We start from the raw sequence: 54,876 nt of genomic DNA, 5'->3' as shown, positions 1-54,876 counted from the left end.
CACTCGAATTCGCGGTCGGCGCCGGCGCGGAGTTGTGGCCGCTCATCATCACCGGGACCGACGTGGTGTTCCAGCCCGCGAGCCCGGACACGGTGCTGGACACCCGGATGCGGTACTCCGTCGCCGAGATGCCGCCGCTCGTCGCCTACACGGAGATGCTCCGCGAGGCCGAGGCGCACGGCCGTCGGGCGCAGTCGGGGCACATCGACTACGACAGGCTCGCGGGCACGTTCCTGCTCGTGCGCTGTTTCATTCTGGGCGCGGCCCGCTTCGGGCTGCGGCCGGCGGCCGCGGTGGGCTGGTGGGACCGGGCCTGGCGGCAGACAGGTGACAACGTCCTTCTGCCGCCGTGGCGCCCGGATCCACTGTGGGACGGCCTGCTGGCCGAGGCGACACAACTACCGGATCTGCCCTCGACCCTGAGCGCGGTACGCGACGAGCGCCCCGACGCGGCCCGCGTCGAGGTGGTCGACTTCCGGCGCCTCGCGCCCGGCATGAGCGTGGTGGGCCTGGACGACGAGTTCGTCGCGGCGTGGCGGCGCTGGGTGCCGATCACTCCGGCGACCTTCCACGCCACGCTCACCCGCGGCGTGCCCGACGCGACCGCCGACGTGGCCCTCTACCCCGACGGCGGTGGCAACATCGACCTGTGGATCCCGTTGAGCGACGGCCGTCGGGCGTTCCTGCAGGCCTCGTTCGTCTTCGCCGATCGCGACCTTGCCATCGACGAGATCCGAATTCCGGACCGGGTGGGCAATGGCCTGTTCCAGCGCCTGATGTTCAACACCGAGCAGTTGGCTGCCCTGCTCGGCCTCCAGCGGGTCACCCTGCGCGCCACCGGCATCGGGGCGTACGCGCTGGCCCGGGTCGGCGTCTACCCGCGCGACCCGGAGCTCTACCAGGCCACCCGTGACCTCACCTGACGCCGCCGGTGTCGACACACGGGCTGGAGATCGTCACTGCGCATGCCGGGCTTTCTCCGCACCGCGCAGCAACGACCGGCGCAGATTGGCCATCGCATCGGCGCCGACGGTCTGCTCCACCGACGACGCCACCTGCGCACACAGTTCGCGCGCGCAGGCCAGCTCGGCCCGGGCGCCGTCGATGTCGCTGCGCAGCCGCTGTGCCTGCTCCGGGTCGACCCGGCGGATGTCCCGCACCTCGCCCGTACGCGTTTCCCGCAGCGTCTCGGCCAGGATCATGACGTAGTCGGCCCGGTCCGACGACAGCACGGCGAGGGTGTCGCCCTCCTTCCCCGCGCTCGCCACCCGGTCCACCGCCGCCGACGGCAGGAAGAACAGCGTGGTGGTCGAGAACGTGCTCGTCCGTCGCTGCTGCTCCCACCGGGTCAGCAGGCCGGACTTGACGTCCAGGAAGGGTGCCAGCTCGAGGTACAGACCCGCGTCGACGGTGTTGAGCAGCATGCGCGAGTCACCGATCGCCTGGCGCAGCTTCCCGACGGACTCGACCTGCTCGGCCATCACCTGGCCGAATTCGGCCTCTGTCGCCGCGTCGGCGACGCCGTCGCCGAACTGCGCTGCCAGGGCGAGCACGCGGTCGCCGCGCAGACACAGGTCCTGCAACAGCAGCACGATGCCGAGAAGGTGGCGCGCCACGTCCGAGTCTCGCCCCGTCCTGCGGCGATCCAGCAGCCGTGCACCGTAGTTGGCGAAGATCTCCGCCAGCTTCTCGACGAGGGTGAACACGCGCAGAGCCTAGTGGACGGCGTCCACCTGCCCACTCCCCCGCGCACGGCCGGTCCGCGAGTTCGCGGTGACGCGCCAGGGGTCGCGGTAGGTTGCAAAGTCATGGCCCCTTCCGCCGACGTCCGTGAGGAACTCGCCAGCCTCGCCGATCCGCGTCGTGCGCAGGGACTGAGCCGGTTTCTGCAGATGTTTCCGGGCGGGTACGGCGAGGGCGACCGGGCCATCGGCGTCTCCGTGCCGGAACAGCGCAAAGTGGCCGCCCGGCACTGGCGTGACCTCTCCCTGGCCGACACGGCGGAGCTGCTGACCAGCGGCGTGCACGAGGAGCGGCTGACGTCCCTGTTCGTCCTGGTGCGGAAGTTCGCCAAGGGAGACGAGAGGGAACGGGGCCAGATTTTCGACGTCCTGCTGGCCAACACCGACCGCATCGACAACTGGGATCTGGTCGACTCGTCCGCGCCGTACATCGTCGGCCCCTGGCTGATCGACAAGGACCGCAGCGTACTGGACCGGCTGGCCGGGTCCGACCTGGTCTGGGACCGGCGCATCGCCATCATGGCGACCTTCGCCTTCATCAGAGCCGGCGACTTCCACTGGACCTTCCGCCTCAGCGAACGGCTCCTGCACGACCCGCACGACCTCGTCCACAAGGCGGTGGGCTGGATGCTGCGTGAGGTCGGCAATCGTGACAGAGCGGCGGAGGAAGAGTTCCTCGCCCGGCGGTACCGGGCCATGCCGCGGGTCATGCTGCGGTACGCGATCGAGAAGTTCGAACCGCAGCGCCGTAGGGACTACCTCTCCGGCGCGGCCTAGGGATCGGCGTCACACCCGTACGTCTTGACTTGCCAGCCCTCCCGGCCTAATTTGCTTACATCGTAAGCTTACGTTGTACGCAAACTAAGGAGGTTCGATGAAGAAGCTCGCCCTCACCGCTCCACTCGCCTGGCTCGCCTGGCTCGCGCTCACCGACTGGGTACCGATGTTTCCGCTCAACGACCTCGCCGCCATCCCGGCCGGGGACCGCGCCATCGCGGCCGTCGCGAACTACCCCTTCCCGCTGCTGATCGCGGCGGGTGTCGCGCTCGATCGGCACTGGTCCCGCATCACTGCGGTCGCGCTGAGCGCGCTCTGTCTCATCGGGCACGTCACCAGCTGGTGGATCCCGTACTTCGGCAGCGCCAGCCCCACCCAGCGGGTGGAGTTCCAGGAGTACTACGCCCAGACTCTGCGGTTCTGGCCCACCGCCGGCCATGACGTCGTCGTCGATCTGCAACACGCCGTCGTCGGCCTGCTCACCCTGGCGATGCTGACCGCCACCGTTCTTGTCACGATGAGGAGATGGCCACGACAGGAGAACCCCGGCCGGCCCGCCGCAGCAGCGGTCGCCCGCCACAGCTGAGCCGCGACGACATCGTCTCCGCGGCTCTCGCGGTGATCGACGCCGATGGCCTGGAGGCGCTGACCATGCGTCGCCTCGGCGCCGAGCTGGGAGTCGCGGCGATGTCGCTCTACCGCCACCTGCCCAACCGGGAAGCCGTCCTCGCCGCCGTCGTCAACCACCTGGCGACCGAGGCGATCACCGATCTCGACCCGGGCGGGTCCTGGGCCGAGAGCCTCACGGCCTTCGCGACCGCCTACCGCCAGATGCTGCTCAGCCACCCTCGCGCGGTACCACTGCTGGCAACCCATCCGATGGACGTCCACACCGGACTCGCACTCATCCAGGTCGTCCTCGACCGCGCCGACACGGAAGGCGTACCCCGGGCGCGCGCGCTGACCGCGGTCCAGTCGGTGGCCGTCTTCGTGCTCGGCCACGCCCTCGCCCAGGTCGGCACACCACCGGGGACCTCGGCCACCGCGGTCGAGACGCCGGAGGCCACCGAATACTACGACCGCTGGTTCGCCGAAGGGCTCGCCGCCATGGTGACCGGATTCGTACGGCCGGCTGTCTGACGGTCCGGGCGGCTCGCTGAGTACCCGTACTCAGCCGGGACCGGGTATGCGGCGGGCTATGCGATGGCGGCCGGCTGGGCAGGATTGCAGGGTGCTCCAGTTGAAGGCGTCGAAGCCGGTGGTTGTCGCGATCCAACTCGGCGCGGTCTGGGCGGTGGGAGCGGTCGCACTGCCGATGATGTGGCAGGCGCTGCTGGTCGCGGCGCTCGCCGGCGCGGCGGGCCTGATTGGCGTCATGGCCCTTGTGGCCGGGGTGGCCGTCCTGGCCTACCTGATCGTGGTGATCGCGGCCACCCGTGAGGTGTCGGTCCTGGGCGCGACCGGCGGTCGTCGAGTGCTGTGGGCGCTGCTCGTCACGGGTCTGGGCACGATCGGGTGGGCCGCCGGGTGGGCCGTCACCGACGTCGTCGGACTCGGGGTGAGCAGCAACCCGCCGGTGAGGTTCCTGCTCGGCGGCGTTCCGTTCGTCCTGGTGGCCGGGTTGTTCCTGCGCGGCTGGCAGTTCAGCGCCACCGCGCTCGGGCTGAGCGTGGTGCTGGTCGGCGCCGCCGTGGCGGGGCTGCGCCAGGAGTCGCCGGACGAGTTCGAGCGACGGCTGGTCGTCGCCGGCGTTCAGCGGGAAACCGCCTACGCGGTCGTCATCCCCGGCTACCTGCCCACAGACGATCGTGACTACGGCAACCGGCTGGGCGGCTCGCGCTTCCGCCCCGAGAACCCGGACACGGTCCCGCCGGACCGGTTCATCAGCATCAACGCGTACGACCGGGTCAGCCCGGGCGAGCAGATGTGTGCGCAGCCGACCGCCCAGGACTCGCGACTGACCTGGGGGTCCTGCACGGTCGAGAAGGACGGTCTGGTCTACCGGCACAACGAGATCCAGCACGGCTACCAGGTGTCCGTCGGCCGCCGGTACGTCACGGTGGTCGGAACCCCGGCGGTCGACCATGACCTGTTGCGGGCCGCGGCGCTGAGCCTGCACCTGGCCACCGCCGAAGAGCTTGGCGATGCCCAGACGCAGACCGGCGGGTACTACGCCGCCACGGTGCCCGGGTACGTCGGGCAGGTCACCGGGATCCCACCCGGCATGCTCTACACACCCGCCGACCGAACCGGCAGCGGAGCGCAGAGCGTCTCCATCTCGCTGGAGGTGACCTATGCGGGCAGCGACAGCATCTGCTTCCGCACCACCGAGTGCACTCCGGACGGCGGCGGGCTCACCTACGTCCGCAACGAGGACAGCCACGGGTATGTCATGCGGCGCGAGGAGGTGAACGTGCGGATCATGGGCGGGCTGCGGGTTGACCACGCGCTGCTGCGGCAGGCCGCGCTGAATGCCCGCCCCGCCACCGACGAGGAACTGCGCCGGGCCGTCCCGCCGCTCGAGGCGCGTGAGCCGCTCGACCGCCTCCGCCAGTGGCTACGCACGTTCTAGCCAGACGTCGCAGGTCGGATCCGAGCCGCCGTGCCGCTACGGTGCGTCGGCGCTGTCATATGCGGTCTGGTGGCGGCGGATCTCGGTGTGATGCTCGGCCGACCAGGCGGCCAGCGCCAGGACGGTGGACAGGAGCGAGGTCCCGAGTTCGGTGAGGGCGTACTCGACGCGGGGCGGCACCTCGGGGTAGGCGGTCCGCGTGACGAGTCCGGTGCGCTGCAGGTGCTTCAAGGTCAGCGTGAGCATGCGCTGGGAGATGCCGGGGATCGCGTCGGCCAGATCCGAGTAGCGGATGGGGCGGTCGGCGAGCGTACCGATGATCAGCACGCTCCACTTGTCGCCGACAAGATCCAGGACCTCGCGGATGAAGTCGGCGTCCTCGTCGTTCCAGTGCGCACAGGGCCCCGGCGCGGCCCGGACGTTCGCCCGGACGTTGGTCCGTCTCCGTCGAAGATCCTCCGCGCTCATGACCGCCGCCTCTCCGCCAACCGATCGCTACGCACATGGATGTGCCTTTTGTGGCGCTCCGATTCTAATGCACGATGGGGTTACGAACAGCGAGTAAGAAATGAGAGGACCCCATGAAGATCGAGTTCTGGTCGGACGTCGTCTGCCCGTACTGCGGGCTGATGGACCACCGCCTGCACCAGGCGCTGAACCGGTTCGAGCACGGCGGGCGGGTGCAGGTGATCCACCGGTCGTTCCAGCTACACCCGGACCTGCCGCGCGAGGGTGTCAGCCAGATCGAGCTGATCGAGATGGCTGGGGCCCCGGCGTCGACCGTTGACCGGGTCCTGCGCCCGATCGAGCGAGCCGCCGAGGCGGAGGGCCTGACGCCCTATCACGCGGTCGATCGCACGCTGGGCCCGACCGACCTGGCTCACGAGTTGCTCGCCTACGCCACCGACCAGGGCCGTGGCAACGAGATCTGGACGGCCATGTTCCGGGCGCACTTCGGGCAGGCCCGCAAACTGTGGACCACCGAGGAGGTCCTCGGCTTCGCCGCCGAAATGGGCCTGGACCCGGCCGGTGCCGCCGAGGCTCTGCGCAGCCGCCGCTATCGGGCCCGCGTCGCCGCCGACCAGCGGGAGGCCGAGCGCCTCGGCGCCCGCGGCGCGCCCTTCCTCGTCTTCGACCGCCGCTTCGCCGTCCCCGGCGCTATCGGCAGCGAAGACCTGCTCGCCGCGATCACGAAGGCATGGGCCGAAGCTCACCCCACGCCGCAGTCGCTGCCCGTCGTCTCCGGAGCCGACGGCATCTGCACCCCGGACGGCTGTGCGGTGCCCGAGCCCGGCGCCGCCTGACGCTTGGCGAGATGGACGCGGCCCCCAGCGGGCCCGACGGCAGCCTGCGCACAGGCCACGCCGGGCCCGCTTCCGGGGAGGCGGCAACTCGGGGCCGTGGCCCGGATCAGGCGGTGGCGAAGCGCGCCTGGTGGTCGCGGACGAACTCGGCGATGCTCCGCGGCGGCCGGCCGGTGACGCTGGCAACATGGTCGTTGGTGAAGTCGCCCCACCCGGAGCCGTAGGCGACCCGGTACTCGGTGAGCGCCTCCGCCGTCCACTCGTCGAGCCCGGCCTGAAGCAGGCCGCCGCGGGTCTGTTCCGGGCTCTGCGGTACGTACCGCACCGGGCGTCCGAGCGTACGGGTGAACTCCTCCGCCACCCGATGCAGCGAGACGCTCTCCGGGCCGGTGGGCGTGTAGATCCTGCCCTCGTGTCGTTCAGGCGCGGCGAGGATCTCGGCCGCGACCGCGGCGATGTCCCGTACGTCGACGACACCGACCCGCCCCTCGCCGAAGACCCCGTAGAGCTGGTCCCCGGCCAGGGATCCGAACAGGTTCTGCATGAAGTTGCTCGGTCGCAGGATCGTCCACCCCATGCCCGAGTGCTGTAGTTCGGCGTCGGAGAGCGCGTGCAGCCGACCGTTGCGGGTGGGAGCGTCGTGCGCCGCGCCGATCGCGGAGAGCCGGACGACGTGCCGCACGCCGGCGTGGCGAGCCGCCCACAGCACGTTCATGCTCTGGCTCGGCGCGAGCGGGCCCATCGCGGTCAGCAGCCACAGCTTCGTCACGCCATCGAACGCTGCTGCCAGCGTGGCGGGACGGTCCAGGTCACCGACGACGTAGTCGACGCCGTCGACGTCAGGTACGCGCGACCTGTCGCGGACGAGGGCCCGCACCGGCTGCTTGCCGGCAAGCTCCCGCAGCACCTCCCCGGACACAGTTCCGGTCGTTCCGGTGATCAGAATGGTCATGGCTGTCCTCCCGTCAGGCCGGCCGTGATTCGGCCGCTGTGGCGCCGCCGACGATATAGTCCAAGTAATGGACCGTCCAATGATTGGACTAAGCATGAGACGCAGCACACGTAAGGAACAGGATCCCGACCTCGGGATTTTGGCCGTCCAGCTCTCCGCACGGGTCCAGCGGGAGATCTTCACGCGCGCGGCCGAGCACGGGTTCGGAGACGTCAGGCCCCGCCACGGCGCGGTCCTCGCGTACCTGGACGCCGAGGGCACCCGACCCGGCGAACTGGCCCGGCTCGCCGGGCGAAACAAGCAGACGATGGGCGCGATCCTCGACGAGCTGGAGCGGCTCGGTTACGTCCGGCGCGCACCGGACCCGGCCGACCGTCGGGCAAAGCTCATCATCCCGACGGACCGTGGCCTCGAGTTCATGGAGGTCTCCGACGGCCTGGTCAACCTGATCGAGCAGCACCTCTCCGACGCGCTCGGCCCGGACCTCTACCGGGAGTTCAGGACCGCGCTGGGCCGGAGCGTGGCGAGCCTGCCGGCGATCGGCCACGACACCGAGGGCTGAGACCGCCGGTATCGCGGAACTCCGGCGTCCGGCTGCTCACCGCCCAGATAATGCGGGGTGTCAAGCTGGAGCCGGCTCCGTCTGGGGCGCCGCACGCGGGCTGACCCGGATGCGGGTCGGGAAGGAGACGTCGTCGGATGAGCACGATGTACGCCGTGCGAGCTCACACCAGAGGCGGCCCGGAACAGCTCGTGTACGAGCAGGCGCCGCGGCCCGAGCCGGGGCCCGGTGAGGTGCTGGTGGCCGTCAAGGCAGCTTCCATGACCCCGCACGAGCTCACCTGGCCGGCAACCTGGACGAACAGCTCCGACGGCTCAGGGCCCGAACGCACGCCGATCATCCCGTCGCACGAGTTCTCCGGAGTCGTCGCGGCATCCCGGGCGGGGTTGGAGAGCCCCACCGAGGGGGAGGCGGTCTACGGGTTGATCCCCTTCACCCGCGATGGCGCCGCCGCCGAGTACGTCATCCTGCCCGCGGCCGTCGTGGCGGCCAAACCCGCCGCCGTCGACCACGACCATGCCGCGGCGCTTCCACTGTCCGCGCTGACTGCCTGGCAGGCGTTGGTGGACCACGCCGGTCTGCAGGCCGGCCAACACGTGCTGGTGCATGGCGGCGCCGGTGGCGTGGGCAGCCAGGCGGTGCAGATCGCGGCCGGTCTCGGTGCTCGGGTGAGCGCCACGGCAGCGGCGGCCGACCTGGAGTTCGTCAGAGGCCTGGGCGCCGAGCAGGCAATCGACTACGCGCACGACCGCTTCGAGGATCACGTCCGCGACGTGGACGTCGTCATCGATCTCGTCGGCGGGGCGACGCAGTCGCGGTCCTGGTCGGTTCTGAAGGCAGGCGGCGTCCTGGTCAGCCCCGCCACGCCTCCCGACCAGCAGGAGGCAGCCCGGCACGACGCCCGCGGGGTGTACTTCATCGTCTCGCCCGACCAGAACGCGTTGCGTTCCATCGCCGAACTCGTCGACAACGGCCGGCTGAAGCCGGTGGTGGATCGCGTGCTGCCCCTCACGGAGACCCGCTCGGGTTATGAGGCGCTCGAGACGGGCAAGCGCCGCGGGAAGATCGTCATTCACGTCGCGGACTAGCGCGTCGGTCCCGGGGCAGGTGCCCACGGCTCAGCGGCATGCCCCCGTCGCCGTCAGCGAGATCGTCGGGCCTGCGTCGGTTGTGGAGTGATGCCTAGAATCCGCGTCGTGACCGACGCGGGTACGCACGCAGACGAGGACGTGGCCGACGCCTGGGCGCGGATCGAGGCCAGCCTGGGCCGGGTCCTGCCGGCTTCGCTGGGGCGGCTCGGGGCGCCGGCCGAGGCGCACGCGATCGATGCGGTGGAGACCGCCTTGGCGGTGGTGCTGCCACCGGACGTCCGCGCCAGTCTGCGCGTTCACGGCGGCACGACGTGGGGTTGGCCCAGCCCGGTGCCGCTGGATTACCTATACGACACCGACGAGATCGTCGAGGCGACGCGGATGTGGCGCACGACGTTCGACCCCGACCCGGTCTTCGACGATCCTCGAGTCTGGGCCTACCTGGTCGACCGGGGCATGATCCAGGTGAGCGGACCGGTGCGGCCGACTCTGAGCGGGGCCGACCGGGTGTTCGTGGGCACGATGAACGGCGACGTGCACTGGTTCCTCGACCTTGATCCGCCACCGGGGGGCACGCCGGGCCAGGTGGTTCGGGTTGATCCCGAGGCAACCACCTGGCACGTCCTGGCCCCGTCGTGGCGGCAGCTGCTGGTCCGCTACGCCGAGGATCTGGAGCTGTTCGCGACCGCACCTGACGACTCGGGGCTGGAGATCGACCAGGAGGCCGGCCCGGCGTGCGAATGGGGCGCGACAGCCGACTCCGGAAGAACACGTCCGGCGTGGCTTCGGGACGTCGAGCCCCTCAACCCGTACCCGTGGAGAGACTGATTCCGGCAACTGAGCCGAACCACGGCGCAGCAGTGGCGCTGCGCGATGCGAACTGTCCTGTCGGTCCCGACGCGTAGCGTGCGGACGTGTCCACGACTGAGGAGAGACCAATGATCGACAGTAAGGACACAGTTGATTTCGAGCCGGCGGCCCGCGCGCTGGCGGCGCTGCTGGGCGGGGTGACCGACGACCAACTCGGCCGCCCCACCCCGTGCGGGAAATGGACGGTCGCCGACCTGCTCCACCACCTCATGGGGCTGACGGTCGCGTTCCGGATCGCCGCCGAGAAGGGGCCCGACCCCGCGCCGGCTGGCCCGGACGATCCCGCCGCAGCGGAGCACGACCCGCGGTGGCGCACCCGGCTGCCGGCGCAGCTCGACGAGCTGGTCTCCGCGTGGCGTGAGCCGGCCGCCTGGACGGGCGACGTCGCGGTCGCCGGGGTGGTGCTGCCGGCCGGGATCATGGGTGTCGTCGCGCTGAACGAGCTGGTCATCCACGGATGGGATCTCGCCAGCTCGACCGGGCAGCGATACGACGTCGACGACCGTACCGTCGAGACGGTCCACGGCCTGGTGTCGCAGCAGGCGAGCAGCGACGGCACCCCCGGCCTGTTCGGGCCGGCGGTCTCCCTGCCCGCCGACGCTCCCCTGTTCGACCGGGTCCTCGGGCTCACCGGCCGCGATCCCGGGTGGAAGTCCTAGCACGACCGCCGCTCGGCTCGGCACCGAGCGGGCGGCCACCGGGCGGGCGCGCCGAGGCGCCCGCCCGGTCAGCGGAAACTCAGGGTGTCTGACCGACCCGGTCGACGACGGCGAGGGCCAGCACGGCCGACGACCCCGCCGACCCGCCCGCGCCGAGGAAGGCGTAGGTCTCGGGGTGGAAGACGAGCACGACCTGGCCCGAGCCGCCCGTCGACGGCCAGGTGATCCCGATGCCTGATCGGCCCGCGCCATCCTTGACGTGCTCCACAGCCTGCAGGTCCGGCGTCGTCGCCGCCGCCTCGTAGAGCGCCGCACGGGATCGAGGGCGCAGGTAGCTGTCGGTGAGGTAGTAGAGGACGTCCTTGCCGGCTGCATTGGCGTCGCCTGGTTCACCGCTGCGATGCTCGGTCAGGAAGGCCCGCATGGCGGCGGCGTCGGTGGGCATGTCGGCGCGGTAGGCGGGTGCGGGGATGCACCGCTCGGTCCTGCCCGGCACCACCTGGTCGCCCTTGACCACCGCGGCTCGCCCGTTCCGGCAGCCGGGCACGACCATTTCCGTGCGGCCGGCGGCAGAGGTCTCGATGACCAGACCGTCCCGGGTTCCGTCCACCGACTGCCAACTCTCCCGGATTCCCGGACCCTCCTGGCTGCGTGAATAGACGAACTGGCCCGGCCGGGGACTGACGTCCGGCACTTCCAGCGCGGCGGCCGCCGCGTTCCGGAGAACCTGGGCGGCATCCGCCCGGGCGGCCGGCGTGCTGCCACCGAGCGGGTCCGGCGCAAGCACGAGTACCGAAGCCAGCGACGCCGCCACGCCCGCCGCCGCCACCCCGGTGAGCACGAGTCGCCAGACCGGTCGCCGCGAACGAGGAGGCGTCGGGGGGACGGTCGAGGTCGTGAGTGCGGGAGACGGCGCGGCCATCGCGGTCATCACGGTCGTCAGCCGCGTGCGGGCCGGCGCCAACCGCTCGGCCGTCGGCAGCACGGTCTCGTCGCCGACCTGCTGGAGCAGTCGCATCTCATCCATTGCTCAGTGCCTCCTCGATCGTGCTGGCCGGTTCGCCGCCCAACTGCTCACGGAGCAACCGGCGGGCTCGGTTGAGTCGTGATCGCACGGTGCCGACCGGGATCGCCAGGGCGGCGGCGACCTCGTCGTACGTCAACTCCTCCCAGGCGATCAGCAGCAACACGTCGCGGTCTCCGTCGGAGAGCAGGGCCAACGCGTCGAGGAGGAGTCGGCGTAGCGATTGCGCCGTCACCGCGGTGGCGACCCGGTCGGCGTGTGACGCCTCGCTCGTCAGGGGGACGTACGCCTGCCGCAGTCGGTACTCCCGCTCCTCGTTCCGCCGGTGCTGGCCGACGATGTTGGTGGCGATCCCGTACAGCCACGGCCGGGCGTTCGGATGGGTGACGTCGAATCGATCCCGACGACGGAACGCCGCGAGGAACGTCTCGGCGACCAGGTCGTCCGCGGCCGGCACGCCGAGACGCCGGGCGAGGTAGCGATGGATGTGCGGCGCGTGCCGGTCGAAGATCGCCGAGAAGATCTCCGGTTCCTGCACGGACCGCGCGATGATCGTTGCGTCCGCCACCGCACCGACATCGACATCCTTTGCTCGCCGCAGGTGTTTCATGTAGGGCCTTTCGCGGAGTCGGGAAGCATCACCTGTTATCCGCGTCCGGCGGCCAAACGGTTCACGGGCGCAACGGTAGATGTGCGCCCGCCTCGTCGATCGCGTGGATGAGGTCCGTGTCGCCGGCCAGGTCCGGCGCGAGCAGCGCCAGCACGTCTCGCGCCGACCCCGCTCGTTGCTGGTACGGGCCGGCGCCGGCGTCGTTCACCGGCGCGCCGGCCCCGCGCAGGTGCTGAATCCAGGCGGCCAGCATCCGCGCGCCCCCGGTGGGCATCCGGCCGGCGGTCCGCTCGCCGCGCAGCACCGGCAGCAGCCGGATCGGCAACTTCTGCGAGCCGTCCGCGGCGATCTGTGCCAGCGTGTGCCGGATCCGCGGGTTCGCGAAGCGCTGGAGCAGGGTCGTCCGGTAGTCGGCCAGCTCGACGGCGGGCAGCGGCACGTGCCGCGCGGCCTCGCCCCACCACTGGTCCAGCCAGCCGCGGCAGACCGGGTCGGCGACCGCGGCCGCGATGGTGTCGTGCCCGCGCGCGCTGCCGGCGTATGCCAGCAGGCTGTGCCCACCGTTGAGCAGCAGCAGCTTGCGCGTCTCGTAGGGGGTGATGTCGTCGGCGAACCGAGCGCCTGCCGCTTCCCACGCCGGGCGGCCGGCCGGGAAGTCGCCGCTGAGCACCCATTCGGAGAACGGCTCGGTGACCACCGGCACCGCGTCCTCGTACCCGGTCAGCTGGGCCACCGCGCGCACGTCCTCCGGCGTGGTCCGGGGCGTGATCCGGTCCACCATGGTGGTCACGAAGGAGACGTTCTCGGCGATCCACCCGCTCAGCCCCGGTTCAGCCGATGCGGCCAGGTCGTGCACCACCCGGGCGGTGGCCTCGCCGTTGCCCGGCAGGTTGTCGCAGGAGACCACGGCGAGAGGACCGGCCCCGGCGATACGCCGCGCGGCCAGACCGGCGACGAGACGGCCGGGCATGGTGGTCACCCCGGCGCCGCGACGTAGCGCGCTGACGTCGGCCCGGATGTCCGGAGCGTCGAGGTCGAGGCCGCCGTCGCGGTGCCGCCGGTACGCCGCCTCGGTGACCGTCAGTGTGACGACCGCGACGTCCGGCTCGGCCAGGTACGCGCACCACGAGCGCAGGTCGGTGCCCGGATGCGCGGCCGACACCGCGGTCTGCACGGCCATCTCGTCGCGGTCCGGCCCGCGGACCACGAGCGTGTAGAGCCCGTCCTGCTCGGTCAGCTGGTCCGCCAGCGCCCGCGACCGGCCGGTGAACGCGCCGATCCCCCATCGTGCCGAGTCCGGGGCGGCACCGGTGTACCAGGCCTGGTGCGCCCGGAAGAACCCGCCCAGCCCGAGGTGGACGATGCGGACCGGCGGTCTGGTGGTCCGGTGCGGCCTCACAGCTTGAAGACCTTGCGCGGCTGGTCGCTGACCAGGGCGGTGAGCGTGTTGAGCGCCTCGTCCTCGTCCAGCCGGTGCGCCGCGACCAGCCCGGCGAGGAACCCCGCGTCGAGGCGGCGGGACATGTCGTGCCGGGCCGGGATGGAGCAGAACGCGCGGGTGTCGTCGATGAACCCGGACAGCCGGGAGAACCCGGCGATCTCGGTGACCGCCGCCTGGTAGCAGCGGATCTCGGACGGGTTGTCCAGAAACCACCACGGCGCTCCGGCGTACACGGCCGGGTAGAAGCCGGCGAGCGGCGCGATCTCCCGGTTGTAGACCTCCGCGTCCACGGTGAACAGCACCAGATGGAATCCCGGGTGGGTGCCGAACCGGGCGAGCAGCGGTTGCAGCGCGTGGGTGAACTCGACGGCGGTCGGGATGTCGTGCCCGGTGTCCGGGCCGAACCGGTTCGCGGTGGCCGGGTGATGGTTGCGGTAGATGCCCGGGTGCAGCGTCATGACCAGGCCGTCGTCGCACGACATGCGCGCCATCTCGAAGGTCATGTGTCGGCGGAACGCGGTCGCCTCCGCCGGCGAGACCGTGCCGGCGCGGGCCGCGCGGTAGATGCGTTCCGCCTCGTGCCGCTCCAACGGCTCGGTGCCCGCGTCGGCGTGGCTGTGGTCGGCGGAGACCGCGCCGTGCGCGACGAAGTACCGACGGCGTTCCTCCAGCGCGGCGAGGTACCCGGCGTAGTCGCCGACGTCGCCGCCCAACTCCTTGACCTTCTCCGGCCACCCCGGCCGGCCGATCTCCAGGTACCTGTCGGGGCGGAAGGTGGGCGCCACGGTGGTGTCGACGTCCGGGGCGTCGCGCAGCGCCGCGTGCGCGGCGAGGTCGTCGGCCGGGTCGTCGGTGGTGGCCAGGAAGTCGATGCCGAAGCGGCGTAGCAGGGCGCGCGGACGATGGCTCGGCTGACTCAACTGCCCCGCGATCAGGTCGTACAACGCGTCCGCGTTCTGCGCGCACGGCCGCTCGGTCACGCCGAAGATCTCCACCAGTTCGCTGTCGAACCAGTAGCGCACGGGGGTGCCGCGGAACAGATCCCAGTGGGCGCACAGCGACCGCCAGGCCTCCCGCGCCCGGTCCTCGGGCAGCGGCTCCTCCCCCACCCCGAGCGCCTGAAGCGGCACACCGCCGGCGTGCAGCAGCCGGGTCACGTAGTGGTCCGGCTGGAGGAAAAGGCTGGTGGGGTCCGCGAACGGGGTGTCGTCGCGCAGCATCCGGGGATCGACGTGCCCGTGCGGCGAGACGATCGGGAGGTCGCGGACCGCCTCGTACAGGCGGCGGGCGATTGAGCGCACTTCCGCGTCGGTGGGCAACAACCGGTCGGGATGCAACGTCAGAGCGGCCATGAGCCCGAGCGTGGGCGGGCCGCTCGGCGTTCGCAAGCGGTTGCCACCTGTTGCCTCGGTCGGCGTGGCAACAACTGGCAACTCGTTGCGCCGATCGTCGGCATGCGGAAACCATCCGGTAACAGTGATGCGGCTCACTCCGCACCGGCACACCCCTAGGAGAGCAGCAGATGCCATACCGGAAGATGCGAGCGGCGGTGGCGGTGGCCGGTGCGACCGCGCTGGTCGCCGCGCTCGCCGCCTGCGGAGGCGGCGACGAGTCCAGCGGCTCCGGCAAGACGATCAATGTGCTGATCGGGGCTAACACCCAGTACCCCGCGGAACAGCAGGCGTGGCAGGAGTCGATCGCCCAGCGGTTCAAGTCGCAGACCGGCGCCGAGGTCAAGTGGGAGACGTTCGCCACCGCCAACGACGAGCTGACCAAGATCCAGACATCGGTGGTCTCCGGCAGCGGCCCGGACGTCTACGCGGTCGGTACCACGTTCACCCCGACCGCGTACTCCACCAAGGCGTTCGTCACCCTCGGCGACGAGGAGTGGAAGAAGATCGGCGGCAAGGACAAGTTCATCCCGTCGTCGCTGGGCATCTCCGGCCCGGACGAGCAGAACCAGGTCGGCATCCCGTGGGTGGGCCGCCCGTTCGTCATGGTCTACAACACCGAACTGCTCACCGCGGCCGGCATCGACAAGCCGGCGACCACCTGGGACGAGCTGACGCAGCACGCCAAGCGGCTCACCAAGGGTGACCAGCACGGGCTGGCCGTGGCGTACAAGGACAACTTCGACCCGTGGAAGTTCATCTGGGGCATGTCGATCCAGGCCGGCAACCCGCTCGTGGACGGCAAGACGGCGCGGATCCAGGACCCGGCGGTGCAGAAGGCCTATGAGACCTACTTCGGCTGGCTCGCCACCGACCGGGTGGTCAACCCGGCCGCGGTCGGCTGGTCCAACTCGCAGGCCATCGGCGAGTTCGCCAAGGGCAAGACCGGCTACATGGCGCTGACCTCCGCGCTCGCCGCGAAGGCGCTCGACGCCGGCGCGGTCAAGGGTAAGTGGAAGTTCGCCCTGCTACCCACCGTGCCGCCGGGCGCCACCACCCGGCCGGCGAACGGCGTGGAGGCCGCGAGCATCCTCTCCGGGGACAACCTGCTGGTGGCGGACTACTCCAAGAACAAGGACCTGGCCTTCCAGTTCGTCAAGCTGATCACCGACCAGGACGCACAGCTGGACCTCTACCAGCGGCTGGGCCAACTGCCGGCGAACGCCGCCGCGGCGCAGACGTTGCTGTCGGACCCGAAGTTGGAGGTGGTCGTCCAGGCGCAGCAGAAGTCCGTGTCCACCCCGTTCACCGGCGCCTGGGCGGACATCCAGCTGGCGCTCACCAACGCGGTGGTGCAGTCGATCCCGGACCTCTCCAAAGGCCCGATCAGCCCCGAGCAGATCGACAGCCGGCTGGCCACGGCGCAGAAGGCCGCACAGTCGGCACTCGACCGGGTCAAGTAGATGGGTGTCAACAGCACCCTCACGCCTGAGGTGCGGACGGCGAAGCCGACGCCCCAGCGGCGCCGCCGGGGCGTGACGGAGCGACAGCGTCCGCTGTGGCTCCTCACCCCCGGCGGGGTGCTGATGGTCCTGGTCATCCTGATCCCGCTGGTCCTGGCGCTGTGGATCTCGGCGATCGACCTCGACCAGTACACGCTGCGCCGGTGGATCGAGGCACCGTTCATCGGGCTGGACAACTACGTCGAGTCGGTCGGCTCCGGCCTGCTGCACTCGGTCTGGATCAGCGTCTCGTTCGCCGTGCTGGCCACCGTCGCCACCGTGCCGATCGGGATCGCCGCCGCGCTGGTCACCCAGAATCCCTACCGCGGCCGGGCGATCGTGCGGGCGGTGTTCCTGATCCCGTACGTGCTGCCGTCGTTCGTGGTCGCCACGGTGTGGCGCACGATGCTGCAACCGGACGGCATCGTCAACGCGACGCTCGCGAAGGCCGGCGTGGACGGCGGGCTCTGGCTCAGCGGCCCGAAGTCGTACTGGACGCTGGTGCTGGTGGAGATCTGGGCGGCGTGGCCGTTCATCTACCTGATGGCGCTGGCCGCCCTGCAGTCGGTGGACATCGAGGTGCACGAGGCGTCCGCGGTCGACGGGGTCACCTGGTGGTCGAAGCTGCGCCGGGTCATCCTGCCGTACCTGCGCGGGCCGGTGCTGCTCGCCTGCCTGCTGGCCACGCTGAACCACATCAACAACTTCACGCTGCCGTTCGTGCTGTTCGGCGCGCCCGCGCCGGACGACGTCAACGTGATGCCGATGCTGGTGTACGTCACCAGCTTCCAGAGCCTGCGGTTCGGGCTCAGCGCGGCCATGGCCGTGGTCTCGCTGATCCTGATCGCCATCCCGTTGTTCGCCTATCTGCGGGCGGTGCGGCTGGACGTGCACGAGGAAGGAGCCCGGCGATGACCGCCTCGGCCGAGGCCCAACGGCTGCTCCCCCGGCCGTTGCTGATCACCCTGACGGTGCTGCTCTGCGCCATGGTGCTGGCGCCGATCCTCTACATCGTGCTGGCGTCGCTCAACACCGACGTGGGCGTGGCCGGCGGCGAGTTCTGGCCGAGCACCTTCTCCGGCGAGAGCTACACCCAGATCTGGACCACCGCCGACCTGTCCACCGGCATCGTCAACAGCCTCGTCGTCTGCGCGCTCACCGCGGTGGCCTCCGCCCTGCTCGGCACCACCACCGCGTACGTGCTGGTCCGCTACGCGTTCTTCGGGCGTCTGACCATCCTGCGCGGGCTGGTGGGCCTGCAGAGCATCCCGGGCACGCTGATGCTGCTGCCGGTGTTCGTGCTGTTCTCCTCGGCCGGCAACTACCTCGGCCTCACGGTGATCGGCACGCGATGGGGCCTGTTCGTCGCGTACCTCACCTTCGCCCTGCCGTTCTCGACCTGGGTGATGGTCACCTACCTGCGCGGCATGCCGCGCGAGCTGGAGGAGGCCGCCCGCACCGAGGGCGCGTCGACCCTGGTCATCCTGTGGCGCATCGTCTTTCCGCTGAGCCTGCCGGCGATCGTCGTCTCGGGCATCTTCGCCTTCCTGCTCGGCTGGAACGACGTGCTGTTCGCCTCGGTGCTGACCCGGCCCGAGACGCAGACCGCGGCGGTGGCGCTGCAGATCTTCGGCTCGACCCAGGAGGGCGGCGCGCTGCCGGTGTACTCGCAGATGATGGCGGCCTCGCTGATCTGCGCGGCCCCGGTCGTGCTGCTGTACCTGGCCTTCCAGCGCTACCTGGTCGGGGGCCTGACCGCCGGCGGGGTGAAGTAGTGGCCACCGCGGCGGTGATCGGTTGCGGCGACGTGTCGGTGGTGCACCTCGCCGCGATCGAGCGGCTCGGCATCGAGCTCGTCGGTGTCTGCGACCCAGAGCCGGGCCGGGCCGCGACGGGGTACGTCAACCACCGCGATCTGCTCGACGACCTGCGCCCCGACGTGGTGCACATCTGCACTCCGCACGACCAGCACGTGCCGATCGCGATCGAGGCCCTGGAGCGCGGCGTACACGTGCTGCTGGAGAAGCCGGTGGCCCACACCGTCGCGCAGGCCGAGCGGCTGATCGCCGCCGCCAAGGATCACCCCGAGGTCAAGGTCGGCGTCTGCCTGCAGAACCGGTACAACCTGACCGCCCAGGCCGCCCGTACGCTGCTCGCGTCGGGCGAGCTGGGCGCCGTGCGCGGCGGCTCGGCCACGGTGCTGTGGCACCGCGACCGGGAGTACTACCGCGCCCGACCCTGGCGCGGCCGGACCGCGCGCAGCGGCGGCGGGGTGCTCATCAACCAGGCCATCCACACGCTGGACCTGATGGAGTGGCTGCTCGGCGACGTGGTCGAGGTGCGCGGCCACACCGGCCGGTACGGCTTCGGCGGTGAGATCGACGTCGAGGACACCGCCCATCTGCTGCTCGAGCACGCCGGCGGGGCGCGCAGCGTGCTCTTCGCGACCGTGACCAACGTCCACGACGCGCCGGTGAGCATCGAGATCGTCACCGAGCGGGCGACCCTGCTGATCCGCGGGGACCTGACGGTCAGCTACCCGGACGGGCGTACCGAGGTGGTCGCCGAGCGGCGGAGCGGCCCCGGTGGCCGCGCGTACTGGGGCGCGTCGCACGAGCTGCTCATCGCCGACTTCTACCGACAGCTGCCCGAGCCGGCTCCGTTCTGGCTCGGCGTCGAGGAGGGCACCAGGTCTCTGCGCCTGATCGATCAGGTCTATCGACAGCACACCTAAGCAAGGAAGGGCCACCGCCGATGTGGACGCTGTCCGGATTCTCCGACGAGATCTCCCCCGACTTCACCGAGCAGTGCGCGGTGGCGGCGGCGCTGGGGTTGAAGTACGTCGAAATACGCAGCGCCTGGGACGTCAACATCCTGGACCTGGCGCCAGAGCAGCTCACCCGGATGAAGGAGACCCTGGCGGCGCACGAGCTGAAGGTGTCCAGCATCGGCTCGCCGATCGGCAAGATCTCCATCGACGAGGACTTTCCGCCGCACCTGGAGCGGATGCGCCACGCCGCCGAGGTGGCCCGCTTCTTCGACGCGCCGTACGTCCGGATCTTCTCGTTCTTCCTGCGTCCCGACGCGGATCCGGCCGAGCACCGGGCCGAGGTGATCGACCGGATGCGGGCCCTCGCCCGGGTCGCCGAGAACGCCGACCTTATCCTGCTGCACGAGAACGAGAAGGCGATCTACGGCGACATCCCGGAGCGGTGCCTCGACCTGGTGCGGTCGGTCGGCTCGCCGCACCTGCGGCTCGCCTGGGATCCGGCGAACTTCGTCCAGGTCGGCGTCCGGCCGTACACCGACGGGTACGCCATCCTGCGCAAGCACCTGGAGTACGTGCAGATCAAGGACGCCCTGGCGGCGGACGGCACGGTGGTGCCCGCAGGCCACGGTGACGGAGAGGTGGCCCGCACCCTCCGCGCGCTGCGCCACGACGGCTTCGACGGGTTCTTCTCCCTCGAACCGCATTTGGCGGCCGGGCACGCCACCGGCGGATTCTCCGGGCCCGAGCAGTTCCGCCGGGCGTGGCAGGCGTTCACGGACCTTCTGACAACCGAGGGGATTGAGTACGCGTGAGCACACGGACGAAGTTCGCCCTGGTGGGCGCCGGCGTGATCGGCAACCACCACGGCCTGGTGATGAGCCAGCTCGCGGAGCAGGTGGAGCTGGTCGCGGTGGCCGACGTCGAGCGGCAGCGCGCGGAGCAGCTCGCCGCGTCGCGCGGCGGCCGAGCGTACGGCTCGCTGACCGCGGCGCTGGCCGCCGAGGAGATCGACGTCGTGGTGGTCTGCACGCCGACCGGCCGGCACGGCGAAGTCGCCGTCGAGGCCCTCGACGCCGGCAAGCACGTCATCGTGGAGAAGCCGGCCGAGATCACCGTGGCGAAGACCGACGAGATCATCGCCGCGCGGCAGAAGGCCGGCACCCTCGTGACGGTGATCTCGCAGCACCGCTTCGACCCGGCCACCGAGACGACGCTCGCGGCGATCGGCCGGGGCGAGCTCGGCCGGCTCACCTCCGGCATCGCCTCGATCGACTGGTGGCGCGGGCAGAGCTACTACGACTCCGGCGACTGGCGGGGCACCTGGGAGCTGGACGGTGGTGGCGCGCTGATGAACCAGGGCGTGCACACGGTCGACCTGCTCGTCGCCGCGTTGGGCCGGCCGGTCGAGGTGTTCGCGTACGCCGGCACGCTGGCGCACGAGCGGATCGAGGTGGAGGACGTCGCGGTCGGCGTGGTGCGTTTCGACAGCGGCGCGCTCGGCGTGCTGCACGCGAGCACCGCGGCGTACCCGGGACTGAGCGCGCGGATGCAGGTGCACGGCGATCGGGGCTCGGCGGTCATCGACAACGACCAGCTCGCCTTTTTCCAGGTCACCGCCGGCGGCGCGGACCGGGAGGAGAAGCTGATGGGTGCGACGGAGAACCGGGCCGTGCCGACCGCCGGCAGCGATCCGGGGCAGCTGTCCGACGCGCACCGGTTGCAGTACCTCAACTTCCTCGGCGCCCTGAACGGCACCGAGAAGCTCCGCGTCGACCTGGAGACCAACCGCCAGTCGATCGCCGTCATCACCGGGGCGTACGAGTCGGCCCGGACCGGACGGCCGGTGAGCCTCTCGTGAACCGGATCGCCGCCAACCCCATCCCCTACTGGAGCCGGGCCGGCAAGACGCGGGACGTCTTCGACGCGGCCTTCCGCGACTTCCAGGAGATCGGCTTCACCGCGGTCAAGGCCGACGTGCCCGACGACATGGGTCCGGCCGAATACCTGGACTGGATCGGCGGGTACGGCCTGGCGCCGTCACTCAGCCTGTTCAATTCCGCCTTCGACGAGACCGTGGACATGGCCGAGGAGGTGGAGCGGGCCAAGCGGTTCGCCGCCACCCAGACAGCGCTGGGTCTCGACCGTACGATGATCTCCTCGATGTCGGTCCCGGCCCGGATCGCGCAACCGGCCGTCGGCGCCGGCTTCGACGCGGGCCGGCTGGCCCGGGCCATCGACAACTGCGGCGCGATCTGCCGGGTGCTGCAGACCGAGGGCCTGCGCCCGCTGCACCACTCGCACGTCGGCGGCGTCTTCGAGACCGCGGACGAGATCATCCGACTGCTCGACGATCTCGGGCCGGACGTGATCGGGTTCGGCCCGGACACCGGCCACCTGACCTGGGCCGGCGTCGACCCCGCGGCGTTCATCGCGCGGTACGCGGACCGCATCGGCGGCATCCACATCAAGGACTGCTTCCCCGACCTGCTCTCCCCGTCGGCGCGCAGCGGCATGGCCTACCACGAGGTGCAGGCGACGAAGCGACTCTGGGCCGAACCCGGCCTGGGCGTGGTCGACTTCGACGCCGTGCTGGCCGCCATTCCGGACGACTACGACGGCGACTTCATGATCGAGGTGGACGAGCCGAGCGTGGCGTCGAAACTGGAGTCGCACCGCATGTCGTACCGCTGGGCTCAGCACGCCATGGCCGCGCGGGTCGGGTGATGCGCCCAGGTCGGCACCAACCTGCCGTGCGCTGATCCGGGGCTACCGCGACCCGACCCCGAGCGGCGCCGCGGCCGGCGCGGCCGGCCCGGACACCCTGGTCGTCCCCCGCGCCGCGGAGGCGCCCCCGCGCCTGCGCCGCGCGGTCGACTGGCGCACGACCAGGCGGACGGGCAGGACCAGCGGCTGGCCGCTGGTCCGGGCGCCCTGCGCGACCGCGATGCAGTTCTGCACGCCGGTGAGGCCCATCCGGTACAGCGGCGACGCGATCGTGGTCAGCTGCGGCTCGACCAGCTCGTCGAGGATGATGTTGTCGAAGCCCACCACGCTGACGTCCTCGGGCACGCCGATGTCCAGCTTGCGCAGCCCCTTCATGATGCCGATGGCGAGCTGATCGTTGTACGCGAGCACGGCCGTCGCGTCGAGTTCGGCCAGCCGCCGGGCCGCGCCGAAGCCGGCGAGAACGGTGGGCTCGTGCGGGCCGATCCGCTTCGTCTCGAGCTCCCGCTCGGCCGTGGCCTCCCGCAACGCCCGCCAGCGGACCCCGTCGGACCAGCTGGTCTCCGGCCCGGCGACGTAGGTGATCCGGTCGTGGCCGAGCGCCGCGAGGTGCTCCACGGCTCGGTGGATGCCGCGCTCGGCGTCGCTCAGCACGCAGTTCGCCTCGGGGATGATGCGGTTCAGCAGGACGACCGCCTTCTGCTTGGCCACCATCCGCAACGCCGAGTCGGTCATCCGGGAACTGGCGATGACGATGCCGTCGACCTGGGCCAGTTCGTGCTCGATGGTCGTGCGCTCCACCTCCGGCGACTCGTTGGTGTGGGTGAGGATCAGCTGGTAGCCGGCCTCGCGGGCGGCTTCGTACGCGCCCTTGATGATGTCGCCGTAGAACGGGTTGGTGACGTCGGCGATCACCAGACCGATCGCCTTCTGCGGCGGACGCCCGGCCGGCTGCTGGCCGTCGAGCTGGCCGGACCGGTAACCGAGCTGCTCCGCCGCCCGGAACACCTTGCGGGCCGTGTCCGCGTTGACCCGCCCCGGCCGGGAGTAGGCCCGGGACACGGTGGACGCGGCCACGCCCGCCTCGCGCGCGACGTCGTAGATCGTCGGACGCCGATCCATGACCCGCATCCTAGACCCGCGCCGGGTGCGGTGGAGCCCGCCGTCGACGCCCGCGACAAGACAGGACTCCGTAACACGGCGTAGTACCGGATCCGTGCACCGTCCAACATGATCGTCATTTGCCGCGCTGATGCACTACCCCGTTCCGCGAGAAAAGGAATGCGAGGCATTCGAGTGCCGCACGCGGCGCTTCGCCGCTACGGGCGACACCAGCGGCGACGAACACGGCGCAAGCGATGCGGGGCGTCGAAAGGCTCACTGACAGCGTCAGCACGTACGGGAAATGGGCAAACAGCCCGTGCGGACGCCCCTGATTCGTGGTTGCAGCGCGCACTCGTCGCCACCTTCCGGCAGTGCGTTTCACGTCTGGTTTGTCCGCGCCCGGGGCCGTCGACCGAGCTGAGTCGCGACTCCGATGCGTCACCGTGCCGCGCTTTCTGTAATCGGGCCGCACCGGCCGCGCCGACGATTACCGTTCGTTAACGTGACCACCTCAAGGGTTACCGCCGTAACGCTCAGCGTCATTCTGTCCGCAGCCGTGGTGGGCGTCGGGCCACCGACGCGGGCGACGGCCGCGCCGCAGCTGCGGTGCCCGGCCGTGAAAGCGCCCGAGCCGCCGCCGGCTCTTCCGTCGCCGCCACCGGTCGACCCCGCGGCGGCGGCGGTCGGCGGGCCGGCGCTGGCGACGGCGGGGTTGGCCATTCCGCCGGGTGCGCCGATGGCGCCGGCGGTGACCGCCACCTCCTGGCTGGTGGCGGACCTCGACAGCGGCGAGGTGCTCGGTGGCTGCGGGCCGCACGAGCACCGGACGCCGGCCAGCGTGCAGAAGCTGCTGCTGGCGGCGGCGCTGATGCCCCGCCTCGACCCGACCCAGATGGTGGAGGTGTCCCGGGCGGATCTGCGCGACCTCGACCCGGCCAGCTCGCTGATGGGGGTGAGCGCCGGCGGCCGTTACTCGGTCGAGAGCCTGTGGCTGGGGCTCCTGCTCAAATCAGGCAACGACGCGGCCAACGTGCTCGCCCGCGTCGGCGGCGGAGCCGACGGACGGCCGGGCGGCGTGCGGGCGATGAACGACGAGGCCCATCGGCTGCGGGCCAACCAGACCCACGCGGCCACACCCTCCGGGCTGGACGGACCCGGTCAGTACACCAGCGCGTACGACCTCGCGCTGATCGCGCGGGCCACCTTCGCCCGGGAGGACTTCCGGCGCTACATCGCCACCACCGTGGCCCAGATACCGGCGCAGCCGGGCACGCCCGGGTTCGCGATCACCCACGACACCACGCTGCTCGGTCGCTACCCGGGCACGCTCGGCGGGAAGACCGGGTTCACCGACCTCGCCCGGCAGACGTACGTCGGGGTGGCCGAACGCGACGGTCGACGCCTGGCAGTGACGCTGCTCGGCGCGGAGACCGCGCCGCTGGGCAGCCTGGGCGAGGCGAGCGCCCTGCTCAACTGGGGATTCGCGCTGCGCCCCGGCGCGTCGGTCGGCCACCTGGTCGCGCCCGAGGAGAAGAAGTACGACCGTCCGGTGGTGCCGGTCAAGGGCGAGCGTTCGGAGCCGGCCGAGGAGTCCGCCTCATTGGTGCTGCCCGTCGGGCTCGGCCTCGGCGCCGTCCTGGTCCTCGTCGTCCTGGTCCTCCTGACCCCCTTCTGGCGTCGCGGTACCCGGCGCGGTCCCGGCCGGTCCCACGACGGGAAGCCCTGAGGCGAGCCCAGATCGGCGTCCGGGGCGATGGTCAGGGCCGACCGGCGCGGTCGAACGCGCGCGCCAGCGAGGCGGTGGAAGCCGGTGTCGGTTCGGCTGCGAATCCGAGACCCTCCACGCCGAGCGGGCGGTCCTCGGGCTGGGTGACCTCGAGGTCGGGCTCCGCCTCGGCGACCGCGGGCGCCGGCCACCGCCGCCACCTGCCGACGCTAGCGATACCGACCAGCAGCAACGCGCCGAGCAGCAGCGCCCCGCCGGTACGCAGCGGCATCGTCGGGTCGACGCTGCGACCGGCGAGGGACAGGCTCTTCGGGAAGAGGCCCAGGACCGCGTCCGGGTCCACCAGCAGGGCCAGGTAGCTGGCCGTGTAGGCCAGCCCGGTGAGCACGGCGCCGAGCGGAGACACCCGCAGTGTGGCGATCAGGCCCAGCAGCAGCCCCGCGGCGGCCAGGCACACCGCCGGCCAGACGAACGCCGCGGTGGCGAGCGTTCCCGTGCTCTCCCCGGTGGCGAAGGCCTGCAGGGTCCGGTCCTGCCCGTACGCGAGCAACAACCACGCCAGCGGCGCGACGACAATGGCAGTGATCATGGTCCAGACGTGACGCATGCGGGACACCGTAGCCAGGGCGGCGCCGGGCAGCACCGGGCGAATGCCTGCTGAACGGCGGAAATTCGCGAAACATGAGGAAACTACCCCGGCCGCGAAACGGATCGGCAGTGCCGAGCGCTGGATCATTCGGGCCGGCGTGCAAGCCGGGCCCGGTCGCCGACGGGGTAGGCCCACCCAGGTGGCGTATGTGAGGATCGCGCGCATGCGAGCGGTGATCTTCGACGAGTTCGGTGTCCGACCCGAGGTCCGCGATGTTCCGGAGCCGGTGCCGCCGCCCGGGGGCGCGGTCATCCGCGTCGACGCGACCGGGTTGTGCCGCAGCGACTGGCACGGCTGGCAGGGACACGACCCGGACATCCGCCCGCCCCACGTCCCGGGTCACGAGTTCGCCGGCGTCGTCACGGCGGTCGGCGCCGACGTACGCGGCTGGCGGCCCGGAGACCGGGTCACCGCGCCCTTCGTCTGCGCGTGCGGCCGGTGCCCCGCCTGCCTCGCGGGCGACCAGCAGGTGTGCGAGCGGCAGACGCAGCCGGGCTTCACCGGATGGGGATCCTTCGCGGAGTACGTGGCGGTGCGGAACGCGGACGTCAACCTGGTCCGGCTCCCCGACGAACTGGACTACCCGGCGGCGGCGGCGCTCGGCTGCCGCTTCGCCACGGCGTTCCGGGCGGTGGTCACCCAGGGGCGGGTGGCCGCCGGCGAGTGGGTCGCGGTGCACGGCTGCGGCGGGGTCGGGCTCTCCGCGGTGATGATCGCGGCGGCGTGCGGCGCGCGGGTGGTCGCGGTCGACGTCGCCCCCGGCGCGCTCGCGCTCGCGCGGCGCTTCGGCGCCACGGTCTGCCTGGACGGCCGCGCCCTTGCCGCACCGGGCGCGGTCGCCGCGGCCGTCCGGGAGGCGACCGCCGGTGGCGCTCACCTCTCCCTCGACGCGTTGGGCAGTCCGGCCACCTGCGCCGCCTCCATCGAGAGCCTGCGGCGGCGCGGCCGGCACGTGCAGGTCGGGCTGCTCCCCGCCGCCCAGGGCCGCCCGGCGCTGCCGATGGAGCTCGTCATCGCGTACGAGTTGGAGCTGCGGGGCAGTCACGGCATGGCCGCGCACGCCTACCCGGAGCTGCTCGGGCTGGTCGCTGCGGGCGTCCTGCGCCCAGCCGAGCTGGTCACCAGAACCATCGACCTCGCCGAGACGCCCGACGCCCTGGCCACGATGGACCGGCCCGGGCCGGGCGGCATGTGCCTCATCCGGCCCGGCGGCGCCTAGGGCGACGCGGGTGGGATCTCGCCGGATCCGCGCAGGATCGTCGTCGTCGGCAGCACCATCCGCCGGGGCGCGTCGCGGTCGCCGTCGAGCCGCTGGAAGAGCAGCTCCGCGGCCACCCGGCCCATCTGGAACGGGTCCTGGGCGATGACGCTCACCCGCGGCTTGAGCAGGTCGGCCATCGGGAAGTCGTCGAAGCCGACGAGCGCCACGGTGTCCTCGAGGCCGAGCTGTTGCAGCGCGGTGATGGCGCCGATGGTCACCAGGTTCTGACTGGCGAAGAGCGCCGTGGGTGGCTCGTCGGAGCGCAGCAGCCTGGTCGTCGCCGTCGCCGCCTCGTCGATGGTGTGCAGGTCGTGCACGTGGTGGGCCGGGTTCCACGGCAGGCCGCGCTCGAGGCTGGCGCGTTGGTAGCCGGCGAACCGCTGCTGCGCGGTGGGGACGATCTGCAGGTCGCCGAGGTAGGCGATCCGGCGGTGGCCGGTGTCGGCGAGGTGGTGCACGGCCGCCCGGGCGCCGCCCTCGTTGTCGGAGAGGACGCAGTCCGCGGGCAGGCCCTGGGGCAGGCGGTCGACGAAGACGAGCGGCGTGCCGGCCTCCAGCTCGGCACGCAGGTATCCCTGGTCCTCGCCGACCGGCGCGATGATCAGCCCGTCGACCCGTCGCTCGCTGAACGCGCGGACCAGGCTGCGCTCGCGCTCCTGGTCCTCGTCGACGCTTCCGGCGAGGATCAGCACCTGCCGGCTGTTGGCGGCATCCTCGACCGCGCGCAGCAGGGCGCTGGAGAACGGGTTGGCGAGATCTTCGAGCACCATGCCGATGGCCGCCGTCCGGCCGCTGGCCCGCCGCAGCGCGCTGGCCGAGACGTTCGGCCGGTAGTCCAGCTGAAGGACCGCTCGGCGGACCGCCGCGACCTTGGCCGGCGTCACACCGTTCTCGCCGTTGACCACGCGGGAGGCGGTCTTGATGCTGACGCCGGCCATGGCGGCGACGTCGTGCAGGGTCGGCCGCGGTCGGTAGGGCGTGGCGACCGGATCGCCGTTTCGGCTCATCTTCCCTCTGTTTCGGCAGCGTGCGGCCCGCCTCGGACTACGTCGTCGGCACGAGGTGACAGCGTACCCGGTGCCGGCCCACGGCTTTGACAACCTTGTCGTGACGGCGGTGCAGGTGAGGGCGCACTGGCTTAACAATGCTGAATGGAAGTATTGACACGCATTTAACGGCCGCCCAGACTCTCTCGACAAGGTTGTCAAGGCGCGACTCCGGCGCCGGGACCGACCTGCTCCGTTCTGACCACCACCGACTGGGAGCTGGGACGTATGCGTGTGAGAGTTCGGTACGCGGCGATGACGATGACGGCGGTCCTGGCGGCCGCCGTGGGCCTCGCCGGCGTGATGGCCCCGGGGGCGTCCGCCGGAACCCAACAGGACTACCCGGAGTTCCCCTACCCCGCCACCAACTACCAGGAGGACAACCGGGGGCAGTACCACTTCAGCGCCCGCGGCGGGTGGATCAACGACGTCAACGCGCCGCTCTACTACGACGGCGTCTACCACCTGTACTACCAGCACAATCCGCACGGCCTGCAGTGGGACACCATGCACTGGGGACACGCGACCAGCACGGACCTGGTGCACTGGAAGCAGAAGCCGATCGCGCTCGAGCCGGGCGTGCACCCCGGCGACCTCTTCTCCGGCGGCGGCGTCGTCGACGCGAAGAACGTCAGCGGCCTCAAGGCCGGCGACGAGGACCCGATCATCGTCTACTCGGGCACCAACGGCGTGACGGTCTTCTACTCCAACGACGGCGGGAACACCTTCAAGACGTACGACGGCGGTCGGCGGGTGGCGGTGCCGCAGGGCACCAGCCGTGACCCGAAGGTCTTCTGGGACGAGGCGTCCGGGCACTGGGGCATGGTGGTCTGGTCCGACCACGGCGGCAACGGCGTCGACTTCTACACCTCCGACAACCTGCTCGACTGGACCTTCGCGTCGCGCTACCAGGCCGACTGGCTCTTCGAGTGCCCGGACATGGTGGCGATGCCGCTCGACGGCAACCGGTCGAAGATGAGGTGGGTGCTCAGCGACGCCAGCGGCGAGTACGTGGTCGGCGCCTTCGACGGCACCACGTTCCGCACCGACTGGACGTCTCCGCAGCGGGTCAACCACGGTGGAACCCACGCCGGTGGCAGCTACTACGCCGGTCTGACCTTCGGCAACATGCCGGACAACCGGATCGTGTCCATGGCGTGGCAGGGCGAGAACTCCGGCCCCAGCTGGACCGGCAACCTCACCTTCCCGGTGGAGATGCGCCTGAGCACGGTGGGCGGCGCGCCGCGGGTGCTCAGCACCCCGATCGCCGAGATCGACCGGCTGCGCACCTCCACCCGCACGTGGAAGGGCCGCACGCTCAACAGCGGCCAGGCCGGCGCGCTGCTCGACGGGATCGAGGCCGACACCTACGAGATCGAGGCCGAGTTCCGGGTCGCCGACCGCAAGCAGTCCCGCTTCGGCTTCCGGATCGGGACCGGCGAGAACGGCTGGTACGACCACGAGGTCGGCTACGACACCGCGGCGAGGACACTCGGCGGTGTGCCGATGTCGCCGGTCGGCGACCGGGTGAAGGTGCGGTTGCTGGTCGACCGCGGCCAGCTGGAGATCTTCGGCAACGACGGACGCGTCTACCAGAGCCTCAACGTCAACTTCGACAGCCTGCCCGGCAGGGACGACGTCGAACTCTTCGTCGACGGCCAGGTCCGGCTGGAACGGCTGACCTACCACGACCTCGGATCGATCTGGGGCGGGGAATCCATGCTCGTGGACAACCTGGGCGGGCAGTGGTACGCGGACTCGGGGGTCTGGTCCGACGCCTCGGGCGGCAAGAAGGGCAGCAGCGGCGGCGACGCCTTCTACCTGAACACCCGCTCCGGCGAGAACTTCACCTACGAGGCCGACGTGCGGCTGGACTCCGGCATCGCCGCAGCGCTCACCTTCCGCGCCAACCGCGACGCCACCCGGCACTACACCGCTAACATCGACTCGGCGGCGAAGGTCGTCAAGCTCTGGCGGCCCGGTCGCGACATCGCCAGCGCCCCGCTCGACGTCAAGCTGGGCCACACGTACCACCTGAAGGTGGTCGCCGACGGGCCCCGACTGCGCGTCTACCTCGACGGCGGTACCACCCCGGTGATCGACGCGGTGGACGACACCATCTCCAGCGGCCAGTTCGGACTGAACGTCTTCAACGGTGTCGGCGTTCTCCAGAACGTCCGGGTCGGGCCGGTGAGCTGACCCCGGTCCCGCGGTAACCGGTCCGCACCACGTCGGCCCGTCGCCCACCGCGACGGGCCGACGTGGTGTCAGCATCCCGCCACAGTTGACCCACCGTCGTAACAGTCACCTCGTGCGATATTCGGCGGGCCCGGGTCGAGCACCCGACCCACCGACGGGATTGGCCGCACCCGCATGACGACCGAGAAGCTCGCGCCACCAACACAGACCGGCGTACGTATCGCGGCGAACGGCCTGGGCCAGCGGGTCCGCGACGGCCGCCGGATCCTGGACGACATCTCACTGACGATCGACCCCGGCGAGGTCGTCGCCATTCTGGGCGCCAGCGGCGCCGGGAAGACGACGCTGCTGGAGGCCCTGGCCGGCGTCCGGCGTCCCGCCACCGGCACGGTGCGGCACGACGGCGGCAGTCCGGCGGAGGCGATCGGCTTCGTACCGCAGGACGACATCATCCACCGCGAGCTGCCCCTGGAGCGGACCCTGCGCTACGCGGCCCGGCTGCGCCTGCCACCGGAAACCACGCCGGTGGAAGTGACCCGGCGGGTCGGCGAGGTGCTCGGCGAGCTGGGATTGAGCGACCGGGCCGGCGTGCCGGTCGGCCGGCTCAGCGGCGGGGAGCGCAAGCGGGCGAGCATCGCGGTGGAGCTGCTGACCCGGCCGGGTGTCTTCTTCCTCGACGAACCCACGTCCGGGCTGGATCCGGCGATCGCCGTGGACCTGCTGCGGGTGCTGCGCACGCTCGCCGACGCGGGGGCGACGGTCGTGCTCACCACCCACCAGATCACCGACGTGCAGCTGTGCGACCGGGTCGTCGTGCTCACCCGTGCGGGCCGGCTGGCCTTCGCCGGCCCGCCGGCCGCCGCCCGCGAGTTCTTCGACGTGCGGTCGCTCGCCGAGATCTACCTGCGGCTGGACGAGGCCGACGATCCGGCGACCTGGCCGGACCGGTTCGCCGCCCGACGGGACACCGGTGCGGCCCCGCCGCACAGCGATCCCAACCCGCCGGACCCGCGTCCGCACCGGCGGGGCAGCGATCCGGAGCAGCCGGCCGGTGCGGCGGCCCGGGGCGTCGCCGGGGCGGGGCGGTCGCGGCGCCTCGGCCGGCCACGGCAGTGGGGGGTGCTCACCGCCCGCAACACCGAGATCGTCGCCCGCAACCGGCTCACCCTGGCGATCCTGCTCGGCTCGCCGCTGCTGGTGCTCGGCATGTTCGCCCTGCTCTTCCGCCCCGGCGCGTTCGACCCGGCGCGGCCCAGCCCCAACGTGACCGTGATGATCCTGTTCTGGATCGCTTTCGGCGGGTTCTTCTTCGGGCTGACGTACGGGCTGCTGCAGATCTGCACGGAGCTGCCGATCCTGCGCCGCGAGCGGCTGGCCGGGGTGCGGTTCGGGCCGTACCTGCTGGCGAAGGTCGCGGTGCTGCTTCCGCTGCTGGCCCTGGTGGATCTGGCCCTGCTCGGGGTGCTGCGCGGCATCGACCGGTTGCCGCCGGTCGGCGGCGCCGACTTCGCGGCGCTGTACGCGACGCTGCTGCTCTCCTCCGCCGCCGCGCTCGCCCTCGGGCTGCTCTGCTCCGCCGCCGTCTCCGACGCCGCCCAGGCGACGCTCATGCTGCCCATGCTCTGCTTCCCGCAGGTCCTCTTCGTCGGTGCGATCCTGCCGGTGCCGGCGATGGCCACCGGCGGCCAGTGGCTCAGCTACGCGATGTCCAATCGGTGGGCGTTCGAAGGACTCGGCCACACCGCCGGCGTGCAGCAGCTCTGGCGCGACGGCGGATCCCCGCTCGGCCCACCGCTGCTCGCCACGTACGGCGACAGCTTCTCCCGCCCGGTCTGGCTGAACTGGCTGATCCTCGGCGGGTTCGTGCTGCTCTTCCTCGGCGCGACCTGGGCGGTGCTGGTCCGGGCCGAGTCCCGCCGTGCGGTCTGACCCGCGCCGCGACCCGGCGCGTCCGGTCCCGACCGGCGGCCCGAGCACGGCCCCCGGGTACGCCGGCACCGCCCGGATCGACGAGCTGCGCGCCACCGAGTACCAGCACCTCGACCGGGACGGTCACGTCTACCTCGACTACGCCGGCGCCGGAGTGGCCGCGCGGGCGCAGCTCACCGCCCACCACGAGCGGCTGCTCTCAGGCCTGTACGGCAATCCGCACTCGGAGAACCCCACCTCGGCGGCGGCCGGCGCGCTGGTCGACTCGGCCCGCCGGGCGGTGCTCGACTTCTTCCGCGCCGACCCGTCCGAGTACGCGGTCATCTTCACCCCGAACGCCAGTGGCGCCTGCCGGCTGGTCGGCGAGGCGTACGCCTTCGGCCCGGCCAGCCCGCTGGTGCTGACCTGGGACAACCACAACTCGGTCAACGGCATCCGGGAGTACGCCCGGGCCGCCGGCGCACCGGTCCGCTACGTGCCGCTGACCGGGCCGCAGCTGCGGGTCGCCGAGTCCGACCTGCTCGCCACGCTGGCCGCTGCCCGGTCCCGACGGTGGCGACGGTCCACCGGTCCGGGGCTCTTCGCCTACCCCGCGCAGAGCAACTTCACCGGAGTGCAGCACCCGCTGGGCTGGGTGAAGCTAGCCCAGCGACACGGCTACGACGTGCTGCTCGACGCCGCGGCGTTCGCCCCGACGAACCGGCTGGACCTCAGCGCCGTACGGCCTCAGTTCGTCTGCCTCAGCTGGTACAAGCTCTTCGGCTACCCCACCGGCGTCGGCGCGCTGCTGGCCCGACGCGACGCGCTGGCCCGGCTCCGGCGACCCTGGTTCGCCGGCGGCACCATCCGGGCGGTCAGCGTGCAGGGCGACTGGCACCGGCCGCTGGACGACGAGTCGGGGTTCGAGGACGGCACCCTCAACTTCCTCAGCATCCCGGATGTGGAGTTCGGCGTGCGCTGGCTCGACTCGATCGGCGTCGACCTGGTGCACACCCGGGTCGGCCTGCTCACCGGCTGGCTGCTGGAGCGGCTGACCGCGCTGCGGCACCGCACCGGCCGGCCGCTGGTCCAGGTCTACGGCCCGCCGACGGGCGAGGGCCGGGGCGGCACCCTGGCGTTCAACTTCCGCCACCCGGACGGCGCCCTCGTCGACGAGCGGCTCGTCGCGCGGGAGTCGTCGGCCGCCGGCTTCTCCCTGCGTACCGGCTGCTTCTGCAATCCGGGGGCGGGCGAGGGCGCGTTCGGGATCACCCCGGACGCGCTGCGTCGTACGCTGCCGCGCCAGGTCGAGTCCATCGACCAGTACCTCGACGCGCTGCGGCTGCCGACCGGCGGCGCGGTACGCGTCTCCTTCGGGCTGGCCTCCAACGCGGCCGACGCGCAACGCTTCCTCGACTTCGCCGAGTCGACCTATCTGGACCGCGCCGCCCCGGCCGATACCCGGCTGGCTCCCCGCGACCGCTGCTGAGCGGTGAACGCGAACGCCGCCCGGGCCGGTTCCCCGCCGATTCGCCCGAAGAGGCCGTACCGGACACATTGCGCACGATCGCCGCCGGCTGCAAAGCTGGTTCGATGGGCTGGTGGAATCCGTTCCGACGCCGATCGCGTCACCCGCTGCGCCGGCCGTCGCGGGGCGAGCTGCCGGCACCCTGGCCACCCGGCCTGCTGGGCCTGATCGGGGACCAGTCATCGGCCGGATCGGAGGGCCAGGCCGAGCTGCTGGCCCTGCTGCGGCGACTGGCGTCGGCGACGTCCACGCACACACCCGAACCGGTTCAGGCCGTCGGCGAGATAGTTCGGCGGCACGCGCCGCTGACCGACGACGCGACACCCGCAGCCTGGGCAGTCTGGCGCGCTGTGCCGGAGCTGGAACTGATGGCGAACGCCCGTCAACGCTGCCAACACGCCGAAAGTCTGCTCCGCACGCTGCGCGACAGGGTGCTGGACGGCCCCACGGACCCGACGTTGGAGATCGGTGACCCGGACACCACCATCGCCGACGCGCTCCGGCTCGAGGCGGAGCGCATCGGCCACGCGCCGGTGACCGGCGAGGGCGAACACCAGGTCGGCTACCGGGCCGCGTACGCCGGGTTCGTCAAGCAGATGGCGCAGCGGGCGAGAGATCTCGAGGGAACGCCGGAGCGCAACCCCCGCCGAGGCGTCATGGCCGCGGTTGCTCCGTCCTCAGAGCCGGCCGACCGGCCCACCCCGGTACTGGCCGCGCTACGCGACAGCGTGGCAGCGCTCCCCCGCCAGCGGGACGCTCGGCACGAGCAGTGGACGGCGCGGGTGACCGGCGCCCTCGAGCCGTTCCACTCCACCGGTCCGGGCCTGGACCGCGCCGCCCTCGGGCGGGCGATCGTGACCGACCTGCCCGAGCTCGACCGTCTCGACGAGACTTTGGACCGTCTCGAACGGAGGGAGGAGCAACTGGCCGAGGCGCAGCGCCGGGTGGCGACTCAGCGGGCGCACCTGACCAAGGAGGTGATCCGCTGGCGCAACACGCTCGCCCGAGAGCTGCGCCAGCAGGCGGATCACCACGTGGCCGCCACCGGCATCTCCCTCGACGCCGACTTCACGGCCGGCTTCACCCTGGCCAGTGACCAGATCGCCGGGCACCTGCGCGAGCGAGCCGACCGGCTCGCCGTGCCGGACCTACCCGAACCCGCCTTCCCGCTGACCCGAGCCAGAAACGACACCTGACCGCGGACCACCGTCAGATCAGTGGCGACGGGGACTCGGCACCGGGCACCAGCAGCCTCGGCGCGCCTGTCGCGTCCGCCGGGACCGCCCACACGTCCGGCCGGCCGTCGCTCTGGCGCAGCGTGTACGCCAGCGTCGCGTCGTCGAGCCACGCCGGCTGGTCGTCGACGCTGGCGGTCTCGGCGGTCGCGGTAACCCGCATCGTGGCCAGGTCGAGCACCGACAGGCGCCAACCCTTCGCCGGGTCGGCGTCGATCGCCTCCTTGAACGCGATCCGCCGGCCGTCCGGTGACAGCGACGGACACTCGACGTTCTCCTTCACCGTCTCGACCGTCCGGGCGGCGAAGTCCCCCCGCACCAGGTAGCGCTTTCCACCGGTCGACATGGTCGCGTAGAAGAGGTTGTCGTCGGCGGCGAAGGTGACGCCCCAGTAGTTGACGTCGGAGCTGCGGTAGGCCCTGCCGTCGCGGGTGACGGCGAAGTGCTCCAGCGACATCACCGGTTTCCCGCCGCGGCTGTCGAGGATGCCGGTACGGGTGGAGAAGCCGCTGGAGGTGTAGGAGTCGCCACCGACGAACGTGGTCCAGGAGACCATCCGGCCGGAGGCCGAGACGCGGGCCCGGTTGGGCAGACCGGGAATGGCGAAGGTGCGGGTGGCGCCGAGCGCGGCGTCGAGCACCACGAGCTGGTACGACCAGGCGGTCTCCGGCCCCAGGCAGACGCCGGTGCCGGCCGCGGCGTACACCCGCAGGCACTCCCGGGTCGAGACGGTGCGCGGCCCGGACGGGTCGCTCAGGGAGACCGAGGAGACGCGCCGGTCGGTGACGGTGAGCAGGCGCGGGCCCGGTTCCAGGGTGACCGCGGCGGCCCCGGCCGCGGTGGTCGGCGCCGGGGCCGGTTCGGCGGCGACGGCGGCGTAGCCGGCCGCCACGGCCCCCAGCAGCACGGCCGAGGCGGTCGCCACGACGAGCTTGGCTCGGGTCGACAGCGCGGTCATCAGGACACCCTCCGGGTGACGAGGCGGAAACCAGGGGCCAGCAGGACCACGGTGACGAGCAGGATGACCGCGACGGTCGCGGCCGCGACCCGGATCGCGGTCTGCGGCCCCCACGCCTGCCAGGCCAGCCCGAACAGGACCGACGAACCGAGATACGCCAGCGCCTGCCCGGTCTGGACCAGGGCGATGCCCGTGGTACGCAGCCGGGCCGGAAGCACCGGTCCGGCGAGGGCGATGAGCACGCCGTCGGTGGCGGCGTAGAAGAGGCCGTACAGGCCGAGCGCCAGCGCGAGCAGTGGCCAGCCGCCGACCGGGCCGGCGAGCAGCAGGTACGTGACGCCGAGGGCGGCGTATCCGCCCACCACCACCGGCAGCCGTCCGACCCGGTCGGCGAGCACGCCGATCGGGGCCGCCAGCACCAGGTACGCGAGGCTGGTCCCGACCGCCAGCAGCGGAAACCATCTGAGATCCAGGTCTTCCCGGCGTTGCAGCAGCAGGTAGACGAAGCCGTCGCCGATGGTGGCCAGCCCGAGCAGGCCGGCGGCGAGCACGATCCGGCGGGTCGACTGCTCGCGCAGCAGGCCGAGCGCCTCGCGGACGCTCACCCGCACCTGGTCGCTGTCGTCGGTCGCCGTGCCCGGTGGACGCTCGCGGACGAAGAGCACGAGCACGACGACGGCCAGGGCGGCGATGCAGAAGCTGGCGACGAAGACCGCGTCGTAGGACTGGCCGACGGCCAGCAGGACCGCGAGCGCCACCAGCGGCCCGAGGAACGCGCCGACGCTGTCCATCATCCGGTGCACCCCGAACGCCCGGCCCAGCGACTCCGGCGGCGTCGACAGGGTGATGAGGGCGTCTCGCGGCGCGCTGCGTACACCCTTGCCGAGCCGGTCGATCGCGATGACGGCACCGATCGCCGGCACCGACCGGCCGGCGAGCAGCAGGCCGAGCTTGGCGACCGCGGAGAGCGCGTAGCCGACGCCGGCGACCAGTTTGCGGCGCCGGAACCGGTCGGCGACGAAGCCGCCCACGACCCGCAGCAGCGCCGTCGCGCCGGTGTAGACGCCGTCGATGACCCCGAAGGCCAGCGGGCTGAGCTGCAGGCCCAGCACCAGGTAGAGCGGCAGGATCGCGGTGACCATCTCGGCGGAGACGTCGGTGATCAGGCTGACCGTGCCCAGGGCGATGACGTTGCCGCTGACCAGGGCGATCCGCCGTCCGGGCCGGGCCGGGCCGGGATCGGGCGGATCCGTCGCCGGACGGGAGACGGTCGACAGGTACACAAGCGTGCCCTTCGGTTCGCGGTTGACGGTCAGCCATCGTGCGCCCTGGCCGGATCGGCCACAACGGACCGCGCGTGCCGCTTGGGCGTGCGCCAGTTGAACATCTCGGCAACTCCGAGCTGTTCTCCTATCTGGACTCCGTGTTCACCCGACCGTCGCCGTCCGGCCCATCGACCTCCCTACATTCCATCCGCTCTCTACACACCCCCAGAGAAGGGCCCTTGGATGGGTATTCGATTCCCCCGTCCGCCGGTGACGTTGGGGACGGTCGCGGTGCTGCTCGCCGCCACCGCCGCCGTCGTCGTGACCGGCGCGACCTCGGCCTCGGCGGCCACCGTCACCGTCAAGCCGGTCGCCGACACCTACGTCCAGGCTGATGCCGCGTCCACCAACTACGGCACGTCGAGCCAGATCACGGTCGACAACTCGCCGGTGCGGCGGATGTTCCTGCGCTTCACCGTGAGCGGGGTCAGCGGCACGGTCACCAGCGCCAAGCTGCGGCTGCGCACGATCAGCGGCAACGACGGCAGCAACAACGGCGGCACGTTCCGGGCGATGTCGAACACGACCTGGTCGGAGACCGGCACGACCTGGAACAACCAGCCGACGATCGACGGCGCGACGCTGGGCTCGATCGGCGCGGTCACCGCCGACGGCTGGTACGAGGTCGACGTGACGTCGCAGGTCAAGGGCAACGGCACGGTCAGCTTCGGTGCGAGCTCGTCCAGCACCGACGGCGCCTACTACGACTCGCGGGAGAGCGGTGCCGACGCGCCGCAGCTGGTCGTCACGACCGGGACCACGACGCCGCCGTCGGGCGACCCGGTCCTCGTCGGCGCCGGTGACATCTCCGACTCCGGCTCCGGTGACACCGCCACCGCGGCGTTGCTCGACAACATCTCCGGCACGGTCTTCACCACCGGCGACAACGTCTACAGCAACGGCACCGCGTCCGAGTTCAACAGCTACTACGCCCCGACCTGGGGGCGGCACAAGGCGCGTACCCGCCCGTCGCCGGGCAACCACGACTACAACACGTCGGGGGCGACCGGCTACTACAACTACTTCGGGACGCAGGCCGGCCCGAGTGGGCGGGGCTACTACTCCTTCGACCTCGGCAACTGGCACGTGGTGTCGCTGAACTCGAACGTCAGCATGTCCGCCGGGTCGGCGCAGGAGCAGTGGCTGCGGTCGGACCTGGCGGCCAGCACGAAGCCGTGCACGCTGGCCTACTGGCACCACCCGCTCTTCACGTCCAGCTCCAACCACGCGCCGTCCACCTCGACGCGCCCGCTCTACCAGGCGCTCTACGACTACAACGCCGATGTCGCCGTGTGGGGTCACAACCACGTCTACGAGCGGTTCGGCCCGATGAACCCGAACGGTGGCGCCGACGCCGCGCGCGGTCTGCGCAGCTTCGTCGCCGGGATGGGCGGTGCCGGGCACTACAGCTTCGGCACCATCCAGCCCAACAGCGAGGCCCGCAACAGCTCGGCGTACGGGGTACTGAAGTTCACCCTGCACGCCAACAGCTACGACTGGCAGTTCGTGCCGGTGGCCGGTCAGAGCTACAGCGACAGCGGCACCGGCAACTGCCACTGACCGCCGCGCGACGCTCGCCTGATCCGGTGCTGTCAGCCGGGTCGTGAGGTCTCCGGTGCCGGTTGTCGCCAACCGGCACCGGAGGCTCTCCTCGTCAGTGCACCGCCACGGCGACCGCGCCCGGCTCGATGTCCCCGAGCTGGCCGGGCCGGACCACCAGGACCAGGACGATCATCGACGCCACCATGCCGCCGGCCACCACCACGGCCATCGCCACACTTCCGGTGCCGAGCACGCCCACCAGCGGCGCGGCGAGCGCGCCGACGGCGAACTGCACCGCACCGAGCAGCGCCGCGGCGGTGCCCGCCGCCTCGCCGTGCCGGGACAACGCCAGCGCGGGAGCGTTCGGCAGGGCGAGCCCCACCGCGGCGAGCACGGCCCAGAGCGACACGAGGACGCTCGCCAGGCCACCCGCTCCGGTGGCGGCGAACACGAGCAGGGCGAGCCCGGCCACGGTGCCCGCGCCGAGCGCGTTGACCAGGATCCGCTGCGGCGAGTACCGCCGCAGCAGCCGTACGTTGAGCTGGGTGGCCGTGATCAGACCGACGGCGCCGGCGCCGAAGACGATGCCGAACTCCTGCTCGTCGAGTCCGTAGTGCTCCTGGAAGACGAACGACGACCCGGACACGTACGCGAAGAGCGCGGCCATCGCCAGGCCGGCGACCAGCACGAGGCCGACGAAGATGCGGTCGCGCAGCAACCCGCCGTAGACGCGCAGGGTGGCGCCGACGCCGCCGCGCTGACGCCGAGCCGCCGGCAGGGTCTCGGGAAGCCCGACGGCCGCGACGACGAGCAGCACCAGGCCGAGCACGGCGAGGGCCACGAAGACGCCCCGCCACTGCGACCAGCGCAGCAGCTGGCTGCCGAGGGTGGGCGCGAGGATCGGCGCCACGCCCATCACCAGCATCAGGCGGGAGAAGAGCTTGGCGAAGGCCGCGCCGCTGAACAGGTCGCGTACGACCGCCATGGCCACCACCGACGCGGCGGCGGCGCCCAGACCCTGCAACACCCGCAGCGTCCCGATCAGCCCGATGTTCGGCGCGACGACGCAGAGCACCGACGCCACGATGTGCAGCGCGGTGCCGACGAGCAACGGCTTGCGCCGCCCCACCGCGTCGGAGAGGGGGCCGATGAGCAGTTGCCCGAAGGCGAGCCCCGCCAGCGTCCCGGTGAGCGTCAGCTGCACGGCCGCCGACGTGGTGTGCAGGTCGGCGGCGATGGTCGGCAGCGCCGGCAGGTACATGTCGATGGTCAGCGGCCCGATCGCGATCAGGGAGCCGAGCACGAGGACGAGTCGCAGCCGTTGGCGGGAGGTCATGAGGTCGCCGAGCATCCGCGGCGACGCGTCCGCCTCGGTCGTTTCGGCGGTGGCGGTCATCGGGCCGCCTCCGGTCGGTCGGGGTGAGCCCCGGTAAGGGGCGGTGCTGCGATCACACCTGGCTGCAAATCTCCACCGGCCGATCTCATTCCCGCCCGGGCCGGAGGTAAGCCAGCTCACACCCGCCCGACCGGGGCGTTGTTCACCCCGGGACCGTACCGACCCGGATCCGGTTGCCGTCGGGGTCGGTCAGCTCGAACTCGCGTCCCCAGTCCTGCTGCCGTACGTCGGCGACGCCGCACGCCGCCGCGACCGCGTCGACGTCGTCGACGTAGAGGTACAGCAGGATCCCCGGCCGCGCGTCCCCGGAATGCTCGGAGAGGTGGACCTCGATGTCACCCCGGGCGATGCTCAGATAGAGCGGCAATTCGGGCGCGAAGCGGTGCTCCCACTGCGTGCCGAAGCCCAGCCGGGCGTACCAGGCCGCGGCGGCGCTCGCGTCGGTGACCCGCAGCACAGGAGCAAGGCGTTCTCTCATCCGGGCATTGTCCACCGGCCAGCCGGTCGGGCGCGCTGGCCGCCGTCGGTCACGGCCAGCGCCCACACCTTGCGTCAGCAGCAGCTCGATGTGGCTCCACTGCTCACCGGCGTCTTCTCGCCGTCCGGGGTGCCGCAGACGCACTCCCCTTCCACGGCTTTGTTCAGCTGCCCGGAGTCGGCCTTGACGGTGTAGACCTCCCACGGCTCGTTGCCGGGACCGTGCACCCAGACCTTGTCCTGCAGGGCGTAGCAGCACTCGGTGTCGTTCTCCTCCAGGGTGATCAGGCCGGCGTCGGTGAGCCGCCTGGTGGCGGCGTTGACCTCGTCGGTGTCGAACACCTCGACGCCCAGGTGGTCCATGACCGTGGGCTGGTCGGGCTCGCCTTCGAGCAGGACGAGCTTCAGCGGCGGGTTCTCGACGGCGAAGTTGGCGTAACCGGGGCGGCGCTTGGCCGGCTCGACGCCGAAGAGCTTGGCGTAGAAGGCGACGGAGCCTTCGAGGTCGGACACGCGCAGGGCGAGCTGGACACGGGACATCGGGCTTCCTCCGGTCAGGAGCGGTTCAGCGGACGGCGGCGAGGTGATCGCCAAGTCGCTTGCCTAGATGACCATCTAAGCAAGCCCACTGTTGCAGGTTGTTTCGAGATCTGTCAAGGTAGAGAAATGTCAAAGCAAGACCTTGCGGTGGTGGACCTGCGAGCGGTCGCCTGCTGCACCCCGATCGCGGTCCGCCCGATGGACGCCGAGCAGGCAGTGCTGGTCGCGCCGATGTTCAAGGCCCTCGGTGACCCGGTCCGACTGCGGTTGATGTCGATGATCGCCTCGGTCCCGGAGATCTGTGTCTGCGACCTGACGCCCGCGTTCGACCTCTCCGGGCCGACCATCTCCCACCACCTGAAGGTGCTGCGCGAGGCCGGCCTGGTCGACTCTGACCGCCGGGGCACCTGGGTCTGGTACAGAGTCAGGCCGGAGGCGTTCCAACAGCTCGGCGCGCTGCTCGAGTTCTCCCCCGCTAACGCGCCGGCCGACCCGGCGACCCGGTGAGCCGCACCCTGGCGCAGCGGGCGTCCGCCGAGTTCGCCGGCACAGCCATGCTGGTCGCCGCGGTCGTCGGCTCAGGGATCGCCGCCGCCCGGCTCTCCCCGAACGACGTCGGGCTCCAGCTGCTGGAGAACGCGATCGCCACCGCGCTGGCCCTGGGCGCGCTGATCCTGACGTTCGGGCCGGTCTCCGGCGCGCACTTCAACCCGGTGGTCTCCGCGGTGGACTGGTGGCTCGGTCGCCGTGCCGCGACCGGCCTGACCGGCCGCGAGCTAGCCGGCTACGTGCCGGCCCAGATCGGCGGCGCGGTCACCGGCGCCGTCCTGGCCGACCTCATGTTCGGGCTACCGGCCGTCGCCTGGTCCCGGACCGACCGCACCGGGGGCAACCTGTGGCTGGCCGAGGTGGTGGCCACCGCCGGCCTGATCGTCCTCATCTTCGCGCTCGCCCGCAGCGGGCGGGGCACCGCGGCGCCAGCTGCCGTCGGCGCCTACATCGGCGCCGCCTACTGGTTCACCTCGTCGACCTCGTTCGCCAACCCCGCCGTGACCATCGGGCGAGCGTTCACCGACACGTTCGCCGGCATCGCCCCGACGTCTGTGCCCGGCTTCGTCGCCGCCCAGCTCATCGGTGCGCTGGTCGCGGTCGCCGGGCTCGCCGCCTGGTATCCCCACGCCGAGAACACCGCTGGCACCGTCGTCGTGCCCCAGCTGGCAGCGGAGGCGAGCCGCCGATGAACCCGGAGAGCAACCCGGCCGCCGTCACCGTCGTGCCGATGGACGACCAGCACGCTGACGCGGTCCTGGACATCTACCGGCTCGGCATCGCCACCGGCCACGCCACCTTCGAGACCGAGCCGCCCAGCTGGGCGAGCTTCACCGCCGGCCGGTTGGCCGGTCATCGATGGGTGGCCGTCGACCGGCTCGGCCGCGCGCTCGGTTGGATCGCCTGCTCGGCGGTGTCCGACCGGTGTGTCTACGCCGGAGTCGTCGAGCACTCGGTCTACGTCCACCCCGAGGCGAGCGGCCGGGGAGTCGGACGAGCCCTGCTCCACGCTCTGATCGACTCTACCGAGCAGGCGGGCATCTGGACGATCCAGTCCGGCGTCTTCCCCGAGAACGCCGCCAGCCTCGCCCTGCACGCCGCCTGCGGCTTTCGCACCGTCGGCACCCGGCAGCGGGTCGGACGCCACCGTGGCGTCTGGCGCGACGTCATCCTCATCGAACGCCGCAGTCCCACCATCGTCTGACAGGAAAGACCACGATGCGCGACAAGCCCACCGTTCTCTTCGTCTGCGTCCACAACGCCGGCCGCTCCCAGATGGCCGCCGGCTGGCTACGCCACCTCGCCGGCGACAGCGTCGAGGTCCGCTCCGCCGGCTCCGAGCCCGCGGACCAGATCAACCCGGTCGCCGTGCAGGCCATGCGGGAGGCCGGCATCGACATCACCGACCAGACGCCGGCCCGGCTCAGCTGGGACGCCGCCGAGGCCAGCGACGTCATCGTCACCATGGGCTGCGGGGACGCCTGCCCCGTCTTCCCCGGCAAGCGCTACGAGGACTGGCAGCTCACCGACCCCGCCGGCCAGCCCATCGACGTCGTACGCGAGGTCCGCGACGAGATCCGGTCCCGAGTGCAGACGCTGCTCGACGAGCTTCGCCAATGAGCACCCGAATGACGGCGGCCTGACGGGGGCGGTCAGGACGACAGCCGGCGCAGGGCGGCGGCGATCGTGGCGATGCCGTCCTCGATGTCGGTCGGGGTGTTCGCCGCGTAGCCGAGGACCAGGCCGGGCCGGTAGGGCCGCTGGCAGTGCCAGGAGAGCGGCTGCACCTTCACCCCGCCGGCCAACGTCGCCGCCGCCAGCTCGGTGTCCCGTACGTCGCCGTCGAAGGTGACCATGAGGTGCAGCCCGGCCGCCGCGCCGTGCACGGTCGCGGCGGGCAGTTGACGCCGCAGCGCGGCGACCATCGCGTCGCGGCGGCGGACGTGCCGGCGGCGGAGCAGCCGTAGCTGCCGCTCCAGCGCACCGGAGGTCATCAGTTCGGCGAGCACCAGCTGCGGCAGCACCGAGTTGCCGAGGTCGGCGTTGCGTTTGGCGGCGACCACGGCGTCCCGGTGCCGTGCCGGGACCAGCAGCCAACCGACCCGCAGCGCGGGGGCGAGCAGTTTGGAGACGCTGCCGGCGTAGCAGACCTGGTCGGGCAGGAGGGCACGCAGCGCGGGCACGGGCGGCCGGTCGTAGCGGTGTTCGGCGTCGTAGTCGTCCTCGATGATCAGCCCGCCGGCTCGCGCCCAGGCGACGAGCCGGCGACGGCGCTCGCCGTCGAGCACCACGCCGGTCGGGAACTGGTGGGCCGGGGTGAGCATCACCGCGCCCGCCCCGCTGGCCGCCAGCTCGTCGACCCGCAGGCCGGCGGCGTCCACGGCGACCGGCGGGGTGGCGAGGCCCCAGTTGTTCAGGTGCTGCCGGACGCCGAGCGAACCCGGCTCCTCCACCGCCACCCGGTCGATCCCGTGCGGGCGCAGCACCTGGGCGAGCAGGCCGAGCGCCTGGGAGACCCCGGCGGTGACGAGCACGTCGGCGGGGTCGACGGCGATGCCCCGGTTGCGGGCCAGCCAGCCGGCGACGGCCCGCCGTAGTGTGGGCGCCCCGCGCGGGTCGCCGTAGCCGAAGTCGGCCGCGGCGAGGTGGCGCAGCACGTTCCGTTCGGCGCGCAGCCAGTCCGCGCGGGGAAAGGCGGCCAGATCCGGTACGCCCGGGGTCAGATCGATCCGCGCGGGTGCGGTGCGTACCGCGTCGAAGATGTCGCTGCTCGGCGCGGACGGGAAGAGGGTGGCCGGCGCGGGCGCGGCGGCCGGGCCGGGCGGCGGGGCGGGCGGGGTCGGCGGGGCGGCGACGACCACGGTGCCGGCGCGCCCGCGGCCGGCCACCCGGCCCTCCTCCACCAGCCGCTGGTACGCCTCGGTGACCACGCCCCGGGAGACGCCGAGGTCGTCGGCGAGCACCCGGGACGAGGGCAGCCGCTGCCCCACCGGGATCCGACCGTCGGCGATGGCCGCGCGCAGCCGGGCGGCGAGCCAGTCGGCGCGGCCACCGGGCGGCGCGTCGGCGACGTCCAGGTGCAGGAAGTCCGACCCGGCAGTTATGGACCTCTCGGAAGACCCAGGTTTGGCCCTGCTCATCGGACCATCCTGCCACCAGAGTGGAGTGGGCGCACCCGCCAGGGTGTCGCCGCCGTCGCACCGGAGGGTCATCGTGAGTATCGCGTTCCTGATCACCACGCTCGTCGTGGTCGTCACCCCGGGCACCGGGGTGGTCTACACACTCTCGGCCGGGTTGTCCCGAGGCGCCCGGGCCGGCGTGGTCGCCGCCGTCGGCTGCACGCTGGGCACCGTCCCGCACCTCCTCGCGTCGGTCACCGGGCTCGCCGCCCTGCTCTCGACCAGCGCCACCGCCTTCCGGGCGGTCACCTACGTCGGCGTCGGCTACCTGCTCTACCTGGCCTGGTCGACCATCCGGGACCGCAGCGCGTTCACCCCGTCGGCCGACGCGACGCCGCACTCAGCGCTGCGGGTGATCGTCAAGGCGGTGCTGATCAACCTGCTCAACCCGAAGCCGACGCTCTTCTTCGTCGCGTTCCTGCCGCAGTTCGTCGACCCGGCCGGCGCCGACGCCACCCGGGGCATGCTCGCGGCCGGTGCGGTGTTCATGCTGCTCACCCTCGTGGTGTTCAGCGGCTACGGGATGGCCGCCGCCCTGGTCCGGGACCGGGTGCTGGCTCGACCCCGGGTCACCTCCTGGCTGCGCCGCAGCGTCGCCGGCACGTTCGTCGCACTCGGCATCTCGCTCGCCCTCTCCGGCCGTTAGGAGCATCCCGTGCGGTTCCAGCATTCCGCCCCGGTCCGGGCGGCGCACCCGGACCTCGTCGCCGGGGTCGTGGCCGTCGCCGGCATCACCCCGCACGTCGACGTGTCGGCCCGGATCGAGGAGTTCACCGCTCGCGCGCGGGCCCGACTGGCCACCGGCCCGGAGGGCGGGTTTCCGGAGATCCAGGCCTGGCGGCGCGCCTTCGCCACGATGGGTCTGAAGCCCACCCAGTACCGGTGCGCGGCCGAGGCCCTGCTGCGGCGACAGCGGCTCGACGGCACCCTGCCCCGGCTGCACCCGCTGGTCGACCTCTGCAACGCGATCTCCGTCGGGTACGCCATCCCGGTCGCCGTGCTGGACACCGACCGGATCGTCGGCGACCTGACGGTGCGGCCCGCCCGCGGTGACGAGGAGTACGTCACCTTCGCCGGCGGCACCGAGCGGCCGGAGCCCGGCGAGGTGATCTTCGCCGACTCGGCGGGGCGGGCGCACTCGCGGCGCTGGACCAACCGACAGAGCGGCCTGTCGGCGGTCCGGGCGGAGACCGCGAGCGTGCTGATCGTGGCGGAGGCGCTGCACGCCACGGCCGCCGCGGACATCGCCCACCTGCTCGACGAACTGCTGGCCGAGTTGGCCGGGACCTGGTCCGTGCCGACCGGGCACGCGGTGCTGACCGGGCCGGCGCCGGCGTACGACGTGCCGGGCGCTCCGGCCGGGGCGGCCGAGCCGTCGCCGCGCGGGTGAGTCAGGCGGTCTCGCCCGGGGTGAGGTGGCGGTAGCCGGGGATGGTCTCCTCGAACCACCCGGCCACGCTGGCCAGGCCGCGCTCGTTGATCTGCGCGTCGTGGATGGTGTACGCCCGGCTCGGGCCGATCCGCCGGGCGAAGTCGATCGCCTCACCGAGCCGCATCCAGGAGCCCTGACCCGGGATCAGCAGGGTCTGCACCGGCTCGTCCGGCACGTGCAGCGCGTCGCCCGGGTGGTAGAGGCCGTCGCCGACCAGGTAGCCGAGGTTGGCGCAGTCCGGCTGGCCATCGTGGATGACCGCGTGCCGGCCGCCCACCGCGGTCACCGGGAACCCGGCGGCGGTGAACCGCTGCCCCGCCCGGACCGGCGTCACCGGCAGCGGGGCCAGGTCGGGCAGGCGGGCGCCCTGCGGGGCGTACACCGGCACGCCGAGGGCGGCCAGCCGCAGCACGTCGACGTGGTCGGCGTGCTCGTGGGTGACCAGCACGGCGTCCGCGCCGGCCAGCGCGCTCGGCTCGCTCCACGTTCCCGGGTCGATGACGAGCACCCCGCCGTCGTGCTCCACCCGCACGCAGGAGTGGGTGAACTTGGTGATTCGCATTCGACGACCGTAGACCAGCCACCCGGCGACTCCGCCGTGGCGGATGATCGGGGCATGGAGCAGCCAGCGCGGCGCGGGCACCGGCGAGTACCCCACACCGCCGACGTGCGGATCGAGGCGTGGGCGCCGACCCGGGCGGCGTGCGTGGCCGAGGCCGTGACCGGGCTGGTCGAGACCTTCGCCGACACCGCCGGGGCGCGGCCCGGGCCCGAACGGGACCACCAGGTGCCCGCCGCGGACGACGAGGACCTGCTGGTGAGCGTCCTCGATGAAATGATCTACCGAATGGAGACGGCGGACGAGCTGCCGGTCACCACCGAGGTGGCCGACGACCCGGCGGGCGGTCTGCTGGTGCGCTGGCGGATGACGCAGACCGACGCGGTGGAACTCATCGGCGCGGTGCCGAAGGCGGTCGCCCTGCACGAGCTGCGCTTCGGCCCGGACGACGCCGGCTGGTCGTGCGCGGTGACGGTGGACGTCTGACCGGGCCCGATCAGCCCTTGACCACGCCGATCGGCACCAGCCGGGCGACCTTCCGGCACAGCCCGGCGCCCTCGGCCGACTCGACCACGGCCGAGACGTCCTTGTACGCCGCCGGCATCTCCTCGGCCAGGCCACGGCGGGACGCGCCCCGTACGGCGATGTCCTGCGCCTCCAGTTGCTGGCGCGGATCGGCGCCCCGCTCGGCCCTGACCGCCTGCTTGCGGCTATGCACCCGGCCGGCGCCGTGACAGGTGGAGGCGAAGGCGGGTGAGCCGGGAACGCCGGTGAGCACGTACGAGCCGGTGCCCATCGAACCGGGGATCAGCACCGGCTGCCCCACCGGACGCAGGTCGGCGGGGAGGTCCTCGTGTCCCGGCGCCAGCGCCCGGGTGGCGCCCTTGCGGTGCACGCAGAGGGTGCGCCGAACGCCGTCGACGTCATGGCTCTCGATCTTCGCGAGGTTGTGCGAGATGTCGTACACCAGGTCGAGGCCGCGCCCGGTCTGGCGGGTGAAGACCTTGCGGGCGGCGTCGGTCAGCAGTTGCCGGTTGGCCCGCGCGTAGTTGGCCGCGGCGGCCATCGCGCCGAGGTACGCGCGGCCCTCGTGGGACGAGACCGGCGCGCAGGCCAGCTGCCGGTCCGGCACCTCAATGCCGTAGCGCGACATCACCTTCTCCATGCCCCGCACGTAGTCGGTGCAGATCTGGTGGCCCAGCCCGCGCGAGCCGCAGTGGATCATCACGCAGAGCTGGCCGGGGTGCAGCCCGAACGCGGCGGCGACGCTGTCGTCGTAGACCTCCGCGACGGCCTGCACCTCCAGGAAGTGGTTGCCGGAGCCGAGGCTGCCGACCTGGCGGGCGCCCCGCTCCACCGCCCGCTCGCTGACCTGCGCGGGGTTGGCGTCGTCCACCGCGCCGTAGTCCTCGCAGCGCTCCAGGTCCCGCTCGACGCCGAAGCCGCGCTGCACCGCGTACCGCGAGCCGCCGCGCAGCACGCCGTCGAGCTCCGCCCGATCCGACAGGTGCCAGACCGCGCCCTTGCCCATCCCGCGCGGGGTCGACTCGGCCAGCCCGTCCATCAGCGCGTCCAGCCGGGGTCCCAGCTCGTCGCGGTCCAGGTCGGCGGCGAGCAGGCGTACGCCGCAGGAGATGTCGAAGCCCACCCCGCCCGGGGACACCACGCCGCCGTGCTCGACGTCGGTGGCGGCGACGCCGCCGATCGGGAACCCGTAGCCCCAGTGCACGTCGGGCATGGCGTAGGAGGCGTCGACGATGCCGGGCAGGGTGGCCACGTTCGCCACCTGCTCCAGGGACTTGTCCGCGCCCGCGTCGGGCAGCAGGTCCCGGGTCGCGAAGACCACGCCCGGCACCCGCATCGGGTCGTGCCGGTCGATCCGGAACCGGTACGGCGACTCCTCCACCAGCTGCATCCCCGGCGGCTACCCGGCAGACCCGCGCCTACACCTGCCTCCCCGCGTGTTCACCCGCGACCGAAGGTCTCACCGGACGCCGCTCGCGGGGAGATCCGGTGTCAGGCCGGTTCGACGCGGTTGACGGCCACCGCCCGGGGCAGAGCCTGCTCGCCGCAGGCCGCCGATCGGGTGGATGGATTGCCGTGCACGGTGACCCGATCACCGGGCCGCAGCTCGGCCGCCACCGCACCGGTCAGCGCCCAGCGATCCTCTCCGACCAGCAGCATCGTGCACCCGCCGACGCGTTCGACCGTGCCGGTCAGGGTCCGCCCACCCCAGGGCAGGGCCCCGGGCACGTCCCCGCCCGAGGACGGCGGTGGCGTGGCCGACCGACTCGGCGCGGACCGATCGGTCGTCGGGGGCGGCGTCGACCGGGCCGGCGGTGACGGGCTCGCGGCCGGCGGCGGCGTGGTCTCGCCCGGTGCCGTGGACCCGGCCGGCGGTTGGCCCGCCGCGGGCGGGTTCGACGAGGCGCAGGCGGTCACCCCGCACACCAGACCGACGGCGGTCAGCAGGAGCCCGGCTCGACGCATCGCACGACACCTCCACGAGTTGGACGATCGCCCTGGTCCGACGGTTCCGCGGGCGACGGTCAGGCGTGTGGGCCGACGCTGACCGTACCGACAGTCAACGACGGCCTGCCTTCCAGGATTTCGCCGATCCGCTCGACCTGCTCGTCCAACGCCCGGCGCCGGCGGGCGTTCAGGGCCGCGAACGGCTCCACCGTCACGTTGATCGTGCGGCCGGAGCGCCGTTGGTGCCACACCCCGCTCACCGTCCCGTCCACGAGCAGCACCGGGTAGTTGCCGGCCTGGCCACGGGCGAGGGCCCGCTCGGTGGCCTTGCCGGGGAAGAGCAGCTCCCGCGGGTGGCACCCGACGGTGTACGCGTCGAAGTAGGGCAGCAGCCGCAGTCCCGACGACCCCTCATCGGGAAAGTCGGTGTCGCCGGCGGCCACCCACGCCTGAACACCCTCGACCGTGACGGGCGCCAGGTCGAGCGACGCGAAGAGCTTCGTCGCCCACGGCTTGGGCACGGCGAGCCACTGGGCGAAGTGTGCCGGGGTGGCCGGCCCGTACGCGTGCAGGTAGCGCCGGACGATCTCGGCCAGGGCCTCCGGGCCGCTCATCGGCGTGAAGCCCGGCAACCAGCGCGCCGGGCTGGTGTAGGTGGTGTGGCGACCCCGGTTCGGGCCGAAGCACATGACACCGCCCCGCATCGCGGCCGCCATCGCGACGATCCAGCGCGGCCACTTGTCCTGGAAGGCCTCCATGACCCGGTCCCCCGCCCAGGGACCGGTACGGGCGACGACCTGCTCGGTCAGCTCCGCAGTGGTCAGCTCGTCATCGCGCAGCGCGTCGGCGATGGCCGCCAGCACCTGCCTGGTCTGCTCGGCGGTGAGCAGACCGTGGCCCTGCTCGTTCGGCGGAGGTGGTGTCGCGGCCAGCGCGCCGGTCCACATCGGCAGGTCCGCCGCCGCGAGCAGGTGCACGGTGCCTCGGGGCCCCCGGGACTTGACCAGCGTCCGATCCGTCCAGAGCGCCTGACGCACGTGGGCGCGGGTGGCGGCCGGGACGCGTAGCCCGACGGACAGCTCGGCGGCGGAGGCGATCTGGGCGTGCGCGCCGCACATCGCGGACACCACGGCAGCGAGCGAGTCGGTGTCCGGCTCAGAACCCACCGGGTCGGCACCCGGCCCAGGGTCGGGCGCCGGCGCCGAGAGCGCATGCCGCTCGAGGCGCCGGGCGCACACCTGTGCCCAGGTCAGCCGGGTCACCGCACGGTCCCGAAGAAGGCGCGCAGGTCGTCGAGGTCCGTCTGAGCGATGTCGATGCGGAATGGCTGCATGCCCAGCACGCTACGACCGATGTAGGTCGGCTCCTGGCACACATCGGTGGCATCCTGAACTCCGTGTCCGACACCGCCGCCCGATTGCTGAGCCTGCTGTCGCTGTTGCAGACCCCACGCGAGTGGCCCGGCAGCGAACTGGCCGGCCGCCTAGGCGTGAGCCTGCGCACCGTCCGACGGGACGTGGAACGCCTGCGCGACCTCGGCTACCCGGTGCAGGCGACGATGGGCGCACTCGGCGGCTACCGCCTCGTCGCCGGCAAGGCCATGCCGCCGCTGCTGCTCGACGACGAGGAGGCGGTGGCGATCACCGTGGGGCTGCGCACCGCGGCCCGGCACGCGGTCGCCGGAATCGAGGACGCCTCCGTACGGGCGCTGGCGAAGGTCGAGCAGGTGCTGCCGTCCCGGCTGCGCCACCGGGTCGGCGCGCTGGGCGGGGCCACCGTGCCGCTGCTCACCTGGGAGCAGCCGACGGTGGAGCCCGAACACCTGACCTCGCTGGCAGCCGCCGTCACCGGCCGCGAACAACTGCGGTTCAACTACCGGCGGCAGGACGGCGCCGACAGCGAGCGGCTGGTCGAGCCGCACAAGCTGGTGTCGGCGGGCCGCCGCTGGTACCTGGTCGGCTACGACAACGACCGCGCCGACTGGCGGATCTTCCGGGTGGATCGGATCACCGGGCAGCGGCCGACCGGGCGACGCGGCACGCCCCGTACGCTCCCGGCCCCGGACGCCGCCGAGTACGTGGCCGGCAGGCTGGTCGAACGGACCCCCGTCTACCGCGCGGTCGCGACCCTGCACGCGCCGGTCAAGCGGATCGCCGGACGGCTCGGCGACGCGCCCACCGACCTGGAGCCGATCGACGCGGACAGCTGCCGGCTGCACAGCCACAGCGACACCCTGGAGTGGTTGGCGTGGCGCCTGCTGACGCTGGGCTGCGCGTTCGAGGTGCACGAGCCGCCGGAACTGGTCAGCCACCTCCGCGAGCTCGGCGCCCGGGCCAGCGGCGCGGCAGGCCCGCCGCCCGGGCAGACCGCGACGGTTTCTCACAGCCGGTAGAAGGCACGGTAGCGCCGGATCAGCCGCCACTGCACCAGCACCGCCGCCACGGTCAACAGGATCATCAGCAGGGTCGCCGCCGCCGCGTAGCCGTAGCGCAGGTACTCGAACGCGTTGCGGTAGACGAAGAGCGACAGGTAGGTGGTGGCGTACGGCGGTGGGCCCCCGTCGGTCACCACGAACGCCGGCACGAAGGTGAAGTGCAGGCTCTGGATGGCGTCGCGTACCGCCAGCAGCCCGAGCACCGGCGCCATCAGCGGAAGGGTGACCCGGCGGAACACGTCCCAGCCGGTGGCGTCCTCCAGGGCGGCCATCTCGTACACGTCCCGCGGCAGCGCCCGCCGCGCCGCCAGCAGCACGACGAAGGTCTCCCCCACGGTGAACAGGCTCATCGCGATGATCGCCGCCCGGGCGTCGGTGGGATCGGTGAGCCACTGCGGCGGGGTCCGGCCCAGCGCGGTCAGCCCGTTCTGCCCGCCGGTGCGCAGCAGCTGGTTGATCGGGCCGTAGAGCGGGTTGAGCAGCCAGAGCCAGAGCAGCCCGTAGGCGATCTCCGGCACGGCGGTGGGCAGCACCGCCGCGGTGCGGGCGGTGCCGACGCCGGGTGCCCGGCGGTACAGCAGCAGCGCCAGACCGAGCGCGATGAGCAGTCGCAGCGGTACGGCGACCACCGCGAAGACCAGCGAGTTGATCGCCGCGACCCGGAACACCGGGTCGTCGAGCAGGGCGGTGACGTTGGCCAGGCCCACCCAGGTCGGCGGGCGCAGCAGGTCGTACTCGGTGAAGGCGAGCGCCAGGGTGATCAGCGCGGGCAGCAGGACCAGCCCGACCAGGCCGACCAGGTACGGCGCCAGCATCAACGTCAACTGCCGGCGGGAGCGGGTGTCCGGCCTCATGCGGGCCGGTACCGGCGTCCCGAGCCGACGTGGAAGAGGTGCACGTCGGCCCAGCGCACGCCGACGCGTACCGGCGCGCCCCGGGCCGGCCGGCGGGCGGCCGGCACCCGCGCGACCACCGCGCCGCCGTTGGCGAGGGTGAGGTACGCGTAGGCGTCCTCGCCGACCACCTCGACCCGATCCACGCTGGCCGCCGCCCCCTCGACGTCGTCGAGCCGGGTCGCCTCCGGCCGGAACCCGACGTGCAGGTCCTCGTCGGCGGGCAGCGGGGGCGCGTCGCCGCTGGGCAGCACCGACCCGGCGGGCAGCAGGTTCATCGCCGGGGAGCCGACGAAGCGGGCCACGAAGGTGCTCGCCGGGGCGTGCCAGATCTCCTCCGGCGTGCCGACCTGCTCGATCCGCCCGGCGCGCAGCACCGCGATCCGGTCGGCCAGCACCAGCGCCTCGGTCTGGTCATGGGTGACATGCACCATCGTGGCGCCCAGCCGGTCGTGCAGCGTACGCAGCTCGGCACGCATCTCCACGCGCAGCCCGAGGTCCAGATTGGAGAGGGGTTCGTCGAGCAGGAAGACGTCCGGTTCGCGGACCAGCGCCCGGGCCAGGGCGACCCGCTGCCGCTCACCGCCGGAGAGCTGCCCGGGCCGACGGTCGAGCAGGGTGGCGCAGCCGACCGTCTCGGCGGCCGCCCGGGCCCGCTCCCCGGCGACCGCCCGGGGAGTGTCCCGCACCTCCAGGCCGAAGGCGATGTTCTCGGCGACCGTCAGGTGCGGAAAGAGCGCGTAGGACTGGAACACCATCGACACGTTGCGCAGGCCGGGCCGGGCGGCGGTGACGTCCCGACCGGCGATGTGTACCCGGCCGGCGGTGACCGGCTCCAGGCCGGCCACCACCCGCAGCACTGTCGACTTGCCGGCCCCGGACGGGCCGAGCACCACCAGCAGCTCACCACGGGCCACGCTCAGCTCGACCTCGTGCAGCACCGTCGCGCCCCGGTAGGCCGCGCTCACCCCGTCCAGGAGGAGTCCGGGCCCGCTCACCCGTGCTCGCCCCGGGCGAAGAGGGGCCGCGTCTGCTGGTCGAGGTCCCGGATCACGTCGTCGAGGCGGTCGCCCCGGTGCATGGCGTTCTCCAGGATCCCGTACGTGACGTCCTCGATCTCCGGCCAGGTGGAGACGGTGGGCAGCGCCCGGACCGTGGGGATCGCGTCGAGGAAGACCTTCGCGCTGCGCGGCGGCTGGGCCGGGCCGAGGAACGCCGGGGACTGCGACACCGCGATGTGCGAGGGCACGGTACGCCCGGTGGCGGCGATGATCTCCTGCCCCTCACGGGCCACGGCGAACTCCAGGAACCGCCAGGCCGCGTCCTTGTTCCGCGCGCCCCGCGTCATGCAGTACGCGTCGGAGTGCAGCACCCCGACCTGCTGGCGGTAGACGGGCAACGGGGCGACGTCCCACTCGAAGCCGGTGATCGTGCGGAAGGTGGTGGTGGAGCGCCGGGAGCTCATCAGCATGGCAAGGCGGCCGTTGGCGAACCGCGACTCGTCGTCCTCGGCCTCCACCTCCTCGTCGGTCGGCACCACCCCGTACGCCAGCCGCAGGTCGACCAGGTTCTTCAGCGCCTCCCGGGCGGCCGGGTTGTCCAGGGTGAGCCGGGTCGGCCGAGTCGGGTCGTCGACGATCTCGCCACCGGCTGACCAGACGAACGGGGCGAGCCGGATGATCGACGGCTCGACGCCGAGGCCGTGTACGGCGGGACGCAACGCTGCGCCCTCGCTCTCGGTGGCCTTGACCACCTGGCCGCGGGAGTCGCGGGTCATCACGGTGGCGGTGCCGACCAGGTCGTTCCAGGTCCAGCCGGCCTTCGGTTCGGCCACGCCGTACTTCTGGAAGAGCGTGCGGTTGTAGTAGACGGCCAGGCTGGAGACGTTCTGCGGCAGGCAGAGCTGCTTGCCGCCCCACTTGAAGGCGTCCATCGCGACGGGGTAGTAGTCGGCCGGTTCGATGGCGTCGGAGGCCGCGATCCGGTCGTCCAGCGGCTCGACCACGTCCTTGGCGGCGAACTGGCCGTAGAAGCGGTAGTTCATCAGGAACAGGTCCGGTGGCGCGCCGCCGGCCACCGAGGTGGCCAGTCGGGCGAGCAGGTCCTTGCGGTCGCTGGCTTCGATCAGCTGCACCTCGGCGCCGGGTCGCGCCTTCTCGTACGCCTCGATGAGGGTGCGGTAGGCAGCCAGTTCCTCGGGGGCGCCGAAGACCAGCAGCCGGACCGGACCGTTGGGTGACGAGCCGGAGCCGCATCCGGCGGCCAGCAGCACGGCGGTCAACAGCAGGGCGAGCAGCGCCTTGGTCTTCATCGTTCCCGTCCCGTCGGGTCGTCGTGGTGAAGGAAGCGGCGTTGGGCCAGCACGAACACCAGCAGCGCCGGGACCGTGGCCAGCGCCGCCCCGGCCAGGAACACCGGGAAGTTCGTCGGGTCGAGCACGGACAGCGAGCGCAGCGCCAGCGGCAGGGTGAAC

Annotated in this window: 56 protein-coding genes and 1 pseudogene (2 of these 57 running past the window's edge); 32 read left to right on the top strand and 25 right to left on the bottom strand. The window is 72.1% G+C overall.

What is annotated here, in order from left to right:
- A protein-coding gene (locus ACIP9D_RS23260) for a hypothetical protein (RefSeq protein ID WP_350874798.1) crosses the window boundary here: on the top strand, positions 1 to 923 show its 3' portion. It extends 169 nt beyond the left edge of the window; the window shows 923 of its 1,092 coding nt (coding positions 170-1,092); its start codon lies beyond the left edge, outside the window; it ends in the stop codon at positions 921 to 923.
- 33 nt (positions 924 to 956) lie between these two features.
- On the opposite strand, the gene ACIP9D_RS23255 is transcribed toward ACIP9D_RS23260, so the two are convergent.
- Positions 957 to 1,706 carry a hypothetical protein gene (locus ACIP9D_RS23255; RefSeq protein ID WP_350874799.1) on the bottom strand — a complete coding sequence of 250 codons (750 nt, stop codon included), beginning with the start codon at positions 1,704 to 1,706 and terminating at the stop codon, positions 957 to 959.
- Between the two features lie 102 nt (positions 1,707 to 1,808).
- Here ACIP9D_RS23255 and ACIP9D_RS23250 point away from each other — a divergent pair, with 102 nt between their 5' ends.
- The 4 genes from ACIP9D_RS23250 to ACIP9D_RS23235 all read left to right on the top strand — a co-directional run bounded on the left by ACIP9D_RS23250 (position 1,809) and on the right by ACIP9D_RS23235 (position 5,091).
- A complete protein-coding gene (locus tag ACIP9D_RS23250) occupies positions 1,809 to 2,519 on the top strand; it encodes a DNA alkylation repair protein (RefSeq protein WP_350874800.1) in 711 nt (236 codons plus the stop codon).
- A 97-nt stretch (positions 2,520 to 2,616) separates the two neighbouring features.
- A complete protein-coding gene (locus tag ACIP9D_RS23245) occupies positions 2,617 to 3,105 on the top strand; it encodes a hypothetical protein (RefSeq protein WP_350874801.1) in 489 nt (162 codons plus the stop codon).
- A complete protein-coding gene (locus ACIP9D_RS23240; protein WP_350874802.1) occupies positions 3,045 to 3,659 on the top strand; it encodes a TetR/AcrR family transcriptional regulator C-terminal domain-containing protein in 615 nt (204 codons plus the stop codon). Before ACIP9D_RS23245 ends, ACIP9D_RS23240 begins: the two co-directional genes overlap by 61 nt.
- A 91-nt stretch (positions 3,660 to 3,750) precedes the next feature.
- Entirely contained in the window at positions 3,751 to 5,091 is a 1,341-nt protein-coding gene (locus tag ACIP9D_RS23235; RefSeq protein ID WP_350874803.1) for a hypothetical protein, read from the top strand.
- A 36-nt stretch (positions 5,092 to 5,127) separates the two neighbouring features.
- Here ACIP9D_RS23235 and ACIP9D_RS23230 read toward each other — a convergent pair whose 3' ends face one another.
- A complete protein-coding gene (locus ACIP9D_RS23230; protein ID WP_350874804.1) occupies positions 5,128 to 5,559 on the bottom strand; it encodes a helix-turn-helix domain-containing protein in 432 nt (143 codons plus the stop codon).
- A 113-nt stretch (positions 5,560 to 5,672) separates the two neighbouring features.
- Between ACIP9D_RS23230 and ACIP9D_RS23225 the strand changes: the two genes are divergently transcribed.
- Positions 5,673 to 6,395, top strand: coding sequence for a DsbA family oxidoreductase (locus tag ACIP9D_RS23225; protein WP_350874805.1), 723 nt, complete (start codon positions 5,673 to 5,675; stop codon positions 6,393 to 6,395).
- A 106-nt stretch (positions 6,396 to 6,501) separates the two neighbouring features.
- On the opposite strand, the gene ACIP9D_RS23220 is transcribed toward ACIP9D_RS23225, so the two are convergent.
- The gene (locus ACIP9D_RS23220; protein WP_350874806.1) at positions 6,502 to 7,347 is read right to left on the bottom strand and encodes an NAD(P)H-binding protein; all 846 of its coding nucleotides are present in this window, start codon (positions 7,345 to 7,347) and stop codon (positions 6,502 to 6,504) included.
- Positions 7,348 to 7,441: 94 nt separating this feature from the next.
- On the opposite strand from ACIP9D_RS23220, the gene ACIP9D_RS23215 reads away from it, so the two are divergent.
- From ACIP9D_RS23215 to ACIP9D_RS23200, 4 genes are all read left to right on the top strand, one after another.
- Positions 7,442 to 7,909 carry a MarR family transcriptional regulator gene (locus tag ACIP9D_RS23215; protein ID WP_350874807.1) on the top strand — a complete coding sequence of 156 codons (468 nt, stop codon included), beginning with the start codon at positions 7,442 to 7,444 and terminating at the stop codon, positions 7,907 to 7,909.
- Positions 7,910 to 8,046: 137 nt separating this feature from the next.
- On the top strand, positions 8,047 to 8,997 hold the full coding sequence (locus tag ACIP9D_RS23210) for an NADP-dependent oxidoreductase (RefSeq protein ID WP_350874808.1): 951 nt from the start codon (positions 8,047 to 8,049) through the stop codon (positions 8,995 to 8,997).
- A 108-nt stretch (positions 8,998 to 9,105) separates the two neighbouring features.
- Entirely contained in the window at positions 9,106 to 9,828 is a 723-nt protein-coding gene (locus ACIP9D_RS23205) for an SMI1/KNR4 family protein (protein ID WP_350874809.1), read from the top strand.
- A 110-nt stretch (positions 9,829 to 9,938) separates the two neighbouring features.
- Positions 9,939 to 10,529, top strand: coding sequence for a TIGR03086 family metal-binding protein (locus tag ACIP9D_RS23200; RefSeq protein ID WP_350874810.1), 591 nt, complete (start codon positions 9,939 to 9,941; stop codon positions 10,527 to 10,529).
- Positions 10,530 to 10,608: 79 nt separating this feature from the next.
- Here the strand turns inward: ACIP9D_RS23200 and ACIP9D_RS23195 are convergent, their stop codons facing one another.
- From ACIP9D_RS23195 to uxaC, 4 genes are all read right to left on the bottom strand, one after another.
- Positions 10,609 to 11,556: a CU044_5270 family protein gene (locus ACIP9D_RS23195; protein WP_350874811.1), complete on the bottom strand. Its 948-nt coding sequence runs from the start codon at positions 11,554 to 11,556 to the stop codon at positions 10,609 to 10,611.
- Positions 11,549 to 12,163, bottom strand: coding sequence for an RNA polymerase sigma factor (locus ACIP9D_RS23190; RefSeq protein WP_350874812.1), 615 nt, complete (start codon positions 12,161 to 12,163; stop codon positions 11,549 to 11,551). Before ACIP9D_RS23190 ends, ACIP9D_RS23195 begins: the two co-directional genes overlap by 8 nt.
- 61 nt (positions 12,164 to 12,224) lie before the next feature.
- Positions 12,225 to 13,562, bottom strand: coding sequence for a mannitol dehydrogenase family protein (locus ACIP9D_RS23185; protein WP_350874813.1), 1,338 nt, complete (start codon positions 13,560 to 13,562; stop codon positions 12,225 to 12,227).
- Positions 13,559 to 14,956 carry a glucuronate isomerase gene (gene uxaC, locus ACIP9D_RS23180; protein ID WP_350874814.1) on the bottom strand — a complete coding sequence of 466 codons (1,398 nt, stop codon included), beginning with the start codon at positions 14,954 to 14,956 and terminating at the stop codon, positions 13,559 to 13,561. The genes ACIP9D_RS23185 and uxaC overlap by 4 nt, the downstream gene beginning before the upstream one ends.
- 170 nt (positions 14,957 to 15,126) lie before the next feature.
- Between uxaC and ACIP9D_RS23175 the strand changes: the two genes are divergently transcribed.
- Genes ACIP9D_RS23175 through ACIP9D_RS23145 form a run of 7 tightly spaced genes read left to right on the top strand, consistent with a single transcriptional unit; the run spans position 15,127 to position 21,991 of the window.
- Positions 15,127 to 16,458: an extracellular solute-binding protein gene (locus ACIP9D_RS23175; RefSeq protein WP_350874815.1), complete on the top strand. Its 1,332-nt coding sequence runs from the start codon at positions 15,127 to 15,129 to the stop codon at positions 16,456 to 16,458.
- A complete protein-coding gene (locus ACIP9D_RS23170) occupies positions 16,459 to 17,412 on the top strand; it encodes a sugar ABC transporter permease (protein ID WP_350874816.1) in 954 nt (317 codons plus the stop codon).
- A complete protein-coding gene (locus ACIP9D_RS23165) occupies positions 17,409 to 18,272 on the top strand; it encodes a carbohydrate ABC transporter permease (protein WP_350874817.1) in 864 nt (287 codons plus the stop codon). Before ACIP9D_RS23170 ends, ACIP9D_RS23165 begins: the two co-directional genes overlap by 4 nt.
- A complete protein-coding gene (locus ACIP9D_RS23160) occupies positions 18,272 to 19,231 on the top strand; it encodes a Gfo/Idh/MocA family oxidoreductase (protein ID WP_350874818.1) in 960 nt (319 codons plus the stop codon). Before ACIP9D_RS23165 ends, ACIP9D_RS23160 begins: the two co-directional genes overlap by 1 nt.
- A gap of 20 nt (positions 19,232 to 19,251) precedes the next feature.
- Positions 19,252 to 20,079, top strand: a complete 828-nt coding sequence (locus ACIP9D_RS23155; RefSeq protein ID WP_350874819.1) for a sugar phosphate isomerase/epimerase family protein — start codon at positions 19,252 to 19,254, stop codon at positions 20,077 to 20,079.
- A complete protein-coding gene (locus ACIP9D_RS23150; RefSeq protein WP_350874820.1) occupies positions 20,076 to 21,125 on the top strand; it encodes a Gfo/Idh/MocA family oxidoreductase in 1,050 nt (349 codons plus the stop codon). Before ACIP9D_RS23155 ends, ACIP9D_RS23150 begins: the two co-directional genes overlap by 4 nt.
- Positions 21,122 to 21,991, top strand: a complete 870-nt coding sequence (locus ACIP9D_RS23145; protein WP_350874822.1) for a sugar phosphate isomerase/epimerase — start codon at positions 21,122 to 21,124, stop codon at positions 21,989 to 21,991. The genes ACIP9D_RS23150 and ACIP9D_RS23145 overlap by 4 nt, the downstream gene beginning before the upstream one ends.
- Before the next feature lie 42 nt (positions 21,992 to 22,033).
- Here ACIP9D_RS23145 and ACIP9D_RS23140 read toward each other — a convergent pair whose 3' ends face one another.
- Positions 22,034 to 23,113 (bottom strand): LacI family DNA-binding transcriptional regulator, encoded by a 1,080-nt coding sequence (locus tag ACIP9D_RS23140; protein WP_350874823.1) that lies wholly within the window; start codon positions 23,111 to 23,113, stop codon positions 22,034 to 22,036.
- A gap of 115 nt (positions 23,114 to 23,228) precedes the next feature.
- Positions 23,229 to 23,447: a hypothetical protein gene (locus ACIP9D_RS23135; protein WP_350874825.1), complete on the bottom strand. Its 219-nt coding sequence runs from the start codon at positions 23,445 to 23,447 to the stop codon at positions 23,229 to 23,231.
- A gap of 150 nt (positions 23,448 to 23,597) precedes the next feature.
- On the opposite strand from ACIP9D_RS23135, the gene ACIP9D_RS23130 reads away from it, so the two are divergent.
- The gene (locus ACIP9D_RS23130; RefSeq protein ID WP_350874827.1) at positions 23,598 to 24,821 is read left to right on the top strand and encodes a D-alanyl-D-alanine carboxypeptidase; all 1,224 of its coding nucleotides are present in this window, start codon (positions 23,598 to 23,600) and stop codon (positions 24,819 to 24,821) included.
- A gap of 31 nt (positions 24,822 to 24,852) precedes the next feature.
- Here ACIP9D_RS23130 and ACIP9D_RS23125 read toward each other — a convergent pair whose 3' ends face one another.
- The gene (locus ACIP9D_RS23125; protein WP_350874828.1) at positions 24,853 to 25,428 is read right to left on the bottom strand and encodes a hypothetical protein; all 576 of its coding nucleotides are present in this window, start codon (positions 25,426 to 25,428) and stop codon (positions 24,853 to 24,855) included.
- Between the two features lie 205 nt (positions 25,429 to 25,633).
- Between ACIP9D_RS23125 and ACIP9D_RS23120 the strand changes: the two genes are divergently transcribed.
- Positions 25,634 to 26,689 (top strand): zinc-dependent alcohol dehydrogenase family protein, encoded by a 1,056-nt coding sequence (locus ACIP9D_RS23120; protein ID WP_350874829.1) that lies wholly within the window; start codon positions 25,634 to 25,636, stop codon positions 26,687 to 26,689.
- Here ACIP9D_RS23120 and ACIP9D_RS23115 read toward each other — a convergent pair.
- Positions 26,686 to 27,738 carry a LacI family DNA-binding transcriptional regulator gene (locus tag ACIP9D_RS23115; RefSeq protein ID WP_350874830.1) on the bottom strand — a complete coding sequence of 351 codons (1,053 nt, stop codon included), beginning with the start codon at positions 27,736 to 27,738 and terminating at the stop codon, positions 26,686 to 26,688. The two genes, ACIP9D_RS23120 and ACIP9D_RS23115, sit on opposite strands and share 4 nt — an antisense overlap.
- 267 nt (positions 27,739 to 28,005) lie before the next feature.
- Here ACIP9D_RS23115 and ACIP9D_RS23110 point away from each other — a divergent pair, with 267 nt between their 5' ends.
- From ACIP9D_RS23110 to ACIP9D_RS23095, 4 genes are all read left to right on the top strand, one after another.
- Complete coding sequence (locus ACIP9D_RS23110) at positions 28,006 to 29,976, top strand: glycoside hydrolase family 32 protein (protein ID WP_350874831.1); 1,971 nt, start codon at positions 28,006 to 28,008, stop codon at positions 29,974 to 29,976.
- 174 nt (positions 29,977 to 30,150) lie between these two features.
- Positions 30,151 to 31,905: an ATP-binding cassette domain-containing protein gene (locus tag ACIP9D_RS23105; RefSeq protein ID WP_350874832.1), complete on the top strand. Its 1,755-nt coding sequence runs from the start codon at positions 30,151 to 30,153 to the stop codon at positions 31,903 to 31,905.
- Positions 31,895 to 33,373: an aminotransferase class V-fold PLP-dependent enzyme gene (locus ACIP9D_RS23100; RefSeq protein WP_350874833.1), complete on the top strand. Its 1,479-nt coding sequence runs from the start codon at positions 31,895 to 31,897 to the stop codon at positions 33,371 to 33,373. Before ACIP9D_RS23105 ends, ACIP9D_RS23100 begins: the two co-directional genes overlap by 11 nt.
- 104 nt (positions 33,374 to 33,477) lie before the next feature.
- On the top strand, positions 33,478 to 34,608 hold the full coding sequence (locus ACIP9D_RS23095) for a hypothetical protein (protein WP_350874834.1): 1,131 nt from the start codon (positions 33,478 to 33,480) through the stop codon (positions 34,606 to 34,608).
- Positions 34,609 to 34,621: 13 nt separating this feature from the next.
- Here ACIP9D_RS23095 and ACIP9D_RS23090 read toward each other — a convergent pair whose 3' ends face one another.
- Together ACIP9D_RS23090 and ACIP9D_RS23085 are read right to left on the bottom strand one after the other, a co-directional pair.
- Positions 34,622 to 35,605 (bottom strand): hypothetical protein, encoded by a 984-nt coding sequence (locus ACIP9D_RS23090; protein WP_350874835.1) that lies wholly within the window; start codon positions 35,603 to 35,605, stop codon positions 34,622 to 34,624.
- Positions 35,605 to 36,888: an MFS transporter gene (locus tag ACIP9D_RS23085; RefSeq protein WP_350874836.1), complete on the bottom strand. Its 1,284-nt coding sequence runs from the start codon at positions 36,886 to 36,888 to the stop codon at positions 35,605 to 35,607. Before ACIP9D_RS23085 ends, ACIP9D_RS23090 begins: the two co-directional genes overlap by 1 nt.
- A gap of 252 nt (positions 36,889 to 37,140) precedes the next feature.
- On the opposite strand from ACIP9D_RS23085, the gene ACIP9D_RS23080 reads away from it, so the two are divergent.
- Positions 37,141 to 38,490 (top strand): DNRLRE domain-containing protein, encoded by a 1,350-nt coding sequence (locus tag ACIP9D_RS23080; protein WP_350874838.1) that lies wholly within the window; start codon positions 37,141 to 37,143, stop codon positions 38,488 to 38,490.
- Positions 38,491 to 38,584: 94 nt separating this feature from the next.
- On the opposite strand, the gene ACIP9D_RS23075 is transcribed toward ACIP9D_RS23080, so the two are convergent.
- From ACIP9D_RS23075 to ACIP9D_RS23065, 3 genes are all read right to left on the bottom strand, one after another.
- Positions 38,585 to 39,868, bottom strand: coding sequence for a multidrug effflux MFS transporter (locus ACIP9D_RS23075; protein WP_400450805.1), 1,284 nt, complete (start codon positions 39,866 to 39,868; stop codon positions 38,585 to 38,587).
- 142 nt (positions 39,869 to 40,010) lie between these two features.
- Entirely contained in the window at positions 40,011 to 40,346 is a 336-nt protein-coding gene (locus tag ACIP9D_RS23070; protein WP_350874839.1) for a glyoxalase superfamily protein, read from the bottom strand.
- 74 nt (positions 40,347 to 40,420) lie between these two features.
- Positions 40,421 to 40,885, bottom strand: a complete 465-nt coding sequence (locus ACIP9D_RS23065; RefSeq protein WP_350874840.1) for an ArsI/CadI family heavy metal resistance metalloenzyme — start codon at positions 40,883 to 40,885, stop codon at positions 40,421 to 40,423.
- A gap of 126 nt (positions 40,886 to 41,011) precedes the next feature.
- Between ACIP9D_RS23065 and ACIP9D_RS23060 the strand changes: the two genes are divergently transcribed.
- From ACIP9D_RS23060 to ACIP9D_RS23045, 4 genes and pseudogenes are all read left to right on the top strand, one after another.
- Positions 41,012 to 41,392, top strand: a complete 381-nt coding sequence (locus ACIP9D_RS23060) for a metalloregulator ArsR/SmtB family transcription factor (RefSeq protein WP_350874841.1) — start codon at positions 41,012 to 41,014, stop codon at positions 41,390 to 41,392.
- Positions 41,389 to 42,096 (top strand): annotated as a pseudogene (locus ACIP9D_RS23055) (aquaporin); the annotation flags it as partial. The gene ACIP9D_RS23060 and the pseudogene ACIP9D_RS23055, both read left to right, overlap by 4 nt.
- Positions 42,097 to 42,122: 26 nt before the next feature.
- Entirely contained in the window at positions 42,123 to 42,638 is a 516-nt protein-coding gene (locus tag ACIP9D_RS23050; RefSeq protein WP_400450802.1) for a GNAT family N-acetyltransferase, read from the top strand.
- A gap of 14 nt (positions 42,639 to 42,652) precedes the next feature.
- Positions 42,653 to 43,054 carry an arsenate reductase ArsC gene (locus ACIP9D_RS23045; RefSeq protein ID WP_350874842.1) on the top strand — a complete coding sequence of 134 codons (402 nt, stop codon included), beginning with the start codon at positions 42,653 to 42,655 and terminating at the stop codon, positions 43,052 to 43,054.
- Between the two features lie 32 nt (positions 43,055 to 43,086).
- Here the strand turns inward: ACIP9D_RS23045 and ACIP9D_RS23040 are convergent, their stop codons facing one another.
- Positions 43,087 to 44,574 carry a PLP-dependent aminotransferase family protein gene (locus tag ACIP9D_RS23040; RefSeq protein WP_350874843.1) on the bottom strand — a complete coding sequence of 496 codons (1,488 nt, stop codon included), beginning with the start codon at positions 44,572 to 44,574 and terminating at the stop codon, positions 43,087 to 43,089.
- Between the two features lie 73 nt (positions 44,575 to 44,647).
- Between ACIP9D_RS23040 and ACIP9D_RS23035 the strand changes: the two genes are divergently transcribed.
- A complete protein-coding gene (locus tag ACIP9D_RS23035) occupies positions 44,648 to 45,259 on the top strand; it encodes a LysE family translocator (protein ID WP_350874844.1) in 612 nt (203 codons plus the stop codon).
- A 9-nt stretch (positions 45,260 to 45,268) separates the two neighbouring features.
- On the top strand, positions 45,269 to 46,003 hold the full coding sequence (locus ACIP9D_RS23030) for a phenylalanine--tRNA ligase beta subunit-related protein (protein WP_350874845.1): 735 nt from the start codon (positions 45,269 to 45,271) through the stop codon (positions 46,001 to 46,003).
- 1 nt (position 46,004) lies between these two features.
- Here ACIP9D_RS23030 and ACIP9D_RS23025 read toward each other — a convergent pair whose 3' ends face one another.
- The gene (locus ACIP9D_RS23025) at positions 46,005 to 46,607 is read right to left on the bottom strand and encodes an MBL fold metallo-hydrolase (RefSeq protein WP_350874846.1); all 603 of its coding nucleotides are present in this window, start codon (positions 46,605 to 46,607) and stop codon (positions 46,005 to 46,007) included.
- Between the two features lie 54 nt (positions 46,608 to 46,661).
- Between ACIP9D_RS23025 and ACIP9D_RS23020 the strand changes: the two genes are divergently transcribed.
- The gene (locus ACIP9D_RS23020) at positions 46,662 to 47,090 is read left to right on the top strand and encodes an archease (RefSeq protein ID WP_350874847.1); all 429 of its coding nucleotides are present in this window, start codon (positions 46,662 to 46,664) and stop codon (positions 47,088 to 47,090) included.
- Between the two features lie 10 nt (positions 47,091 to 47,100).
- Here ACIP9D_RS23020 and ACIP9D_RS23015 read toward each other — a convergent pair whose 3' ends face one another.
- The 3 genes from ACIP9D_RS23015 to ACIP9D_RS23005 form a co-directional block, all read right to left on the bottom strand.
- Positions 47,101 to 48,519: an RtcB family protein gene (locus ACIP9D_RS23015; protein WP_350874848.1), complete on the bottom strand. Its 1,419-nt coding sequence runs from the start codon at positions 48,517 to 48,519 to the stop codon at positions 47,101 to 47,103.
- Positions 48,520 to 48,620: 101 nt separating this feature from the next.
- Positions 48,621 to 49,094, bottom strand: coding sequence for a hypothetical protein (locus ACIP9D_RS23010; RefSeq protein ID WP_350874849.1), 474 nt, complete (start codon positions 49,092 to 49,094; stop codon positions 48,621 to 48,623).
- A gap of 59 nt (positions 49,095 to 49,153) precedes the next feature.
- The gene (locus ACIP9D_RS23005) at positions 49,154 to 50,242 is read right to left on the bottom strand and encodes a winged helix DNA-binding domain-containing protein (RefSeq protein ID WP_350874850.1); all 1,089 of its coding nucleotides are present in this window, start codon (positions 50,240 to 50,242) and stop codon (positions 49,154 to 49,156) included.
- A gap of 230 nt (positions 50,243 to 50,472) precedes the next feature.
- On the opposite strand from ACIP9D_RS23005, the gene ACIP9D_RS23000 reads away from it, so the two are divergent.
- Positions 50,473 to 51,468: a YafY family protein gene (locus ACIP9D_RS23000; RefSeq protein WP_350874851.1), complete on the top strand. Its 996-nt coding sequence runs from the start codon at positions 50,473 to 50,475 to the stop codon at positions 51,466 to 51,468.
- Here ACIP9D_RS23000 and ACIP9D_RS22995 read toward each other — a convergent pair.
- The 4 genes in view from ACIP9D_RS22995 to ACIP9D_RS22980 are tightly spaced (at most 35 nt apart) and all read right to left on the bottom strand, a layout consistent with a single transcriptional unit that may run on beyond the window.
- Positions 51,456 to 52,325 carry a sugar ABC transporter permease gene (locus ACIP9D_RS22995; RefSeq protein ID WP_350875072.1) on the bottom strand — a complete coding sequence of 290 codons (870 nt, stop codon included), beginning with the start codon at positions 52,323 to 52,325 and terminating at the stop codon, positions 51,456 to 51,458. The two genes, ACIP9D_RS23000 and ACIP9D_RS22995, sit on opposite strands and share 13 nt — an antisense overlap.
- Positions 52,326 to 52,360: 35 nt before the next feature.
- On the bottom strand, positions 52,361 to 53,401 hold the full coding sequence (locus tag ACIP9D_RS22990; protein ID WP_350874852.1) for an ABC transporter ATP-binding protein: 1,041 nt from the start codon (positions 53,399 to 53,401) through the stop codon (positions 52,361 to 52,363).
- A complete protein-coding gene (locus tag ACIP9D_RS22985; protein WP_350874853.1) occupies positions 53,398 to 54,714 on the bottom strand; it encodes a sugar ABC transporter substrate-binding protein in 1,317 nt (438 codons plus the stop codon). The genes ACIP9D_RS22990 and ACIP9D_RS22985 overlap by 4 nt, the downstream gene beginning before the upstream one ends.
- A protein-coding gene (locus tag ACIP9D_RS22980; protein ID WP_350874854.1) for a carbohydrate ABC transporter permease crosses the window boundary here: on the bottom strand, positions 54,711 to 54,876 show its final stretch. It continues 692 nt past the right edge of the window; only the last 166 of its 858 coding nucleotides appear in the window; its start codon lies beyond the right edge, outside the window — the gene reads right to left on this strand; the stop codon is at positions 54,711 to 54,713. The genes ACIP9D_RS22985 and ACIP9D_RS22980 overlap by 4 nt, the downstream gene beginning before the upstream one ends.

Source organism: Micromonospora sp. NPDC093243 (genome assembly GCF_044753725.1).
Classification (GTDB): Bacteria; Actinomycetota; Actinomycetes; order Mycobacteriales; family Micromonosporaceae; genus Micromonospora.
Note: the sequence above shows the minus strand (reverse complement) of the source record. Positions and strands in the feature narration are given on the sequence as shown.

Bases quoted from the DNA above. Each gene is read 5' to 3' on its own strand.
- ACIP9D_RS23250 (WP_350874800.1), top strand. From the start codon at position 1,809: ATGGCCCCTTCCGCCGACGTCCGTGAGGAACTCGCCAGCCTCGCCGAT.
- ACIP9D_RS23245 (WP_350874801.1), top strand. From the start codon at position 2,617: ATGAAGAAGCTCGCCCTCACCGCTCCACTCGCCTGGCTCGCCTGGCTC.
- ACIP9D_RS23240 (WP_350874802.1), top strand. From the start codon at position 3,045: ATGGCCACGACAGGAGAACCCCGGCCGGCCCGCCGCAGCAGCGGTCGC.
- ACIP9D_RS23230 (WP_350874804.1), bottom strand. From the start codon at position 5,559: ATGAGCGCGGAGGATCTTCGACGGAGACGGACCAACGTCCGGGCGAAC.
- ACIP9D_RS23225 (WP_350874805.1), top strand. From the start codon at position 5,673: ATGAAGATCGAGTTCTGGTCGGACGTCGTCTGCCCGTACTGCGGGCTG.
- ACIP9D_RS23220 (WP_350874806.1), bottom strand. From the start codon at position 7,347: ATGACCATTCTGATCACCGGAACGACCGGAACTGTGTCCGGGGAGGTG.
- ACIP9D_RS23215 (WP_350874807.1), top strand. From the start codon at position 7,442: ATGAGACGCAGCACACGTAAGGAACAGGATCCCGACCTCGGGATTTTG.
- ACIP9D_RS23210 (WP_350874808.1), top strand. From the start codon at position 8,047: ATGAGCACGATGTACGCCGTGCGAGCTCACACCAGAGGCGGCCCGGAA.
- ACIP9D_RS23200 (WP_350874810.1), top strand. From the start codon at position 9,939: ATGATCGACAGTAAGGACACAGTTGATTTCGAGCCGGCGGCCCGCGCG.
- ACIP9D_RS23195 (WP_350874811.1), bottom strand. From the start codon at position 11,556: ATGGATGAGATGCGACTGCTCCAGCAGGTCGGCGACGAGACCGTGCTG.
- ACIP9D_RS23190 (WP_350874812.1), bottom strand. From the start codon at position 12,163: ATGAAACACCTGCGGCGAGCAAAGGATGTCGATGTCGGTGCGGTGGCG.
- uxaC (WP_350874814.1), bottom strand. From the start codon at position 14,956: ATGGCCGCTCTGACGTTGCATCCCGACCGGTTGTTGCCCACCGACGCG.
- ACIP9D_RS23175 (WP_350874815.1), top strand. From the start codon at position 15,127: ATGCCATACCGGAAGATGCGAGCGGCGGTGGCGGTGGCCGGTGCGACC.
- ACIP9D_RS23170 (WP_350874816.1), top strand. From the start codon at position 16,459: ATGGGTGTCAACAGCACCCTCACGCCTGAGGTGCGGACGGCGAAGCCG.
- ACIP9D_RS23165 (WP_350874817.1), top strand. From the start codon at position 17,409: ATGACCGCCTCGGCCGAGGCCCAACGGCTGCTCCCCCGGCCGTTGCTG.
- ACIP9D_RS23155 (WP_350874819.1), top strand. From the start codon at position 19,252: ATGTGGACGCTGTCCGGATTCTCCGACGAGATCTCCCCCGACTTCACC.
- ACIP9D_RS23140 (WP_350874823.1), bottom strand. From the start codon at position 23,113: ATGGATCGGCGTCCGACGATCTACGACGTCGCGCGCGAGGCGGGCGTG.
- ACIP9D_RS23125 (WP_350874828.1), bottom strand. From the start codon at position 25,428: ATGCGTCACGTCTGGACCATGATCACTGCCATTGTCGTCGCGCCGCTG.
- ACIP9D_RS23120 (WP_350874829.1), top strand. From the start codon at position 25,634: ATGCGAGCGGTGATCTTCGACGAGTTCGGTGTCCGACCCGAGGTCCGC.
- ACIP9D_RS23115 (WP_350874830.1), bottom strand. From the start codon at position 27,738: ATGAGCCGAAACGGCGATCCGGTCGCCACGCCCTACCGACCGCGGCCG.
- ACIP9D_RS23110 (WP_350874831.1), top strand. From the start codon at position 28,006: ATGCGTGTGAGAGTTCGGTACGCGGCGATGACGATGACGGCGGTCCTG.
- ACIP9D_RS23105 (WP_350874832.1), top strand. From the start codon at position 30,151: ATGACGACCGAGAAGCTCGCGCCACCAACACAGACCGGCGTACGTATC.
- ACIP9D_RS23095 (WP_350874834.1), top strand. From the start codon at position 33,478: ATGGGCTGGTGGAATCCGTTCCGACGCCGATCGCGTCACCCGCTGCGC.
- ACIP9D_RS23090 (WP_350874835.1), bottom strand. From the start codon at position 35,605: ATGACCGCGCTGTCGACCCGAGCCAAGCTCGTCGTGGCGACCGCCTCG.
- ACIP9D_RS23075 (WP_400450805.1), bottom strand. From the start codon at position 39,868: ATGACCGCCACCGCCGAAACGACCGAGGCGGACGCGTCGCCGCGGATG.
- ACIP9D_RS23070 (WP_350874839.1), bottom strand. From the start codon at position 40,346: ATGAGAGAACGCCTTGCTCCTGTGCTGCGGGTCACCGACGCGAGCGCC.
- ACIP9D_RS23065 (WP_350874840.1), bottom strand. From the start codon at position 40,885: ATGTCCCGTGTCCAGCTCGCCCTGCGCGTGTCCGACCTCGAAGGCTCC.
- ACIP9D_RS23060 (WP_350874841.1), top strand. From the start codon at position 41,012: ATGTCAAAGCAAGACCTTGCGGTGGTGGACCTGCGAGCGGTCGCCTGC.
- ACIP9D_RS23050 (WP_400450802.1), top strand. From the start codon at position 42,123: ATGAACCCGGAGAGCAACCCGGCCGCCGTCACCGTCGTGCCGATGGAC.
- ACIP9D_RS23045 (WP_350874842.1), top strand. From the start codon at position 42,653: ATGCGCGACAAGCCCACCGTTCTCTTCGTCTGCGTCCACAACGCCGGC.
- ACIP9D_RS23040 (WP_350874843.1), bottom strand. From the start codon at position 44,574: ATGAGCAGGGCCAAACCTGGGTCTTCCGAGAGGTCCATAACTGCCGGG.
- ACIP9D_RS23025 (WP_350874846.1), bottom strand. From the start codon at position 46,607: ATGCGAATCACCAAGTTCACCCACTCCTGCGTGCGGGTGGAGCACGAC.
- ACIP9D_RS23020 (WP_350874847.1), top strand. From the start codon at position 46,662: ATGGAGCAGCCAGCGCGGCGCGGGCACCGGCGAGTACCCCACACCGCC.
- ACIP9D_RS23015 (WP_350874848.1), bottom strand. From the start codon at position 48,519: ATGCAGCTGGTGGAGGAGTCGCCGTACCGGTTCCGGATCGACCGGCAC.
- ACIP9D_RS23010 (WP_350874849.1), bottom strand. From the start codon at position 49,094: ATGCGTCGAGCCGGGCTCCTGCTGACCGCCGTCGGTCTGGTGTGCGGG.
- ACIP9D_RS22995 (WP_350875072.1), bottom strand. From the start codon at position 52,325: ATGCTGGCGCCGTACCTGGTCGGCCTGGTCGGGCTGGTCCTGCTGCCC.
- ACIP9D_RS22985 (WP_350874853.1), bottom strand. From the start codon at position 54,714: ATGAAGACCAAGGCGCTGCTCGCCCTGCTGTTGACCGCCGTGCTGCTG.